At 48.6% G+C, this 57,671-nt stretch carries 44 protein-coding genes, 1 tRNA gene and 2 pseudogenes (1 of these 47 running past the window's edge); 26 read left to right on the top strand and 21 right to left on the bottom strand.

The genetic code is table 11. From position 1 onward, the window contains the following. A protein-coding gene (locus IAG03_RS04480) for a glycoside hydrolase family 38 N-terminal domain-containing protein (protein ID WP_249318615.1) crosses the window boundary here: on the bottom strand, nucleotides 1-1,986 show its 5' portion. Its footprint begins 843 nt before the window's first position; the window shows 1,986 of its 2,829 coding nt (coding positions 1-1,986); it begins with the start codon at nucleotides 1,984-1,986; its stop codon lies off the left edge, out of view. 218 nt (nucleotides 1,987-2,204) lie between these two features. On the opposite strand from IAG03_RS04480, the gene IAG03_RS04475 reads away from it, so the two are divergent. Both IAG03_RS04475 and IAG03_RS04470 read left to right on the top strand, forming a co-directional pair. After that, nucleotides 2,205-3,107, top strand: a complete 903-nt coding sequence (locus IAG03_RS04475) for a helix-turn-helix transcriptional regulator (protein WP_249318614.1) — start codon at nucleotides 2,205-2,207, stop codon at nucleotides 3,105-3,107. 275 nt (nucleotides 3,108-3,382) lie between these two features. Further along, nucleotides 3,383-3,544: pseudogene (locus IAG03_RS04470) on the top strand (transcription termination/antitermination NusG family protein); the annotation flags it as partial. A 148-nt stretch (nucleotides 3,545-3,692) separates the two neighbouring features. Here the strand turns inward: IAG03_RS04470 and IAG03_RS04465 are convergent. Further along, nucleotides 3,693-5,606, bottom strand: a complete 1,914-nt coding sequence (locus IAG03_RS04465; RefSeq protein ID WP_249318613.1) for a carbohydrate-binding domain-containing protein — start codon at nucleotides 5,604-5,606, stop codon at nucleotides 3,693-3,695. 269 nt (nucleotides 5,607-5,875) lie between these two features. Here IAG03_RS04465 and IAG03_RS04460 point away from each other — a divergent pair, with 269 nt between their 5' ends. From IAG03_RS04460 to sigK, 4 genes are all read left to right on the top strand, one after another. Further along, nucleotides 5,876-6,628: a polyphosphate polymerase domain-containing protein gene (locus IAG03_RS04460; RefSeq protein ID WP_249318612.1), complete on the top strand. Its 753-nt coding sequence runs from the start codon at nucleotides 5,876-5,878 to the stop codon at nucleotides 6,626-6,628. Between the two features lie 25 nt (nucleotides 6,629-6,653). Next, on the top strand, nucleotides 6,654-7,352 hold the full coding sequence (locus tag IAG03_RS04455) for a DUF4956 domain-containing protein (protein WP_249318611.1): 699 nt from the start codon (nucleotides 6,654-6,656) through the stop codon (nucleotides 7,350-7,352). Nucleotides 7,353-7,571: 219 nt separating this feature from the next. Continuing rightward, on the top strand, nucleotides 7,572-8,660 hold the full coding sequence (locus tag IAG03_RS04450) for a DHHW family protein (protein WP_249318610.1): 1,089 nt from the start codon (nucleotides 7,572-7,574) through the stop codon (nucleotides 8,658-8,660). Nucleotides 8,661-8,738: 78 nt separating this feature from the next. Next, entirely contained in the window at nucleotides 8,739-9,434 is a 696-nt protein-coding gene (sigK, locus tag IAG03_RS04445; RefSeq protein WP_249318609.1) for an RNA polymerase sporulation sigma factor SigK, read from the top strand. 96 nt (nucleotides 9,435-9,530) lie between these two features. On the opposite strand, the gene IAG03_RS04440 is transcribed toward sigK, so the two are convergent. From IAG03_RS04440 to IAG03_RS04420, 5 genes are all read right to left on the bottom strand, one after another. Then, nucleotides 9,531-10,367, bottom strand: coding sequence for an L-ribulose-5-phosphate 3-epimerase (locus tag IAG03_RS04440; protein WP_249318608.1), 837 nt, complete (start codon nucleotides 10,365-10,367; stop codon nucleotides 9,531-9,533). 13 nt (nucleotides 10,368-10,380) lie between these two features. After that, on the bottom strand, nucleotides 10,381-11,907 hold the full coding sequence (locus IAG03_RS04435; protein WP_249318607.1) for an FGGY-family carbohydrate kinase: 1,527 nt from the start codon (nucleotides 11,905-11,907) through the stop codon (nucleotides 10,381-10,383). Nucleotides 11,908-11,922: 15 nt separating this feature from the next. Then, nucleotides 11,923-13,173 carry an L-rhamnose isomerase gene (locus IAG03_RS04430; protein WP_249318606.1) on the bottom strand — a complete coding sequence of 417 codons (1,251 nt, stop codon included), beginning with the start codon at nucleotides 13,171-13,173 and terminating at the stop codon, nucleotides 11,923-11,925. A 106-nt stretch (nucleotides 13,174-13,279) separates the two neighbouring features. Further along, nucleotides 13,280-14,281 carry a helix-turn-helix domain-containing protein gene (locus IAG03_RS04425; RefSeq protein WP_249318605.1) on the bottom strand — a complete coding sequence of 334 codons (1,002 nt, stop codon included), beginning with the start codon at nucleotides 14,279-14,281 and terminating at the stop codon, nucleotides 13,280-13,282. A gap of 147 nt (nucleotides 14,282-14,428) precedes the next feature. Next, nucleotides 14,429-16,786, bottom strand: a complete 2,358-nt coding sequence (locus IAG03_RS04420) for a SpoIIE family protein phosphatase (RefSeq protein ID WP_249318604.1) — start codon at nucleotides 16,784-16,786, stop codon at nucleotides 14,429-14,431. A 433-nt stretch (nucleotides 16,787-17,219) separates the two neighbouring features. Here IAG03_RS04420 and IAG03_RS04415 point away from each other — a divergent pair, with 433 nt between their 5' ends. Continuing rightward, entirely contained in the window at nucleotides 17,220-18,419 is a 1,200-nt protein-coding gene (locus IAG03_RS04415) for an aminotransferase-like domain-containing protein (RefSeq protein ID WP_249318603.1), read from the top strand. Next, nucleotides 18,419-19,429: a tryptophan--tRNA ligase gene (gene trpS, locus IAG03_RS04410; protein WP_249318602.1), complete on the top strand. Its 1,011-nt coding sequence runs from the start codon at nucleotides 18,419-18,421 to the stop codon at nucleotides 19,427-19,429. Before IAG03_RS04415 ends, trpS begins: the two co-directional genes overlap by 1 nt. 143 nt (nucleotides 19,430-19,572) lie before the next feature. On the opposite strand, the pseudogene IAG03_RS04405 reads toward trpS, so the two are convergent. The 8 genes and pseudogenes from IAG03_RS04405 to IAG03_RS04375 form a co-directional block, all read right to left on the bottom strand. Then, a pseudogene (locus IAG03_RS04405) lies at nucleotides 19,573-20,118 on the bottom strand (IS3 family transposase); the annotation flags it as partial. Further along, the gene (locus IAG03_RS14520; protein WP_430472439.1) at nucleotides 20,100-20,198 is read right to left on the bottom strand and encodes an IS3 family transposase; all 99 of its coding nucleotides are present in this window, start codon (nucleotides 20,196-20,198) and stop codon (nucleotides 20,100-20,102) included. The gene IAG03_RS14520 and the pseudogene IAG03_RS04405, both read right to left, overlap by 19 nt. A gap of 714 nt (nucleotides 20,199-20,912) precedes the next feature. Next, the gene (locus IAG03_RS04400) at nucleotides 20,913-22,151 is read right to left on the bottom strand and encodes an IS256 family transposase (RefSeq protein WP_283242995.1); all 1,239 of its coding nucleotides are present in this window, start codon (nucleotides 22,149-22,151) and stop codon (nucleotides 20,913-20,915) included. Between the two features lie 354 nt (nucleotides 22,152-22,505). Beyond that, the gene (locus IAG03_RS14395) at nucleotides 22,506-24,287 is read right to left on the bottom strand and encodes a histidine kinase (RefSeq protein ID WP_249318600.1); all 1,782 of its coding nucleotides are present in this window, start codon (nucleotides 24,285-24,287) and stop codon (nucleotides 22,506-22,508) included. Further along, on the bottom strand, nucleotides 24,271-25,113 hold the full coding sequence (locus IAG03_RS04390) for a carbohydrate ABC transporter permease (protein ID WP_249318599.1): 843 nt from the start codon (nucleotides 25,111-25,113) through the stop codon (nucleotides 24,271-24,273). Before IAG03_RS04390 ends, IAG03_RS14395 begins: the two co-directional genes overlap by 17 nt. 12 nt (nucleotides 25,114-25,125) lie before the next feature. Next, complete coding sequence (locus IAG03_RS04385; RefSeq protein ID WP_249318598.1) at nucleotides 25,126-26,010, bottom strand: carbohydrate ABC transporter permease; 885 nt, start codon at nucleotides 26,008-26,010, stop codon at nucleotides 25,126-25,128. Nucleotides 26,011-26,100: 90 nt separating this feature from the next. Then, the gene (locus tag IAG03_RS04380) at nucleotides 26,101-27,432 is read right to left on the bottom strand and encodes an extracellular solute-binding protein (protein WP_249318597.1); all 1,332 of its coding nucleotides are present in this window, start codon (nucleotides 27,430-27,432) and stop codon (nucleotides 26,101-26,103) included. Nucleotides 27,433-27,545: 113 nt separating this feature from the next. Beyond that, nucleotides 27,546-29,093 carry a response regulator transcription factor gene (locus IAG03_RS04375; RefSeq protein ID WP_249318596.1) on the bottom strand — a complete coding sequence of 516 codons (1,548 nt, stop codon included), beginning with the start codon at nucleotides 29,091-29,093 and terminating at the stop codon, nucleotides 27,546-27,548. A gap of 158 nt (nucleotides 29,094-29,251) precedes the next feature. On the opposite strand from IAG03_RS04375, the gene IAG03_RS04370 reads away from it, so the two are divergent. The 3 genes from IAG03_RS04370 (at nucleotide 29,252) to IAG03_RS04365 (ending at nucleotide 31,646) form a co-directional block, all read left to right on the top strand. Next, nucleotides 29,252-30,601 carry a glycoside hydrolase family 32 protein gene (locus IAG03_RS04370; RefSeq protein ID WP_249318595.1) on the top strand — a complete coding sequence of 450 codons (1,350 nt, stop codon included), beginning with the start codon at nucleotides 29,252-29,254 and terminating at the stop codon, nucleotides 30,599-30,601. An 84-nt stretch (nucleotides 30,602-30,685) separates the two neighbouring features. Continuing rightward, complete coding sequence (locus tag IAG03_RS14515; RefSeq protein WP_430472438.1) at nucleotides 30,686-31,003, top strand: helix-turn-helix domain-containing protein; 318 nt, start codon at nucleotides 30,686-30,688, stop codon at nucleotides 31,001-31,003. Between the two features lie 49 nt (nucleotides 31,004-31,052). Then, on the top strand, nucleotides 31,053-31,646 hold the full coding sequence (locus IAG03_RS04365; RefSeq protein WP_283243005.1) for an IS30 family transposase: 594 nt from the start codon (nucleotides 31,053-31,055) through the stop codon (nucleotides 31,644-31,646). 607 nt (nucleotides 31,647-32,253) lie between these two features. Here IAG03_RS04365 and IAG03_RS04360 read toward each other — a convergent pair. Both IAG03_RS04360 and alr read right to left on the bottom strand, forming a co-directional pair. Beyond that, nucleotides 32,254-34,905, bottom strand: a complete 2,652-nt coding sequence (locus IAG03_RS04360) for an Ig-like domain-containing protein (RefSeq protein ID WP_249318593.1) — start codon at nucleotides 34,903-34,905, stop codon at nucleotides 32,254-32,256. Nucleotides 34,906-34,961: 56 nt separating this feature from the next. Beyond that, entirely contained in the window at nucleotides 34,962-36,146 is a 1,185-nt protein-coding gene (alr, locus tag IAG03_RS04355) for an alanine racemase (protein ID WP_249318592.1), read from the bottom strand. A gap of 204 nt (nucleotides 36,147-36,350) precedes the next feature. Here alr and IAG03_RS04350 point away from each other — a divergent pair, with 204 nt between their 5' ends. From IAG03_RS04350 to IAG03_RS04325, 6 genes are all read left to right on the top strand, one after another. Then, on the top strand, nucleotides 36,351-36,545 hold the full coding sequence (locus IAG03_RS04350; RefSeq protein WP_249318591.1) for a hypothetical protein: 195 nt from the start codon (nucleotides 36,351-36,353) through the stop codon (nucleotides 36,543-36,545). Nucleotides 36,546-36,918: 373 nt separating this feature from the next. Next, complete coding sequence (locus IAG03_RS04345; RefSeq protein WP_249318590.1) at nucleotides 36,919-40,671, top strand: phosphoribosylformylglycinamidine synthase; 3,753 nt, start codon at nucleotides 36,919-36,921, stop codon at nucleotides 40,669-40,671. 49 nt (nucleotides 40,672-40,720) lie between these two features. Next, nucleotides 40,721-42,109, top strand: a complete 1,389-nt coding sequence (gene murD, locus IAG03_RS04340; RefSeq protein ID WP_249318589.1) for a UDP-N-acetylmuramoyl-L-alanine--D-glutamate ligase — start codon at nucleotides 40,721-40,723, stop codon at nucleotides 42,107-42,109. A 42-nt stretch (nucleotides 42,110-42,151) separates the two neighbouring features. Then, nucleotides 42,152-43,189 carry a M20/M25/M40 family metallo-hydrolase gene (locus IAG03_RS04335; RefSeq protein ID WP_249318588.1) on the top strand — a complete coding sequence of 346 codons (1,038 nt, stop codon included), beginning with the start codon at nucleotides 42,152-42,154 and terminating at the stop codon, nucleotides 43,187-43,189. A 2-nt stretch (nucleotides 43,190-43,191) separates the two neighbouring features. After that, nucleotides 43,192-44,238, top strand: a complete 1,047-nt coding sequence (locus tag IAG03_RS04330) for a M42 family metallopeptidase (protein ID WP_249318587.1) — start codon at nucleotides 43,192-43,194, stop codon at nucleotides 44,236-44,238. 51 nt (nucleotides 44,239-44,289) lie between these two features. Continuing rightward, a tRNA-Leu gene (locus IAG03_RS04325) sits at nucleotides 44,290-44,373 on the top strand. A gap of 67 nt (nucleotides 44,374-44,440) precedes the next feature. On the opposite strand, the gene IAG03_RS04320 is transcribed toward IAG03_RS04325, so the two are convergent. Both IAG03_RS04320 and IAG03_RS04315 read right to left on the bottom strand, forming a co-directional pair. After that, entirely contained in the window at nucleotides 44,441-44,884 is a 444-nt protein-coding gene (locus IAG03_RS04320) for a DUF4368 domain-containing protein (RefSeq protein ID WP_249318586.1), read from the bottom strand. A 413-nt stretch (nucleotides 44,885-45,297) separates the two neighbouring features. After that, nucleotides 45,298-45,522, bottom strand: coding sequence for a hypothetical protein (locus tag IAG03_RS04315; protein ID WP_249318585.1), 225 nt, complete (start codon nucleotides 45,520-45,522; stop codon nucleotides 45,298-45,300). Between the two features lie 279 nt (nucleotides 45,523-45,801). Between IAG03_RS04315 and IAG03_RS04310 the strand changes: the two genes are divergently transcribed. The 8 genes from IAG03_RS04310 to IAG03_RS04275 all read left to right on the top strand — a co-directional run bounded on the left by IAG03_RS04310 (nucleotide 45,802) and on the right by IAG03_RS04275 (nucleotide 55,690). Continuing rightward, nucleotides 45,802-47,652, top strand: a complete 1,851-nt coding sequence (locus tag IAG03_RS04310; protein WP_249318584.1) for a cache domain-containing sensor histidine kinase — start codon at nucleotides 45,802-45,804, stop codon at nucleotides 47,650-47,652. Continuing rightward, on the top strand, nucleotides 47,627-49,207 hold the full coding sequence (locus IAG03_RS04305) for a response regulator (protein ID WP_249318583.1): 1,581 nt from the start codon (nucleotides 47,627-47,629) through the stop codon (nucleotides 49,205-49,207). The genes IAG03_RS04310 and IAG03_RS04305 overlap by 26 nt, the downstream gene beginning before the upstream one ends. Before the next feature lie 159 nt (nucleotides 49,208-49,366). Then, complete coding sequence (locus IAG03_RS04300) at nucleotides 49,367-50,707, top strand: ABC transporter substrate-binding protein (protein WP_249318582.1); 1,341 nt, start codon at nucleotides 49,367-49,369, stop codon at nucleotides 50,705-50,707. A gap of 65 nt (nucleotides 50,708-50,772) precedes the next feature. Next, nucleotides 50,773-51,660, top strand: coding sequence for a carbohydrate ABC transporter permease (locus IAG03_RS04295; protein ID WP_249318581.1), 888 nt, complete (start codon nucleotides 50,773-50,775; stop codon nucleotides 51,658-51,660). A gap of 2 nt (nucleotides 51,661-51,662) precedes the next feature. Beyond that, the gene (locus IAG03_RS04290; protein ID WP_249318580.1) at nucleotides 51,663-52,493 is read left to right on the top strand and encodes a carbohydrate ABC transporter permease; all 831 of its coding nucleotides are present in this window, start codon (nucleotides 51,663-51,665) and stop codon (nucleotides 52,491-52,493) included. A 14-nt stretch (nucleotides 52,494-52,507) separates the two neighbouring features. Next, nucleotides 52,508-53,698: an amidohydrolase family protein gene (locus IAG03_RS04285; RefSeq protein WP_249318579.1), complete on the top strand. Its 1,191-nt coding sequence runs from the start codon at nucleotides 52,508-52,510 to the stop codon at nucleotides 53,696-53,698. 247 nt (nucleotides 53,699-53,945) lie between these two features. Continuing rightward, nucleotides 53,946-54,503 carry a winged helix-turn-helix transcriptional regulator gene (locus IAG03_RS04280; RefSeq protein ID WP_249318578.1) on the top strand — a complete coding sequence of 186 codons (558 nt, stop codon included), beginning with the start codon at nucleotides 53,946-53,948 and terminating at the stop codon, nucleotides 54,501-54,503. Continuing rightward, on the top strand, nucleotides 54,500-55,690 hold the full coding sequence (locus IAG03_RS04275; protein WP_249318577.1) for an MFS transporter: 1,191 nt from the start codon (nucleotides 54,500-54,502) through the stop codon (nucleotides 55,688-55,690). Before IAG03_RS04280 ends, IAG03_RS04275 begins: the two co-directional genes overlap by 4 nt. Before the next feature lie 35 nt (nucleotides 55,691-55,725). On the opposite strand, the gene IAG03_RS04270 is transcribed toward IAG03_RS04275, so the two are convergent. Next, a complete protein-coding gene (locus tag IAG03_RS04270; protein ID WP_249318576.1) occupies nucleotides 55,726-56,514 on the bottom strand; it encodes a GNAT family N-acetyltransferase in 789 nt (262 codons plus the stop codon). 155 nt (nucleotides 56,515-56,669) lie between these two features. Here IAG03_RS04270 and ybaK point away from each other — a divergent pair, with 155 nt between their 5' ends. Then, entirely contained in the window at nucleotides 56,670-57,140 is a 471-nt protein-coding gene (gene ybaK / locus IAG03_RS04265) for a Cys-tRNA(Pro) deacylase (RefSeq protein ID WP_249318575.1), read from the top strand. 403 nt (nucleotides 57,141-57,543) lie between these two features. On the opposite strand, the gene IAG03_RS14510 is transcribed toward ybaK, so the two are convergent. Then, nucleotides 57,544-57,671 (bottom strand): IS3 family transposase (locus IAG03_RS14510; RefSeq protein ID WP_430472435.1); only part of this gene is annotated, 128 nt, incomplete at its 5' end.

Raw genomic sequence — 57,671 nt, 5'->3', positions numbered from 1 at the left:
TTTATTCAGGTTTACTATCTGCATAAAGCGGCCGATTCTCCATGCGATATACCGTTCATGGGTCGTTTCCAACGCATATTGGAAATAACAGGCTGGTGCTTCAGCAGAGATCACCTCCTTTTTTCTCTTCTTTTCGATCAGAGAGACAAGCTGCATGGTGCTTTGTTCAAATTCTGCACGAATCCACTCGTTTTCCAAAACGAGATTCTCGGCTGTTACAACGTCAACTCTTGGTTCCGGATGACGGAATACTGCAATATGATCCGGCATTTTTTCTTTTGCAAGGTAGGTGCTGTAACCAAATGCGGGTACATCAACAACCGCGGTAAATTTCAGGTAATGGTGTTCCCAGTACCATGCGTTGTTTTCCAGGATCTGAACCGGGATTTCATTCCCATGGATGTCTTCCAATGTAAGCAATTCCGGTTTTCCGTTCCAATCCCAGATAACAAATTCCACCGCTTCCTTGCGTGCATATTGGGTCGTATTAAAAGCATGGAGAATCCGTACCTTTCCATTCCCACGCTCCGCCTGCGGGAAACGGTACTGGCTACGCCCGATAAGCCCTGGCTCCGCATCGCCGGTATTAAAGCCAACGCCTGCTCCTTCGCTCCTTTGGAAACGGTCCTCTTCTGTTATGATTCCGGATGTGTCCATCCGTTTCATGAGTGAATGCATCGCCTGGTTGGCGCCGCTGTTCGCATAAGATAGAACCTCCTGAAAGTTCCCCATGGCATATTCCCTAGTTTCCCGTACGCCGGAGCCAGGAATAATATCATGAAATTGGTCAAACAGATGCTTTTCCCATGCAGATTGAAACCGCTTGATAAAACGGTTGCTTTGTTCCTGGATCCCCGCAAACGCACAGAGTGCCTCCGCATCATATAAGCGGTCCTCACCCAAACGGTTTGCCATTTTAATCCGTGACTGTGCGGTATAACATCCGCTGAATACAAAGTTCAATTCTTCCTCTACTACCGGAAGCCGATCCGCATACCGCTCCAGCTCATGGAAAAACTGACGGTAGGTTCCAAATTCCAGCGCCGGCTGGAGTGGCCAAGAGGACATATCGCGCAGAATTTCAATATCCCGCCTGGTCGGTCCGCCACCGTGGTCCCCGACCCCGTACACCTTCAGCATCATATCAATCTGATGCTTTTGACAGAATTCCGGCACATTCAGCAGCATGTCGTACTCTATATTCGCATTATACCAGTAGGGTTCCCGGTATGCTAGAACCGAAGCGCCGGACGGCGACTTCCAACGATAAACGTGATGCCCTTCATATCCGCGGCAATGGTATAAATATTTTACCCTTCCGTTCTGAAGAATTTCAGGCATATTAATGCTGTGCCCAAAGGTATCGGGTTCAAAGTCAAGCTCCATGCTATCCTCAGAGATTTCAAGCAGCTCCGACAGATATTTTTTGGTATACAGTATCTGACGGCTTAACGATTCGCCGTTTGGCATATTTTTATCGCATTCCACCCAGGTTGAGGCTGTCACCTCCCATCTTCCCTCTTTGATCCTCTGCTTAATCTCAGGAAGCATTTCCGGATAGTACTGTTCAATAATTTTGTAGGTTGAAGCCTGCGACTGAGAAAAGGTAAACTCGGGATACTCCTTCATCAGCTGCAGCATCGTGCGGAAGGTGTCAATCGTAACCGCCACCGTTTCCTGAAAGCCCCACATCCAGTTCATGTCGATATGGGCGTGTGCAGTGCAGATCACCCGATATTTTTTTGCTTCGGGTGACAGAATAGAAAGCTGTTTTTCCACCTGCTTTGCTGTTTCATCAGAGATGGCTCCGATTTCCTTCCACGCAGCTAAAAGCAGATCAATCCCATCCTCCAAAACACAGTCAAATTTGTGTTCCTTTACTTCGGATACCTTCAGCATAAACGCAATCTGGGAAAGGATTCTTTTTTCCCAGTAACTATGGTTTGTGCCAGCCAGTAATTTCTGATATTTCTGATAAACATTCATGATCCCTTTCTCCTTTTTTATTTTAATTTTATCCGGCAAAGAGTTTCTTTGCCGGACTGCCACGACAGCAGCAATAGTCCTCGCTTCCCTCCCATCCCTTTTAATCTTATTTTATTTTGTAAAGCATTTCTGCCCACTGACGCTTAATGCACCAAAGATGTTGCACAGCTTGCTCCCGTCTCGGAATAGATTTATTTTTATCAAAGGAGTTATTCCCCATGAACATGCTTTCGATCTCCTGTCAGCTATTGAGCATCAATCATTTTGGACAGCCGTTCAGCCACACTTATTCCTTTTATCTTGTCTGCTCCGGTGCTCTCGTCGCAGATACTGAAAAGGGCTGTTTTTTACTTCAAACAGGAGAATTTCTCTTTCTCCAGCCTTACCAGCCTTACCATCTCAAGCGGGTCAATGAACGCTGCGAAGTACTGCTTCTTACGGTTCATCCTGATTGTTTTATGAATTTTTTTCCAGAAATCAAGCAAATCTATTTCTCGGTCAATCCAAAATTATCCGGAAGCTCAAGCTGCCGAGAAATCCGTTCCCAATTAATACAGGCCGCTGAAATTTTCTTCACACAGCATATCGGCTGGGAGCTTCTGCTGGCAGGCCAGATTTATCGGCTTTTTCATACCATTTTTCTAACCTTCCCCTGTACAAAGAGAGAAATCAAGTACAACAAAAAGCAGGCGCGGCTCTTGAGTATCCTGCAATATTGCCAGGAACACTACCCCAAAAAATTTTCTGTCCAAAAGTTAGCGGATGGACAAAACCTGTCCGCTTCCTACTTGTCCCATTTCTTCAAAACACAAACCGGGCTCTCTCTTCAGGAATATATCTGCCAGCTCAGACTGGATCTGGCCTGTCGCCTGATTTCCCAAACAGACCTGAGTTTATCCGATATCTGCTTTTCGAGCGGCTTTTCGGATTATCGGTATTTTAACCAGGCATTTCGAGAACAATTCCATTGTACAGCGCATCAATATCGCCAAAATGCACAAGCCCACAACCGATTTTATTCGCAATATGATCTCCTGCCGAAACAATCCGTACAGGTACTTCCCGTCCCCTACGCATTAGACCTGCTTCAAAAGCAACACCAGGCAGGCTTTTTCGGCTAATCTAAAAAGCACATATAGCTTCAATTAATAAAGATGGTCCGCAATTTCAATTTATATTATATTCTTTTTTCTTAAATTGAACATCGTAAATTCTGCTTTTTTATTAGGCAATCCTGCTTTTATAGAGAAAGATAAATAAAAATTAGCGTAAATTGCAAGAACAAATCGAACGCTCCCATGCAGAAACTTTTTAATCCGCAGGCATAGGTGGGGCTACGCTCTGTCTGCAGATAAGGATCCCACTGTGTCCGGCTGCTGCGTCCGTTGCGACCGTTATCCGTGTCCCGACAGAAACCGTAACCGAAATCAAAGACAACAAGCGTCGTGAAGTGGAACGCAAAATTTTCCCAGGTTATGTGCTGGTGAAAATGGTGCTGACAGACGATTCTTGGTATGTCGTTCGGAACATTCGCGGATGCACAGGATTTGTCGGTCCCATTTTTTCTACTGTATCCACATCGTATTCGCTGAATTGGGGGCACATGCTGAAACACCAGAAAAACGACGGCAGTACCAAATATGGTACTGCCGTCGTTTTTTGAGAATCGAAGTCTGAGCGGATCCAGTTGGCGACTAACGCAATTTTCAAACTTCCGGCCGCTCACCGCCGAACCCGTTCGGCGCCTGTCCGTCAAATTCCGGTGTTTCCCCGGTGAATCCGCCTGGAGGCTCCTGCATTTGTCCTCCCATTTCCGGCATGCCGCCTATTCCGCCTGCCGAGACGCCATCCGGTGCAAACTGCGTCACCGTTTCGGAAAGCACGGCAGAAAGATATTCGCTGCCGCCCGAATAAACCCCGCCGAGGCCGCCGTTTCCCGCGTCGGAGACGGTTCCGCCGGTTTTTACCGTATAGGTCGTTCCTTCCTGCAATTCCGGCGTGCTGATGATCAGCGACGTATACTGCTTAGACGGCGTGAAAATGATCTCCCTTTCGCCATCCGCAGAGGAAATCGAAACCGGACTTCCGGCCGCCTGTGCAGAGGCAAATAGGATACTCGCCGTATACTGGGAAGATCCGCTTCCCGGCGTCTGCAGCATTCCGCTACTTCCGGCAGCAATCAGGGTGCCGCCATCCAAGGCAAACGTTCCTTCGTAATCGATGGCGCCATTGCCGTTATCTGTCGGGCCGTGAATCAGCAGCGTTCCGTCTGTCATGACGATATCCCCATTTGAATCGATCCCGTCTCCGTCCGCATAGACTACCGTAGTACCGCCGCTAATGGTAATACAAAAATCCCCGGATGCGGTCTGCCCCGGCCATCCTGTGCCGCTTCCATCTGCGGCATTCAGGCCGTCATCGCTGGCTGTCACCGCAATATTGCCGCCGCTGATGGTAATTTGTGCGCCCACAATGCCCTCATAGCTTTCCGAAACTGTAATCTCGCCACCGCGGATCGCAACACTGCTGTCCGCATGAATGCCATCGTCGCCTGTGGAAAGTTCCAATGTGCCACCCTGGATTTCCACTGTACCGTTTGCATGCACCGCATCGTCCGCAGCGTCAATGGTCATGGTTCCGCCGGAAATCACCACCGCAGATCCGGCTTTGATTCCTTTTTGGCTGACGGTACTGGTTTCGTCCGACGTTTCTTCTGTCGTGCGCATTCCGGGCATTTCAAAGCTTTCCGTATGCGTTCGCCCATTGGAAGCGCCGCCGGAGGTAACCGAAATGGTTCCGCCTTCAATTTGCAGCGTTGTCTCCGCCTGAATGCCGTCTTCTTCTGCTTCCACGGAAACCGTGCCGCTTTCAATCCGGACATATCCTTTTTCTGCATCTTCATCCTGATCCGACTGGATTCCGTCCCCACCCGCAGAAACCGAAATTCCTGCATCGCGGATCGTCACAGAATCCTTTCCTTTGATTCCATTGTGTGCCGCTGTCACAGAAATGGTACCGCCGGAAATTTCGAGGTCGTCCTTGCACTGAATCCCGTTATTAAAATTGGCATACACCGTAAGTGCGCCCTCGCCATTAATCGTCAGGTCGTCTTTGCTGAAAATGGCTGCGTTCGGCTCCTCTGCCTCTGCATCGGCATATACGTATGTCTCACCATCTGTCAGAACATTTTCACTGCCGGATGCCAGCGTTAAAATAACCTGATCCGCCTTTTGAATATAGAGCGGCGCGCTGTCTAAGCAAGTGATTTCTACGCCGTCAAAAATCAAGCGGACTTTGCTTTCTTTGTCTGCATTGACGAGAAGCTGTCCGTCTGTAAGCGTACCGCTTACCCGGTAGGTTCCCGCTTGCGTAATCGTAATTACACTGCCTGCAACGGATACGCCGTTTCCTTCAACCGTCGCACTTTCGCCCGTGAGACGGATTGTCGCATCGATCGTTTCCGGATCTTCGGAATCCAGACTCTCGGTTTCCAAATTACTGGAAATCGAAGTGCTTCCTGCTGCGTCCTCGTTTTCAGCCTGCGCCGACGGCTCTGTCGAACATCCGGCGAATAAAAGAAGCGCTGCCAGGCAGGTCGCTGGTATGCGGTTCCATTTCATAAGGGTCATCTCCTAAACAAAAAATTCCACGTAAGTGTGGGACCCCATCCGTTTCTGCCTTGTATTATAAAAAAGGAATTCGAACGTTCTGTGAAAAGCCGGCGAAAATCCTGTGGTTTTTCTCAAAAAAATCTTTTGGCCTAAAAATTTCACCGGCTTTTCACCTGGCATTCAAGCGTTTTCTACATCACCGGCGTAAAGTAAAGCCAGTGTTTCACCCATCCGTTTCTTACGAATACAAATCCTGAAAAAAGGAGGCTGATCCGCGAATGGCAAAAATGGTCTTTCAGCGATTCGAAAAGAAATTTCTTCTCGGAGAAAACCAGGTTGCCCAGCTTCTTCCCGCAATATCGGAATTTTTAGAGCTGGATCCCTATTGCAAAAAAGAAAAGCGGGAATATTCCATCTACAATCTTTACTTTGACACCGACTCGAGTTCCGTCATTCGGCATTCCGTCGATCATCCTTATTATAAAGAAAAGCTGCGGCTGCGCAGCTATCGATCCCCTGCGGGTCCGGAGGATCGGGTCTTTCTGGAAATCAAGAAAAAAATCGGCGGCGTCGTTGCAAAGCGCCGTGTCGTCTTGACGCATCGTGAGGCGCAGGCTTTTCTGCAAGACCGAACCTGGCCGGATTCGGTCTCGCCCATAACCGCGCAAATCTTAGACGAATTGGACTTCTATTTGCAAGTGCACGACGTCCAACCGACAGCTTACATCAGCTATGACCGGACTGCACTCTTCGGGAAAACCGATTCTTCTCTTCGCGTTACCTTTGACCGCAACATTCTAACGCGCCGGACAGATCTTCGTCTGGACAGCCCGCGCTATGGCACGCCGCTCCTTTCGCCGCAGCAGCGGCTTATGGAAATAAAATGCAGCGGCGCCATTCCGATCTGGCTTACAAGGCTTCTCGCAGAACAGGGAATTTATAAAACCAGCTTTTCCAAATACGGACGGGAATATCTGGCCTATGTTGCGCAGACACAGCTTAAAAATCCGGTCGCACAAAAGGCAATCTGATTCAAAAGAAAAGGAGTTACACACCATGGATTTATCTGCATTATTTTCTTCTTCCGGTACAGAAAGCGTCACGCTCTCTCTCGGAAATACGATTCTCATTTTGCTGGCCGCCCTGGTTTTGGGGACACTCATCAGTCTTATTTACATGTACACACACAAACGCCAGGGCTATACCGCGTCTTTTCCTGTAACTCTGATTATGCTTCCCGCCATTATTTCCATCATCATTTTGCTGGTTGGAAACAGCGTGGCGCGCGCGTTCAGCCTTGCCGGAGCCTTTACCCTGATTCGGTTCCGCAGTGCACCGGGAGACCCCAAAGATATCGCTTACGTCTTCTTTTCTGTTGCGGTGGGGCTTGCCTGCGGGATGGGCTATCTCGGATATGCCGCACTTTTCGCCGTCATTCTCTGCGGCACCATGGTACTCCTCGACAAGCTGTACTATGCCGCTCCCAAAGAAAATGCCATGACGCTCAAAATTACCATTCCGGAAGACATGAATTATCAGGGACTCTTTGACGATCTGCTCGCAAAGAACACTTCACATTGGCATCTAAAAAAGGTTCGCACCACCTCGCTCGGCACCCTGTTTGAGCTGGTCTATCATGTTACGCTCAAAAAAGAATGCGACCAGAAAGCTCTGATCGACCAAATTCGCTGCCGAAATGGAAATTTGGATGTCTCGCTATCTTTACGGGAAATGGAGGAAACGCTGCCGCAGTAATTGGGCGCGCTAAAAAAAGTTTGAGGACAGAGACCAAATCCCCCCCTTTTTCTGCAACTTTCTTACGCTTCCATGAAATACAACAAAAAGAGTTGCCCGCGATGGCTGCCCGTATTATAATGAAAGCAGAATTTTTGCGTAAGGAGGAGTTTTATGCAGCCGTCCCATCGTACTGCTCGGCACGGAAGTCCAAAAAGTTCGAATATAAAGTGGATTTTAATGTTTCTACTCATACTGGTTCTGCTTGTAGGAATCTTTTTTCTGGCAAAACCGATTCTCTTTTCTGAAAAGCCGACCGAATCCTCCGCATCTACGCCGGACCCATCTGTCAGCGCCGTACCGGATCCCACGCCGTCTCCGGAACCGACGCCGGAACCGACACCAACACCCGAACCGACGCCGGAACCCATTGCAGACGACGGAAGCGACGGTTATCTCTCGGAAGGGCTTTACATCTGGAACAACAAAGCCTTTGAGCTTTTTTACGGCGGAACCGATGGCGCCCAGGCATATGCGGATGCCATTTCCTCCTATAAAGCGTATTTGCCGGATCAAAACGTCTACAACATGCTGGTGCCGAACCATTCGGAATTCGGACTTCCGGAGCGAATCCGCAAGGAACAGGGCTGCTCTTCTCAGCGGGAAACAACTGCGGCTGTCTATAACGGATACTCTGCGGAGATCATTCCGGTTGATATTTACGATACCTTATATCGGCACAAGGAAGAAAATATTTATCTGAATACCGATACCCACTGGTCTTCCCTCGGTGCCTATTATGCATATGAAACCTTCTGCGAAGTAGCGGATGTTCCTGCTGTTTCGTTAAGCAATCTTACAAAAACCTCCATTCCGAATTACACCGGCTATCTTTACACCGCAACCGGCGAAAGCTGCCTTTCCGAGCACTCGGATACGCTCGATGTCTATGACATTCCGGGCACTTTCACCGTGAAGCTTTCTACGGACGGGGAAACCTTTCAGGAAATGGATTCCATCAATTCCCCCTATACGGAATCCGGCTACTCGGTTTTTATCTGGGGAGACAATCCCTGCATGCAGATTCAGAATACGGATAGCCATACCGGACGGAAGCTTCTGTTTGTCAAAGATTCCTACGGAAATGCCATGGCGCCATTCCTCGCCGCAAGCTTCGATGAGGTGCATGTGATTGATTTCCGCTCGTTTCCCTGGAATCTGCCGGACTACTGTACAGAGCACGGCATCACCGACGTTTTGTTTTTCAACAGCGAAATGACAGCGCATACTGCTTTCCAAATTGACGCCATGAACGCGCTGTTTGATTGATTTTTTTCGGACTTGCAACTGACAAGCTGCTCCCCGCATAGGATAGCACTATCCAAAACTTTGCGGGGAGCGGCTGTTATGTTTACTGTTCTGCAATTTCTCTTATCCGATGTTCTGTTTTTCATCCTGCACATTACAAGTTCCGGTTCTTTCCCCCGTCCGCTCTCCGCGCAGGAAGAACGGGCATGCCTCCAGCGCCTGAAAGAGGGAGACCCCCATGCACGCGCGGAGCTGATTGAACACAACCTCCGACTCGTTGCACACATCATTAAAAAGTATTATGCCGATCAAAATGACCAGGATGATCTCATTTCGATCGGCACCATTGGCCTAATTAAAGCGATCGACAGTTTCGATCCTGACAAGGGAATTCGGCTTTCCAGCTATGCCGCGCGGTGTGTGGAAAATGAAATTCTGATGTTTTTTCGGAGCAAAAAGAAAAACGCACAGGATATCTCCATCAATGAGCCCATCGATACGGATAAGGACGGCAACGCCCTGACGCTGATTGACACGATGGCGGTAGAGGACAGCATCATTGACGACCTGGATACGAAGATTAAATCCGAGCAGCTTCGCGTTTTCCTATACCGGGCGCTGAACACGCGCGAGCGCACCATTCTGACGCTCCGTTACGGCCTGCACGGCGGCAGACCGCTTGCACAGCGCGAGGTTGCGGACCGATTGAAAATTTCCCGATCTTATGTCAGCCGAATCGAAAAACGCGCTGTCGCAAAACTACATGCGGAATTTGAAAAATCCGGCGGCATGTAGCTTTGGAATCTTTTTTCACAACGCAAAACCGGCCCTGTTGCTTTTTAAAACAACAGGGCCGGTTTTTGTATAGCGATCATGCCGCTTGTACGCATTTTATCGGACATCTGCTTCCCGGAATTTTTCTGCAATATATGCGCGCGCTTCCTGTACGTAGCGTTCCGGATCAGCGCCATCAACATACCAAAATTCCAGCACAAACATGCCAACGCCCATTTCCCGCAGCATGCGAATTGCCGGGACATACGGCGTGTGGCCCGTTCCGAACGGAACGTCCCGGAACTGTCCGGGAAGCGTTTCTTTGAGATGCGCCGCCGTAATGTGTCCGTGTGCATCCGCAAGATCCGCCAGCGGATCTCCAAGCGCATTGGTCAGGTTTCCGACATCCGGATAAATCTGCAAATACGGAGAGTTAATTTCCGAAACATACCGCATTGCCTTTGCGCAGGTATTCATAAAGGGGGTCTCCATGGTTTCGAACCCCAATAAAACGCCATACTTTTCCGCATAGCCGACCGTCTTGCGCAAGTTTTCTGCAAACCGCTCCCTTGTTTCTTCGGTAGACGGCTCATAATACACATCATATCCGGCAAGTTGAATTTGCCGGATTCCAATTTCCGCGCAAAACTGCACCGCCTTTTCCGAAATGGCAAGACTTTGCGCCGCTGTCTCCGGGTTGCTGCTGCCAAGCGGATATTTCCGGTGCGCGGAAAGGCACATCGAGAGCACCGGCTGTCCGGCCTCTTCGACCGCTCTGCGCAGCGCGTGCCGTTCCTCCTTGCCCCAATCCAGGCGGGAAAGCTTTTCGTCTGTCTCATCTACGCTGATTTCCAGATAGTCAAATCCGCATTTCCGGGAAAGCAGAAGCTTTTCCCGGAGAGACATCGAATGCGGCATAGACTTTTCATATTGCCCCAAAAGGTAGCTCTGCATGGATATTCCCCTCTCAGTTTCCGGTTCCGATTGCATCCCATACCGGATGCAGCTCCTGTACCATCTGCGTAAAGATCCGATACTTTCTTTCGTATTCGGCAAATTTCTGAGGATCCGGCAGTACCGTGTCTCCGACATGCACCATGTGGGCTGCAGCCTCCTTGAGAGAGGCATATAGGCCGCAGGTCACCGCGCCGTTGATCGCACAGCCGAGTGTTCCAAGCTCATCCGAGAGAATCGTCTCAATGGGAAGGCCTAAAATATCGGCAAACATCTGCACCCAGAGCGTCGAATGCGCTGCGCCGCCCGCAAGACGAATGCAGCGCGGCGGGTGATCCTTCCGGCTCTCGAGAAGCTTATCGACATGCATCCGGTGATTAAACACCACACCTTCGAGCACCGCACGGATCATTTGCGCTTTGGTCGTTTGGGCATTCATTCCAATAAAGGCCCCGCGCGCACAGGGGTGATCCTGAGAACCGAAAATATAGGGCAGGTAATATAGATCCGTCGCCGGATCTACTGCCTCGGCAAGCGTGTCAAATACCTGATAAATGGAATGGCCTTGCCGGGCGGCCTCTTGCTTATCGGTATCAAATACATTCTTGGCGAGCCACGCGAGGTTTCCTGCAGAAGTCGGGCTGGATTCCTCAATCAAGTAATACTCCGGCATACAGAAAATCGAGTTCATGGCAACCGTGCCGTCAGTTACCGGCACCGATGAAATATATTCGTTGATGCTCCAGGTTCCGGCGATCACACAGAGGTTCTCCTCGTCCGTCACACCGGATGCCAGCGCACACGCATCGATATCGAACATTCCGCCGGCCACCGGCGTGCCCGCCTGCAGGCCGCACAGCGCCGCAGCTTCGTGCGTAATCCGGCCGCACAAATCCAGCGCACTGCACAGCGGCGGCATTTTATCAGCCATTTCCGGAATTCCAAACGCTTCAAACAACCGCGCATCATAGCTGCGGGTATGTAAATTCACGAGATTGGTTCCTGAAAAGTCGGTCATTTCGCCGTAGGCCTCGCCTGTCAGACAGTAACGGATATAATCCTTGGCTTCCAGAACCGTACCGATTTTTTCGTAAACCTCCGGCCGATGATCCTTCATCCAGCGCAGCAGCGCGCAGGGCTGGCTTACCAAAATGCTTTGGCAGGTCCACTCCCGGATTTTTTCCGCGGTACCGTCCTGTTCCCAAAGCGTCAAATATTCGTGCGCACGGGTATCGGTAGAAATGATGCCGTTGGCAAGCGGCTTCCCGTCGCCGTCAATCAGATAAAGTCCTTTTCCATGTCCGCAGCAGGCAACACAGGCGATCTCCGCCGGCTGGATGCCGGCTTTTTGAATGACCTCCCGGATACACCGAGCGGTTGCCTCCCAAAACTCTGTCAAATCCCGTTCTGTCTGGCCGGGCGCCGGCGTCAGCAGCCGTGTCGGATAGGAAACGACCGCAATCTCCCTGCCGGACGCATCACAAAGCGCTGCACGCGCAAGCGTACCGCCGTTATCGACTCCCAACAAGTACTGTTTCATAAAGTCCCCCTTATTTTAAGCGCGCTCCGGAAAATGCACAGCCGAATAACGCTCCACTTCCTTCAGCCATGCACCGCGCACCGGTACATTCTGCATTTCGCAGAACTGATCCCAGACATCTCCAAGCGGATAGGTCTTGAGTTCTTCCTGCAGCGCCATCTGCTCGGTAAACCGGCGTTCTTCCTGCATCTTCTTGAGTGTATCATGCGGCATCAGCAGCGCAGAGAGCAGCGCTTTCTGCATATTGCGCATCCCAACTGCCCAGGCGGCAATGCGGTTAATGCCGGCATCGAAGAAATCCAGCCCGATCACAACGCGGTCAAGCGCCTTGCAGCGAATGATTTCGCGTGCAATTTCCTGTGTATCGCCGTCGAGAAGCACCACATGGTCACTGTCCCAACGCATCGGACGGGTTACATGCAGTGCAATCCGATCCTCGAAAAGAAGCAGGGCAGAAATTTTATCTGCGATCGATTCTGTCGGGTGGAAATGCCCACTGTCCATCAGATAGAGCACATCCGGATTGTGCGCCACGTAATTCATGTAAAACTCGTGCGACCCGACCGTAAACGCTTCCACGCCGATTCCGAAAAGTTTGGCTTCTACGCAGTCGCGCATGTGTGCCGGATCATATTTGACGGCAAACATTTTATCAAGCGAATCCTTGAGCAGCATCCGCGGGCCCATCCGGTCCGCCGGAAAATCTTTATAGCCGTCCGGAATCCACACATCATGCAGACAGGAAGAGCCCAGCTGTGCGCCCATGTAATCTGCAATTTTCCGGCAGGCAATGCCGTGTTCGACCCAAAATTCCCGCACAGCAGGATCCGGATGCGCCAGCGTCAGATTGTCTGCTGCCATCGGATGTGAGAAGAACGAGGAGTTAAAGTCCAGCCCGATCCCCTCCGCGCGGGCAAAATCGACCCAAGGCTGGAAATGTCTCGGCTCAATGCGGTTGCGCGCAACTTTTTCGCCCGGCTGTCCAATGGCATACAGCGCATGCAGATTCAGCCGGTGCTTTCCAGGGATCACGGAAAACGCCATTTTGATGTCCGCCATCAGTTCTTCCGGATTCCGGGCTTTTCCCGGGAAATTTCCCGTTGCCGCGATTCCGCCGGACGCGCCGCCGTTATCTTCAAATCCGCCGATATCGTCCCCTTGCCAGCAATGCATGGAAATCGGCACGGACGCCAGCGTTTTCAGCGCCTGATCTGTATCGACACCGATCTGTGCATAAAGTTCTTTTGCAGATTCGTAACGATTCATTTTTACAGCCTCCCTGCTTTCTTCATCATAAATTCTTCCATAACGGAGTCTCTATGATTTGTATTGTAAGCCCGGAGCCGCTGAAAAAAGAAGGACGCTGGTTGATTTAAAATACGTCCTCATTTGCAAGGCTGCTTCTTTGCGGCGCACGTTTTTGTTGTCGGTATTCCCGTGGACTCACGCCGTATTTTTGACGAAAAGTCCGGTAAAAATAGCTTGTATTGCTATATCCGACCGCACTAATAATATCAGAAACGCTCAAATCGCTGTGCAGCAGCAAAAACTCTGCTCTGGAAAACCGCTGCTGCATCAATAGGTCCTGAAATGTCTTCCCAGTACCGGCTTTGATTAAACGGCTGAGCTGCGAGACAGGCTGATTGAGCCGTTTTGCGAGTGCGGTCAGCGACGCGTTCTCATAATGTTCTTCCAGATAACGAAGCGTCCTAAGAAGGATCGCATTCCGGTATGCGTCTGCCTTGCCGTGTGCAACTCGCTCTGTATGCTCCAGTAAATGCAGAAACAACAAGCCCATGGTAAGCTGGTCGGTATGTACCCGATGCGGACGCCGATCCCAGATTGACCAGATTAAATTCTCCATCAGGTTCTGCACCTGCGGAACGTCCGCGACATGAAACACCAAAAAGTCCGCTTCCGGATTCCGACTCCGCAGAGAGTTCATCACAAACCGGCTCAGCGCGCTTTCCTCTTCCAGAAGATCGAGCGCTACATCAAGAAATGCCGGCTTCATAAAAAAATTGACCGCCAGATCCTCTTTTCCGGCCGCATGAATAGCGTGGCTGGCATGCTGGTTTAGAATCAAAATCTCTCCCGCCCGGAGCGTCACCGGCGTCGTTCCGTTAATGACATGCCGCGTCTGCCCCGTACACATATAGATCATCTCGATATAATCATGGGTATGCTGCGGAAACTCCACAAACCGGGTGTGGCATCGCAGCCGAACCAGATCTTCTCCGATCATTTTGCGGCTTTCTATGGTAAAGTCCTCGCTGTCGCTGTAAATGTCCTTTTGCACCTGGTTTTCTCCGCGCAGAATCGCTTCCTCTTCCGGCGTAATGGCCGACAGCTTCTCTAGCAATCTCGGATCCATTTCTTTCCCTCCGCAAACGAAACCGTTTTTTCTGGATTCGGCATTTTCACCTTCTGCCTCCATTATAACACTTCGCATCCTATGGAACAATCCGCGTTTTTGCAGAAAGCCCCGCAGAAAAGCAGCGCTTTTCTCGGGGCTTTCCTTTTAAACAATTGCCCGCTTCACCTCTTCGATCCGCAAAACAATTGCCGTGATATCGTCGTCATGCCCGTCTGTCCGCTCCGATTGCGCACGGCGGACAATTTCCTCCGCCAAAATCTGCGGATCACTCTCCTTCCAATCCTCAATCAGATCGCAAATCCATTTTTCCCCGGTCGAAACCACGCCGTCTGTCAGAAGCACCAGCAGATCCCCTGGCCGAAGTTCTGCGTCCGCTTTGGCAAACTCCGCATCCTTGAGAATGCCCACCGGCAGCGCCGGAGCCTCCACGCGGATTGCCTGTCCGTTTTTGCGAAGGAAGCTGATCGGCGCGCCTGCCTTTCGCAGTTCCAGCTTTCCGCTAAACAGATCCAACGCCGCGACATCGACCGTCGCAAGCGATTCCTCGCCGGATTTTGCAATCAGCGCCGAATTGACAATCCGGAGCGCACAATCAAATCCAATCCCCGCTTTCAGCAGCATTTCCATCACGCCTGTCGCAAGCGCGCCATCCACCGCTGCGCGGCCGCCGGTGCCCATGCCATCGCTGACAATTGCAATCTGACGGCCGGTTCCATCCTGGAAACAAGCGTAGCTGTCCCCGCACAGTTCCCCATTTCCGCAAATATGCTGCGCACTTCCGATAGACACGTGCAGCGCTGCCTGTTCGCTGAACTGAATTTTGCAGAGTTTGGCCGTCATGCTGACACAGGGCGGCGAAAACGTCCGTCCGCAAACACGGGAAACCTCCCGCATCAGCGCCAGACGGTTCACTGGCTTCTTTCCAGGCTTTGCCGCCTCAATTTCCACCGTCATTCTGCCATATCGGTCTGTCCGGCAGCTGACCTCAATCGGGATCATCCCGTGGCCACGCAGCGCCTCCCCGATTTTTGCGGCTGCCTCAAAATCAAAGCGTTCAAACAGTTCCATTTCCTGCGAAAGATCCCCTAAAATCTGCGCGGTTGTCTGAAACTGATCCGCGACCATTTCTCGCACCTGCGCAACACGCCGCTGTGCCGCTTCCCGCGCCATGAATTCCCGATATCGCTGGTTGATCGCTGCGGTTAACTCGGGCAGTCTTCCGCAGCGTTCCTGCAAATCCGGAAGAAAATCCTCCTGCAGAACCACGCCGTTTTTTTGAAAGCATGCCGTCAGATGCTGCAGCGCGTCCATGTTTTCGCTGTAATTTTTCTCCCAGCAATATAGCTTCAGGCCGCAACCCATACAGGCTTCCTCCACTGCAAGCTTGTACACGCCCCCCATATCCGGCGCGCAGAGAGAAGAAAGCTTCCCGGAGATTTCCTCAACCGTTTCCGAAACATGTCCGAGCGCATGGGACGCATGAGAAAGTTTTAAAATCACCGAACGCCGCAGGCCTTCATTCTGTAAGGAAGCATCCGGCGCCCGGAACAGTCCTGCAATCCGCAGTTTTTTGACCGGACAGGCAAGAAACAGACCCGCCGCGGCTGCCGCGCTATAAAGTCCACTGACAACAGCCGGATCATTGCCCACCTGCAAAGACGCCATTCCAGTCGCAACAACATAGGCAACCGCACCCGCCAGGCGGCCAAGCGGCGCGAAAATTCCGGCCACTAACCCGCCTAGCGCATATGCGCCGGAGAGCGCTGTCAGTCCTGCAGAGGAAAGCCCCATAACCGCACCCGCGGCAATTCCTGCAACCGCACCCGCGGAGATGCCTCCATATCTGGAAAACAGCAATACCATCAACCCGACCACAATCTGCAGCACCGAAAATTTCCAGAGTTCCACGCCGGAAAGAATGAGCAGCGCTGTGCTGAACACCAGCGTCAGACTTGCAACGTCCTGTACATCCAAAGAGGAAACGGTCCGCCGCGCGGAAAGCACCCGTGCCGCCCGCGCAAAAAAATAGGCCGAACCGGCGCTGAGCAATGCCTCCGCAACATACATTGCCGCCGCATTTCGCATAGTACGGTTGGCAAAAACGACGGTCAGACCCGTTGCAAGCATCGGTAAAAAGCTGACAACAGGTGCAAATGCAAAATGGTTTTTCAGCCGGTCGAGATCATTAAGCGTCCAGCGAATGGCCGCAACCGCCAGTGTTGCCGCTATGTACCGCGCCGGTATGCTTAAAAGCGGAGAAAAAAGATAGCCCAGCACGGCCCCCGCTGCTGCAAACCACATATTTCCATAGGAAACTGCCGAAACCGCCACCACACCAAACGGTGCATACTGGCCGAACACCACACTGTGGGAAAACAGAAACCCCACCACGAAGTGAAGCAGCGAAACGCCCAGTTTCCGTACGGGTTCCGCCCGCAAGGATTCCCGCAATTTTGCGAGCACTTCCCCCGTTTTTTGCACAGCTGCTTTTTCCTTTTCCATAGTTCCAACTCCCAAGCCTCATCAAATTTTTGCGGCATTCCGGCTTCTGCCGTTCCTGCACCACCCACATTATAAGCTTGTCCACCAAAAGGATTTGTCGGAACCCGGCGCCGGATTCGCAAAGGTTCCGTCTGGTTCTGTCCTTTCGGTGCAGCTCTTGTCGGAAGGATTCCAAAAGTGGCTATTTCAAAAGTTTTCGGCCAGCTTTCCGGGTTTTTAATTGAAGGAAAAGGGAAAGCGTGTTATAATAATCGCAAAGCGTGTCACTTTGTCTTGCGTGTCTGTTATCTGTTCCATTTCGTATGCATAACAGGCGCTCTTTTTCCAAATGCAAAACGGAAAATGCCGCTTGGAATCTCAACATCAGCACCGCACATTGGAAAGCCAGCGGATTTTTCCGCTTTCCGAATACTGAAATGAAGGAAGTTGTTTTATGGAATATTCATTTTCCGACCGTGTCCTGGAATTAAAGCCTTCCGCAATCCGCGAAATTTTCAAATACGCGGCTGACCCGGAAGTCATCTCGCTTTCCGCCGGAAATCCGGCGCCGGAAGCCTTCCCGTCCAAAGCAATCGGAGAAATTGCCGCACAAATTTTTGCACAGGATCCCATTGGTGCTTTGCAGTACAGCGTCACCGAAGGCTACCCTGCACTTCGGCGGCATCTGCTCGCCTATATGCAGAAAACGCACCAGATCGGCCGTGCATTCGATGAGATTCTCATCACCTCCGGCGCACAGCAGGTCATGGACCTCTTTACCAAATCGGTCTGCAACGAGGGCGACGTCATTCTCTGCGAAGCGCCCAGCTTCATTGGTTCTCTGAACACCTTCCGCTCCTATAAGGCGCGCCTGTGCGGAATCCCCATGGAAGAGGACGGCATCAGTCTTTCCGGATTGGAAGATGCGCTAAAACGGGAAAAGCATGTAAAATTCCTCTATACGATTCCCAATTTTCAAAATCCGTCCGGCATTACCATGAGTCTCGAAAAACGCCACGGTGTCTATGAACTTGCCAAAAAGTATGGGATCATGATCCTTGAAGATAACCCCTATGGCGACCTTCGCTTTGCAGGAGAGCATATCCCGGCCATCAAATCGTTTGATGAAGAGGGAATCGTCATGTACGCGGGTACCTTCTCTAAGGTCATTTCCCCGGGCATGCGTGTGGGGTACGCGATCGGCCCGAAACCGATTCTGCAAAAAATGATCGTCTGCAAACAGGGCGAGGACGTCCACACCAACATTCTTGCCCAAATGATCTGCGATGAATTTATGACCAAATACGATTATGACGCGCACCTGGCGGGACTGCGGGAAATCTATCGTAAAAAATATGCGCTGGCTGAGGAGGCGCTGCAAAAGAACCTGGCCCCCGATGTCACCTGGACGCCTGTAGAAGGCGGACTTTTCATCTGGTGTACGCTGCCGGATACAATCGATATGCCCACATTCTGTAAGGAAGCCGTTCTGCGGAAGGTTTGCGTCGTTCCCGGAAACGCTTTCCTGACCAACGAAAACGATCCGTGCCATGCATTCCGGATCAACTTTTCAACACCGACCGACGAACAGCTTGTACGAGGAATTGAACTTCTCGGTACACTTCTGCGTGAGAAATTAGGAGGAAAAGCATAATGGAACAGACAGCTGAAGCGAAAAAAATTGTATTTAGTGGAATTCAGCCCAGCGGCGGAATTACCCTCGGGAACTATCTCGGTGCACTGAAGAACTGGATCACATTACAGGATGATTATCACTGCGTATATTCGCTCGTAGATCTGCACGCAATTACCGTCCGCCAGGATCCTGCCACCCTGCGCCGCAACACGCTTAACGCTTATGCGCTGCTGCTCGCTTGCGGAATGGACACGGAAAAATCGATCTTTTTTATCCAGAGCCACGTTCCCGCACATGCGGAGCTTGCCTGGATTCTCAACTGCTACACACAGTTCGGAGAGCTTTCCCGCATGACGCAGTTTAAGGACAAATCCGCAAAGCATGCCGACAACATCAATGCCGGTCTGTTTACCTATCCCACGCTGATGGCTGCAGACATTCTGCTGTATCAGGCGGATCTGGTTCCGGTCGGCGCAGACCAGAAGCAGCATCTGGAGCTTTCCCGTGACATCGCCGCGCGTTTTAACGGAATTTATGGCCAGACCTTTACGGTACCGGACGGCTATATTCCCAAAACAGGCGCCCGGATCATGTCTCTCCTCGATCCCACCAGAAAGATGTCCAAGTCCGACGAGTCGGAGGGCGCCTACATCGGCATGCTGGACAAGTCGGACGACATCATGCGCAAATTCCGGCGCGCAGTCACCGACAGCGAAGCCTGCGTCCGCTATGCAGAAGGAAAAGACGGCATCAATAACCTGATGGGTATTTATTCCTGTGTTACCGGAAAATCCTATGCAGAAATTGAGCAGGAATTCGACGGCAAAGGGTATGGCGATTTTAAAACCGCCGTCGGCGAAGCGGTCGTCGACCATCTCCGCCCGATCCAGGAAGAATTCGCACGGCTCTCTGCCGACAAGGCTTATATTGAACAGTGTTACACAGAAGGCGCCCGGAAGGCGGCTTCGCTTGCATCGCGCACGCTGCGGAAGGCCATGAAAAAGGTGGGCTTCATCCCGCGCGGATAAGACATCTTGATGAGACCGACCCTTTTTAATTGAAGCACCCCCAAAAGGTAAGACAAATAATTGTAAGGCAAATTGTTCAAGCCACCGAGAGGGCTTGCTGTCTGTGAATTGCAGGCGGCAGGCCCTTTCGCTTTGCCTTGATTCTACGTTTGTTGTAGTAATCCAGATATTTCCTGTTTGAAGTATTCCATAGACTGAAACTCCTGTAAATACAGTAGTCCACTCTTAAGGAAACCAAAGAATTTCTCTATCACGGCATTGTCCAGACACTTGCCTTTGCAGCTCATGCTTTGCCGAACACCCTTCTCCCGGAGCATTCGCTGATATTGCTTGTGCTGGTACTGCCAGCCTTGATCGGAGTGCAGGATATGGTTCGTTCCATTGAGGATTTTCTCAAACGCCTCGTCCAACATGGTCGTCACCATGCTCAGCACAGGTCGCTCCGAGATGATATAGCTGACCAGATCGCTGCTGTGCAGGTCGAGAATCGGGGACAAATAGAGTTTCTCTCCGAACAGGCTGAACTCCGTCACATCTGTGACCCACTTCTGGTTCGGTTTCTCGGCATGGAAGTCCCGATTCAGCAGATTCAGCGCGATTCTTTCGACTTCTTCTTTATAGGAACAATATTTCTTCATTCTGACATGAGACAAAACCATGCCCAGATCCTTCAGCAGTTTCTGGACGGCCTTATAGTTGGGATGCCCCGCTTGCGCAGTTCAGCCGTGATGCGGCGATACCCGTATCTCCCTTTATTTTCATGGAAGATAGTTGTGATTTCTACTTTCTACGCTATGTACTTATCCACTTTGTTCTGCCGTTTCAAGTGATAGTAAAATGTTGCTCTGGGTAATTGAGTGATTGAGAGCAACAGAGCCAGAGAATGCGTGTGCCTTAGTTTTGAACTACTTGCGTTTTTTGTGTTGACATCGCTCGTCTTCCAATACCAGAGCTTGCAAGTTTTTTAAGTAGTCATTCTCTGCACGCAGCCGCTGAACTTCTACCAGAAAGTCTTTCTCTGCTTCTTTTTGGCAGCTGCTTTGGCGGACAGCCCTTGCTGCCGCGGCCTCTGCACTCAATTGCAAAGCCTTCCGGTCCTTCTTCCAGATAGATTCGCTCCCACGCAGCGGCTCGATTATGCGGAAGCTTAAATCGCCGTTCCATTTCTTTATAGCCTAGCCGTTCCTTAGGTCCCGTCAAGATTTATGCGCAAAAAGGTTTGCAGCCTCCGGCTGAATGAAGTCAGCCGGCAATAGGGACGTCGTTAAAGCCGGGTCAATCCCAAATTCTGTGTAAACTGCAAAACGCGGCGCAAATAGAGCAAAATAATTTTAAGGCGGGAGCGGCGCAAGCTGCTGCCGCCTTGTCTATAAAATAACAGCGCTTCGAGGGTATGTCAAGGGCGGAGGCGTCAGCCTCCGTTCACCGGAGCGGTGCTGTCGCACCGCGCACGCAGATCCTTGACATACCGGTGTGCAGCCGGTCAATCCGGCATACGGTCGGCAAAGAACACGGCCAGCTGCGCATGAATCAGGCGCCAGTCCTGCCGCCTTCCGGTCCATTTCTTCGTAATATCCATCATGGCCAGATACAGCATTTTCAGCAGGCTGTCATCCGTAGGGAAGACCGATTTTGCCTTGGTTACTCTCCGCAGCTGCCGGTTAAAGCCTTCGATTGCATTGGTCGTATAGATCAGGCGGCGTACCTCCTGCGGGTACTTGAAATAAGCGCTCAGATTGGGCCAATTCTCCCGCCAGGACGGAGCGATCTTCGGGTATTTTTTGTCCCATTTCTCCGCAAAGGTATCCAGAGCATCCAGCGCAGCAGCCTCATCGACTGCGGCATAGACTGCCTTCAGGTCTGCCATGAGTGCCTTTATGTCCTTGTAGGACACATATTTGCTGGAATTGCGGAGCTGATGGATGATACAGTTCTGGATTTCCGTTTTGGGAAATACGGCTTCAATCGCTGCAGAAAACCCGGTCAGATTGTCTGTGCAGGCGATGAAAATGTCCTCAATTCCGCGGCTTTTCAGGCTGTTGAGTACCGTTGCCCAGTATTTGGCACTTTCATTTTCACCGACCCGCATGCCCAGAACGTCTTTCCTGCCGTCCAGATCAATGCCGATGGCGATATAGACTGCCTTCTTCACGATCTGTCCTTCGCTGCGGACATGGTAGTGGATGGCATCCAGAAAAACCACTGCGTAGACGATTTCCAGCGGCCGCTGCTGCCATTCTTTTGCGATGGGGAGAATCTTGTCCGTAATACGGCTCACGGCCGTGTCGGATACCTCTACGCCGCAGATATCCCGAATGTGAACCGCAATATCCGATGTTGTCATGCCCTTGGCGTACATGGACAGGATCTTCTCCTCGATGTCCTGACTGATGCCGGTCTGGTTTTTCCTCAGCACCTGAGGCTCAAATTCCCCCTTACGATCCCGGGGCACGGATATCTCCACATCGCCGAAGCCGGTTCGCAGCGTTTTGCTGCTGTGCCCGTTCCGGCTGTTGTCCGTGTCCTTGGTTTTATAGCCGTACCTGCTGCAGCCGAGTTCATCGTCCAGCTCCGCATCAAGGCTATTTTCCATAAATTCGGCAATCGTTTCCTTGAACAGGCTCTGAATGTCGTCCATGCTGCCGATGTTCGCCATCTGCAGCAGCTCTCTGCTCTTTTCCCTGCGGGCATTTTCTTCCGGGGTGCGTTTCTTTCTTGCCATTGTAAAACCTCCACTGTGGTGCTTCTATTATACACCACATTGGAGGTTTACACAAAGTATGGGACGGTCTCTCAGCCGGAGTCTGCAAACCTTTTTGCGCATAATTCTTGACAGTACCCGAATGCAGCAATCAAGTCTTCGTGATATAGCCCTTCTATATATAAAATTCGCAATATTCTTTCTTCTGGCATTGGAAACCTCTCCTTCTTTGAATGTCTTCGCAGCATTCCTTTTATCAGAATCCCCATGACCTTTCTATACCTTTGCCAAATTACAGACTTTTTTATGCGTCATCTCTACCATCTAATTCTTAACATGAAAGCTATCCCTTCCTTGCCACAACAAAAATACAACTCATTTTATAGTAGAAATACTTGTATTCTCCTCTTCTGAATACAAAATTGCTTTAAATCCAATTTCGACAGTTGTCCCCTTCTCCTTACTACTCGTAAAATGCATATAACAACTATTGCCATAATAATGTTTTAACCTTGCATAGGTGCCGCGCAAACCAAATGATTTTCCTATTTTTATACGGTCTTTTTCTGATAAGTATTTCTCTATCTGGATGTCAGTTCCAATTCCATTATCGTAAACCTCAAAAACAACATAGTCGTTTTTGAAATATGCTCGGATCCGGATTACACCTCTCCTAGACATCAGCATCGGTTTAATTCCATGATAGATAGAATTCTCAACAATAGGTTGCAACGTCAGCTTAATTACCTGAAAGGATTTTACTGCATCCTCAATCTCAAACTGCGCTTCGAAGATATCCTGATAACGAATCTTTTGAATAAATAAATAATTTTTTAACAACTGAATCTCTTCATTAACTGTAATGATGGTTTTCCCACTACTCAAACTCAGACGATAGAAGGCTCCTAACCGTTCGATTGTTTCCTGTGCGTCCTGATAACGTCCCAAAAAGATCAGAGAACTAATTGCATCAAACGTATTATACATAAAATGCGGTTTGATTTGTTCTTGTAATGCATTTAGTTCAATCATCCTTTTGGCTTCTTGCTCCTCAGTAATATTAGATATAAGACCAGAAATTCTAGTAACCATAAAATTATACCCATCCACCAATTTCTGTACTTCGAATATTTTAGTAGGAAGATGGATCATACAGAGTTTTTCTTGCGAAATATTATTCATGAATTTAGTAAGACTTCCAAGCGGAACAGTAATCCACCTTGAGATAACCCAAATAGATGCAACAAACAACACAAAAAAAACGGCCATAAAAAATACAGCTAAGTTGCGCAAATAGAAAATGGTACCATATGCCATATCAGCAGAATCAACATATAAGAAAGTCCAATTAAATTTTTCAATCGAACGGAGATAAATATTGGATGGAAGTATTTTATCTGGTTCAACGATCGCAGTGCTAATTTCAAAAATCTTATTTTGATTTAACTCTGTATTATTGTAGACAACTTGATTCGTGTCATCAAAAAGTATAAAAGAAAGATTTTCCGAAAGCGATGACACCGAAAGCATTTTTTCGAAATTGGTAGACAGCCGAATAGCTAACACCCCTACTGGTTTTTGTGTTTCTGTGCTGTTAATAATTCTTGCAAAAATGATATCCTTTGCTTCAGCCATGCCACCGCTTAATATTTTTCCGTAAATTATCATTCCCTCACCACTTGTTTTTGACAGTTTATCGTACCATTTTAGGTCTTTGAGGGGAATTACAAAATTTTCTTCTGTAGAGGAGCCCTGAGAATAAACATGGTCATGAAAATCGTAGATAAAAACTGCAGAAATATTGGGAATATTGTCAATGCACTTTCGCATTACTTCGTGAACATTTCTAATATTTTCAAGATCAGGATAGGAGTTGAAACCTCCCAATAATTTTTGCACCTGCATATCTCCTAAAATCATCATTGAACAATCATCAATACTGGAAAAGTTAGAGAGGAAGGAAGTCTCTAGAGATAGTAAAACTTGTGAGACAGAAAACGCTCTTTCTTTTTCGGCCGCTTTATTATATCGATTTAAGACTGTAAAAAAGCAACAAAAAAAAACTGCTGTAATCATCATTGTAACTACAACGAACAACTTTGTAAATTTATAAGACGTTTTCTTTTCAGTGGCATTGCCATTAACCTTTAATTGCACCAGCAAGCAAGCTCCCTTGAATTTTTTTTCCGATCAAACAATAGAATATTAACACCGGGAGGACCGTAATAAATAACCCCGCACCGATAATTCCCCAATCAGTAGAAAATTGCCCGCAAAGAGACATTACACCGGCTGTCAATGTTTTCAGATTCTGCTTGTTTAAATAGGTAATTGCTAACATTAATTCATTCCAGCAAGAGAGGAAAGTAAAGATGGAAATCGTTACAAGACTTCCCCGCAACAATGGGAAAACAATGCGAAAAAACATTCGATAGGCATTACAGCCATCAATGCAAGCGGATTCCTCAATTTCCTTCGGAATACCCAATAAAGTACTGCGCATGACACTGATTCCAAATGGGATTGCAAAAACGGTATATGGAATTACTAATGCCCAGTACGTATTAATCATAGATAAGTTCTGCAGGACAATGAAAAGCGGGAGCAACACGGCATGAATAGGGATCATTAATCCCAATAAAAGATAAAAGTAAACTGCATTCTGCAATTTCCACCGCATACGAACCAACCCATATGCACTCATTGCAATCAGCAAAGAGGATAATGCCAACGTTGCAATTGTAACAATCAAACTGTTTAAAAAGTATATTCCCACATTGCCTTTTGTCGCAACATAATTATAGTTTCCCCAAATGACAGGTTGTGGAAATCCCGCAACGTTTCCACCGAAAATCTGTGCATTATCTTTAAGTGAAAAAAAAGCAAGCCAGATCAAAGGATATACCTGAATCAACGCGACAAAAATAAAGATAATATGTAACCCAATTGCTAATATTTTCTTGCCAATGAGCTGTGGTCTCAAAACACGTTCCTCCTAATCCAAAGACTTTTCAATGGGTTTAAAAACCCTTTGAAATATAAAGGTGAAAAGCATGCACATGATGATAATGATAATTGCGATTGCGCTTCCCAATCCATAACGGTTCCTCCCGAAAAGAGAGGTATACATCAGGGTGCTCAGCACTTCGGTTGCACCGGCAGGGCCTCCATTTGTCAGAATATAAATCAGGTCAAAAATTTTTAAAGAACCAACCGCAGCAAACGTTAAACATACTTTCAGCATTGGTACAATCGAAGGAATGACAATATAAAAATCGGTATCAAACGACGTCGCACCGTCAATTTTAGCAGCTTCATAAATGTCCGGAGATATTGATTTACATGCCGAGTACATCAAAAGCATATGATATCCAATAAATTGCCAGACAATGGGAATCAAAGCGGCACAAAGCGCAATTTTGGGGTCGGACAGCCATTGGCGTGTCCACGCTTGAAGGCCTATCCAACGCAGAAAAATATTCAGCAAACCATAATCCGGATGATAAATTTTACTCCAAAGGGTTGCAATTACAACAGAAGATAAGAGAACGGGTACAAAATAGATCGACCTATAAACACCTTCTCCCTTCATGCCATGATTCAAAATCAGTGCTAACACAAGTGCAATCGGTAACTGAATTAAAATAGACATCATCACAAGGGCGAGAGAATTCCAGAGAGACTGCATAAAGCGACCTGTCTGAAACAACTCAAAATAGTTTTGCAAACCAACCCATGTAGAAGCATTCATGCCGTCCCACTCCAAGAAACTGTATCCTACAGATGCAAATACTGGATAAACAGCGAAAGCAGTAAAAAGGATAAAAGTGGGACCAACAAACAGCAAAATCGCCAGTTTATCGCTCATAATTTTTTTCATATAGTTCATTCCTTTATCGATACATATGAAGCCATGGAGCCGGAAGAAAATTCTGTCCGGCTCCATATCACAAGTGATAATATACGAGCCTTATTTCAAAAAGGCCTCCATATCGTCCACAAATTCTTCAGGTGTCATCGTTTTCGAAACCAATGCCTGGAGTGCGTTTTTATGGGATGTAGTTCTATCTGCACTTAAAAATCCGTCCCAAAGCGGCATAGAATTAGAACTGTTTTCCAAAATAGACTTTACTTCACTAATTGCAGGGCTGACGTTGCTTGTATCAACATCTTCGGATACAACCCAAGCCGGGGCATTGATTCCCGTGGAATAGTTAATATCCGACATTGTATGCATTAACTCCGTCATTACAATAAAAGCTTCATCAGGATGGGCCGCAGAAGCATTCATAACCCAACCGTCATTAACCATTCCCAGTGTTTCGGTTGCTTTTCCTTTCCCGTCACTCATAATCGGAAACGGCGCTAGAACCATAGATTCCTTGACAACAGAATCATCAGGCGTATATACGTCTGAAAGGACCCATGACCCTTCTGCCAACATAGGGATTTTTCCCATTTTAAACTCCTGTTCCACCTCATAACGTCCCAATGTGGCAGCGTTTTCTCCAAACGCGCCTATTTCAACCAGTTCCGAGAATTTTTTAGTGCATGCAAGCCAAGCATCGCGTTCAAACGCTCCTCCAGAAAGCGCCGTTTTTGCAGAATCCAACCCCATATAACGAATAGCCATGATGTCATAATAGATCATCGTAGTCCAGAGTTCCTTGCCACCAAGACACAACGGCGTAATATCGTTATCGAGGAACGTCTGGCAAACAGAAACCAGATCATCATAAGTTTCTGGAATTGCAAGGTCGTATTGATCAAAAAGTTTTTGATTGTAAAGCATTATCGCCGTATAGGCAACATAAGGGATGCCATAGACCTTATCATTATATGTAAAGCCATCCAAGGCGCCCGGAAGAAGCTGGGCCATAACATCATCGGTCAAATATTCGTCAAGGCACATCAGTTTTCCTGATTCTACAAATGGTTGTGACTGTGACCCAATCCACGCATGGGTAACATCCGCAAAATCATTTGCGGCAACGGCAGTTTTCAATCCCTGCACTTGAAATGCATCTGGCTCAAACGCAGTTGCTTCAATTTTGATATTAGGATATTTATCCTCAAATATCTTCAATGCTTCTTCAAAAGCAGCCGCCTGCTCTCCGCTTCCCCAAACATGCCAGACCGTAACCTCTGCCGCCTTCTGTGAATCAGTACCGTCTTCTTGGGGTGTACTCTCCTGTTGACTTTCTGAAGAAGAGGATACGCTTTGCGATGCAGAGGTGCAGGCGGCAAAATTCGCCATAAAGCAAAGAACTAAAAAAAGGCATAGAATTTTGATTCTTTTCATCAGAAAAACCCTCCAAATATAAAAGTATTTTTAAGACATAATGTCTTTACTGAAAAAAGTATATACCTTTATACTTGTCAGACAATATAATTTTTTGCATTTTTTATATTATATTATTTACCATTTAACATTTTTAAGCGATATTCACTTGGCGAACAACCTTCATATTTACGAAAACAAATGCTAAAATAGTTCGCATCAATCACTCCAATATTTTCTGCAATCTCGCCGATTTTGAGAGACGTTTCACTTAAAAGCTTTTTTGCGTTCTCCATGCGGATCCGCATAATATAAGACGTAATATTTTCACCGGTTTGCTGCTTAAAAATACGGCTAATGTAACTGGGGTTCCGGCAAAGCACTTCTGCAATAGAATTGAGGGAAAACTCATAATCTTTATATTTTTCATGGATAATCGATTTGATTTTCTCTGAAATCAAATCCGTATTTTGCTCTGCCTGCTGTGAAGTAATCATATGAAAACACTGCCAAAGGAAGGACTCTAAAGAAAATAGCGTATCGCATTTTACAAAGATATCCCAAATTGCCGGTAAATTGCAATAAAAAGAAACCTCATCGTCGGAATCAAAAGTGCGGGCTATGATCCAAATAATATTAGCTGCACAATACCGGATATCGTCTAAACGGCAAAAAGTTCTTTTATACGCATCAAGATATTCTTTAGACAAATGACGTGCCTGATCGACAAGACGTGCCTGCAATGCCGACGAAATTTGTCTTATATAATATTTTTCATTGACAACATTGTCATTACTTTTTTCGTGAATGTCTTTTCTTAAGATAATATGGTTGTATCCTATTAAAAATTTATAAAGTAAAATCTTTTGTAATAAAGCGTACTCTTCTGGCAAAACATCCAGAGAAACCGGATTTTCTGAAAAGGTCAACGCAAAATTATAAGGGAGAGTCTCACGAAGTTTTTCAAGTAAAATCGGGGCATTAATAAAAAGATCTGTTGCTCCTCCCAACACAACGGCCACCTCCAAAAGACGGCAGAAAGCCGGCTGAAAAAAGATATCTCTCCAAAATTTATACATAAATTGCATAACTTCTCTTGTCACAAGAAACTTTTCTTGGTTGGAAAACTCACAATCCTGAATTTCAACCAAAAGAATAGAATAGTTTTGAGCGGAAACCATTCGAGAATCAATAGAAGAATAAATTTCCTCCGGGGCAGTTTCATATAAAAGAATTCTTTGCCATATAGATTCATTTGCATATTGTGTCAGAATAGCATCATAACTCTCCTCTTTCCGTTCTTCGCGGATCTTCCCACAAATTTTCTGAACGGAAACAAAGATTTCCTCTGCACAGATTGGCTTTAAAAGATAGTCTGACACACCAATTTGGAGACTTTTTCGAACATAACTAAAATTTTCATATCCGGTTAACATAATCAACTTAACCTGTGGATAGATATCAAGGATTATTTCTCCAAAATCCAATCCATTTAAATAAGGCATATTGATATCAGAGATCACGATATCTGGTTTTAAGCTTTTAATTGCATCAATTGCCTCCAAAACATTTGTAAATTTTCCAACAATCTCCACATTTAACAGCTCCCAGTCAATGCGATAATAAAGCAATTCCAACGTTAAGGGCTCATCATCAACAAAAACCGCAGAAAAACGTTCCATCCCAACATTTCCCCTTAAATCCAAATGTTAAAGTAAAAATATTAATATTAAAAGGAAAAAAAGTTATTGTATCCATAATAGGATTATAGATATAATAACATCGATTTCTAAACAATGTCAATATCCACATGACTACATTTAACAATGGGGGAATAATTATGGAAAATGCGAAAGCATATCCTAAATTTCACTTTTGCCCAAAATCGGGGTGGATGAACGATCCGAATGGATTAATGTATCTAAATGGCCAGTACCATATGTTTTTTCAATATCAGCCGTTTTCAACTGAATTTGGCAACATGCATTGGGGGCATGCAAGTACAAAAGATTTTATTCATTGGAATCATCTTCCCATCGCGTTGTATCCCGATACGGACGGGTGTATTTATTCCGGTAGTGCCGCTGAGATCCAAACTGAAAATGGCCAAAATCAGATTATGGCTATTTATGCACATCATGGATACGATCCCGAGGGAACTGAATCGATTCATATTGCATTCAGTTTGGATAAGATAAATTTTACTCCATATGAAGGAAACCCTGTCATTTTTATGCCCCAATACAAATATTTTCGAGACCCCTATCTTTTTCAGTGCCCAAATGAAACCTTTTGGAGACTTGCGGTCTCAACGGGAAATATGATCCTGTTTTTGGTAAGCGAAGACCTTATACATTGGAATGAAACAGGTCGTTTTATTCGGAAAGAGGATGATATTGTGGGACTTTGGGAATGCCCACAATTATGCAGAGTTAAATACGAGGATACTTTCAAATGGGTTTTGATTATTAGCCACGGTATGGAAGCTGAAAACGGCGGATCACGCACGCGATATTTTATTGGCAGCTTCAATGGATATACATTTATTGATGAAACTCCTGGAAGTACAAGTAAATGGGTAGATTTTGGGCCGGACTCTTATGCCGGCGCCTTTTTCCGAAACACGGAAGATCATCCTGTCTTCATTGCATGGATGTCAAATTGGGCCTATGCAAAAAATATTCCGGCAGATGGATATCGCGGTGTCATGTCTTTGCCGGTGTCGGTTTCTCTTACGAAAGAAAACGAATTCCTTCTTTCTTTCCAGCCAGTTTCAAATCTTTTGAAAGTATTTTCAGAGCCGCAGCCGCTTCCTGATCAGCAAGTAGCTGCGTTACCAGATGCCGTTTGTCTGGAAATTAGTGCAAAGAATGGCAGCGTTGCCATTCTGAAAGATATACAAGGACGGGAACTCTTATGCTTTGGAATTGATTCAGACGGATATATTTTTCTAAACCGTTCTGGAGAGAGTGCACGCACTATTCCGCATTTTGAAGGCTCCTTTACCAGCTCCATAAAAAATTGTTCCGATCATATGTGTGTATTTATTGATCGCAATACGTTTGAGCTATTTGCAAATGGAGGGCACAGTAAATGTTCTGCGCTGTTCTTTTCTGATTCTCCTCTTATTCTTTGGTTCCAAGATATGAAAATACAAAAAAGAGATTATACTGCCATATCTGAAGATTAAATTAACCATAGATAAGGAGTGGAATATAGTTCCTATTAGAACATACCCATCAATTTCTACCATATTGACTTCCTATATGGTAGAATGAAGTTCCCCAACACCATTCACCGGAAGCAATCACGATGGCTCCCAACCAAATATACTACAAATGGAGCAGAACGCAAGCCCGGAAAACACTTAATCATGGAAGATCATGGGGCAATTGTGGTAATGAAGGAATCCGGATTCTCGAGCCGAACCATTTCCAAGTATCTGCATTGCTCACCTACAACTGTATCCAATGAGCTGAAACGTGGTATACGGCCTAGAACACATTCCCGGATACTCCGCAAGCCGTGGGTTCAGCGTATATCAGGCACACAGGGCAAACAGTCGCAAGTTCCATCGCATTCTCAAACGTAATGCCTTCATTGAGTGGTTCCTTATCTAGGTTCGTCAGGAGAAATGATCGCTGGAGAAAATAGCCAGTATCAAGACGTTGTACAATGAAGTCTGGGCAGAAAATCTGACGCTGGGGCCGCTAGAGCTGCCTGAAGCGTTAAAGCGGAAAAAGTGCCGCAAAAATTCCGTAAAACGCAAGAAAGAATATGGAAGAAGCATTGATGAACGGCCTGAAATTGTGGATTCCAGGACAGAAGCAGATCATTGGGAAGGTGATACAGTGCTAGGAAAACACAACGTCAAGGAAGCCGTTGTCCTGACTTTGCTGGAAAAGAAAACACAGCATTACATTGCGATCCCTATTCCAGAAAAGACAGGGAGGCCGTCAACGCAGCAATACAATGGCTCCGTGAGGATTTTGGAGAGGCATTCTTCAGTCTATTTAAAACGATTATCATGGACAACGGGTCGAAGTTTGCGAGTCCTCTCGGATAGAGCAGTTCGGGACAAAAGCTTACTTTGCTCATACATATCCTGGGAACGGGCACAGAATAAACGGGAAAACGGATTGCGCCGTCGGTATGGCCTCAAAGGTGTATCGATTGAAAACTTCACAGGTGAAGCTATACTTTGGGCCGCTGATGCACCCAACAATCTTCCTTGAAATCCTCTGGGCTTACTCTTGTACCCAGAGGATTTATTTGAAGCGCTTCTGGATACCGTCTACGCAGCCTAACGGCTGCGAACACGATTTTAATTGAAGCTGACGCTTCAACCAAAATCGTGGCTGAAATTAGGGCTATCGTCTACCGGAAGGTGACCAACTTACACTTGCAATTTGTGATTTTTTATCCACTACCAATATGAGCATTAAGCAAATTGCCAAGGAGCTTGGATACCGCGAGGAAAATGTATTTATAAAATTTTTCACTTATCATGAAGAAAACACGCCTTCCGCCTTTCGGAACAAATACTGCAATACGCATATTAACAATCAGTGATTCCGCAAAACATGCTGCCGAACACATCAGATGCGTGTTGCAAATACGATAGGACACTTGCATCTGCATTTTTCCTTCATTTTTGGTTCGTTAAAATGCTCCTCTTTCGTAATACGCCGCCAAAGCGCTCTTGACGATTGTGTTGTTGGGAGGGTTCTATTGACTGAAATTTTCTCCCACCAGTAAGCGTGGGACTATTCATGCGAAAGCATGCGCCAAAAAGCCGGAAAGACGCTTTGGTCTTTCCGGCTTTTCAAAATTTTATCAGAATCAGAAAATATATACGGTGGTTCCGATCGGAATATTTTTGTAAATCCAGTTGATGTCATTGTCGTACATCCGCACACATCCATGGGAAATCGGACGTCCGATTGTGGAGTTTACCAGCGATCCGTCGCTGTTCCAGTGTTCCCGTGAATGCATCGCAAAACCGCCGTCCAGGAAATAGACCACCGGTTTGATATAGGTGGTCGAATAGAACCAGCCGTTTAGCTTTGCGTATGCCGTAAAGGTTCCGATCGGGGTCGGCGTGCTGTTGGCGCCGGTTGAAACGGTGCAGGTTCGAAACAGCTTCCATTTTCCGCCTTTTCTCTCAAAAAGGTTTACCTTTTGACAGCGCAGATTTATCCAAATCAGGTAATTCGAAGAACTGGTCAACTTTTGCGTGTTAATGTAGGATTCCTTCACCGCTGCGGAATAATCTGTTTCCTGCGTGTAGTTTCCGGAGCCGAAGGTAAGTGCGTCGGCATCCACCCATCCGCGCTTCCCTTTGGATGTCACAACTTTTGAAGAGGAAAACAGATACCGGTCAATGCAGGTTACACTCGTTCCGTACGAAAGCGTGCCCATCCGGATGGTCAGTTCCTTATCCGCATAAAGTCCAGTGGTTGTATTAACCTTCGAGGGGTAATACATAGTCCGGACGACCTGGCTTTCCTTAGCCTTGACCGTGATCTTACAGGTTGCTTTTTTGCCGTTATACGTTTTGACCGTGATGGTCGCCGTGCCAGCTTTTTTCCCGGTTACAATGGAGTTTTTCACCGTTGCAACCGATGAATTGCTGGAGGAGTACCTTCGGCTGCTGGCCGCTCCGGAATTCAGATAACTGTCCAAATCGACCTTTTCGCCGACCGCAATCGTCACAGCCGATTCATTCAGGCCGATGCGCTTCGGTGCGGCCTTGACGGTAACTTTGCAGGTCGCCGTTTTGCCGTTATACGTTTTGACTGTAATGGTTGCTGTACCGATCTTTTTCGCCGTCACAATCGAATTCGGCACCGTCGCAACAGACGGATTGCTGGAAGAATACGAACGGATATTACTGGCGCTCCCCTTGGGGATACTGCTGTTCAAATCGAATGTTTCCCCGACGCCCAAAACCAGGCTGGTTTTATTCAGCGAGACCTTCTTCGGCGCAGCCTTGACGGTAACTTTGCAGGTCGCCGTCTTGCCGTTATACGTTTTGACCGTAATGGTTGTCGTACCGATTTTTTTGGCTGTCACAATCGAATGCGGCACCGTCGCGACCGACGGATTGCTGGAAGAATAGAGGCGGACAAAACTTGCCGCGCCGGAGTTGACCGAGCTGTTCAGATTGAATTTTTCCCCGACACCCAGCACCAGGCTGGTTTTATTCAGCGAAACCTTTTTGGGTGCGGCCTTCACCGTTACCTGACAGGTGGCTGTCTTCCCGTTATAGGTTGTCACCGTAATCGTTGTCGTCCCCACTTTTTTCGCGGTCACAATCGATTTCGGCACCGTTGCAACGGATGGATTGCTGGAAGAATATGCCCGGATATTGCTGGCGCTTCCCTTTGGAATACTGCTGTTTAAATCAAACGTTTCCCCGACGCCGAGCGTCAGCTTCGTCCGGTTGAGTGAGACACTCTTCGGCGCGGGTTTGACGGTAACCGTACAGGTTGCCTTTTTTCCGTTGTATGCAACGACCGTAATGGTTGCAGTTCCGGGCTTTTTGGCAGTCAGCTTTCCTCCGGAAACCGAAACGACAGCCGTGTTGCTGGAAGAAAATTTCAGTCCGCTCATACCGCTTGTTCCAGACTGCACCGCTGCTTTCAGCTGGTAGGTCTCTCCAACACCCAGCGTCAATGCGGTTTGATTCAGAGAAACTGATTTTGGCGCATCCTTGACGGTAACCTGGCATACGGCAAGACGTTCTCCTGCCGCAGAAGCCATGATTTGTGCGGTTCCCGCGCCTTTGGCGATCACGACGCCGTCCTTCGAAACGGTAGCAACTGCAGCATTGGTGGTCTCAAACACCGGCTTTTCTGAAGTTCCGCTCACCTCGGCGGTCAACGTAAACCGCTCTCCGACCCCCAGCGTCAGTGCCGTTTCATTGAGCGATCCCGAAACAGGCGCTACCGTCACCGTACAGGAAGCCGACACGCCGTTTGCAAGTGTCGCTGTAATGTCCGCACTTCCTGCGCCTACTGCAGAAATCAGTCCTTTTGCATCACAGACCGCTACCGTTTCATCCGAGCTGCGATACGTAATTCCGTAAGCATAGCAGTTTTCCGGAAACTCTAGCGCGGTCTGGAACGCATCCCCTTTCTGCAACATAACCGTACCTTGCTGAAAAGAAATGTCATCCGGAAGCGCCTTTACTGAAACCGGATAGGCCGCAAGTTCTGTGCCATTTTCATCCAGAACACGCAGTGTTGTCTCACCGATCTTTGCCGCCTGTATGCTCAGGCCATCGATTACAACCGTCTCATCGTCTGCGGAAAGCGAGGCTGCATTCGGAAACTGCGCCATTAAGCTCGCTGCAAGATCCACCTCTTCGGTCAAACCCAGTCGGAATCCATCTTCCGGAAGCGGCCCCTCCTCGCCTTCTGCCTGTACCCAAACAGACAACAGGCAAAGGACGCATAAAAACAGCGCCAGAATTCTTCCTTTTTTCACCATGTCCTAATTCCTCCTCAAAATGCACAATTTCTCAATTTCCAGTTCATACTCCGCTTTCAGGGACAAATATAGTTGAGCTGTCCGACAGGCTTTCCACCGCGCAAATAAATCCGCGGAACCCGTTTTCCAACCAAGCACACCATTTCATAGTGAATGGTTTCATTGCGTGCTGCAAGTTCATCGACCGGGAGAAATGCCTCCCCGTCTTTTCCAAACACCGTGACGAGATCCCCTTCGTGAAGATCGGGAACTTCCGACACATCCAGCATCAGCTGATCCATACAAACCCGCCCGATGACCGGAACGCGCTTGCCGTGCACCAACATATCCGCACGTCCGGAGAACGCACGCGGATATCCGTCTGCATATCCGATCGGAACCGTTGCGATCCGAGTGGCACCATGCGCAACAAACGTCCTGCCATAGCTGACACTGGTCTCCGGCTCCACATCTTTGACCATCGAAACAACGGTTTTCAGTTCCATTGCCGGACGCAAGTCCAGCGGATTCCGGATTTTCCCGGAAGGCTGCAGTCCATATAGAATAATTCCGGGGCGAACCATATCCAGATGATATTCCGGATAATCCGATACGGCGCCGCTGTTGGCACAGTGCCGGATTGCAATCGAAATTCCCCTGCTCTCCAGCGTCTGAAACGCCTGCTGAAAACAGGCAAACTGCTGCCTTGTAAAGGCTTCGCCGTCACTTCCCTCGTCGGCCACTGCAAAATGGGTAAAAATCCCTTCCGGATACAGGCTCGGCAGACGGCAGGCCGCTTCCATTTCCGCAATTGCATCGGCATCCCGCTCCGGATCCTGATATAAAAAGCCAATCCGCGACATTCCGGTATCGACTTTCAAATGCATATTTACCGTGACGCCCGCCTGCTCTGCACAGGCTGACAGCGATTTGGCATATTCCAAGGACAAAATGCTCTGGGAAATCCCGCTTGCAGCCAGTTCTGTTGCAAGCTGCGGCGGTGTATATCCCAAAATCAGGATCGGTTTTCGGATCCCGCAGCGCCGCAGCTGAATGGCTTCTTCGAGATTCGATACTGCAAACCAGTCTGCACCCAGGCGCTGATAGACCTGCGCTGCCATCGGAACGCCGTGGCCGTATGCATCCGCTTTTACGACACAGCAAATCTTTGCACCCGGCCGCGTCGCCGCGCGTATCATACGATAATTGTGCTCTAATGCATCCAGATCGATTTCGGCCCATGTCCTTTTCAAATAATCCATAGCATTTTGCCCGCTTCATATAAAGTTATATTTATATAAAGAAAGAGCCGCCTCCTGCAATCCAATTTATTTCCATTATATTACGCCGATCTGGGACAGTCAACGTCGAAAAAATATTTTTGATTTTCAGAAAATCCGTGCAAGTTTTTTCTTTTTTCGCATATACTGGATATTACCGCGCAAAACAGAGAAGGTGATTTTGAAGTGTCTTTTTTGGAAAACGGGCAGCCCCCGATCCTGAAAATGGCGTCCCCGGAACATACCAGACGGCCCATGCAAAACGTGGCCGACAATTCCCGAGAGGCCTATGACGCTTCGCTGCGGGAACTGCTCTTTTCCGGCACAGATCTTGATGATATGATCTTTTACGGAGAAGACTGGCGGCCCAGCGAACGCTAAAAAAACAGCCTGCATTGTTATGCAGGCTGTTTTTGTTCCGTCAGGCACCGAGAATCCGATCCATGTTGGCACCTTAGTTTCTCCTTTCTCTTGCGCTCCCGCAAACCCTGATCTGTCTGTTTTTTCAATTTATCGGCTTTTATAACAGGTCTCTCGTAAAAAGCAATCCGAAACGCCGCTATTTTTCCGCGCAAAAACCACTTCTGCGTTCCATACAAAAAAGAAAACGGAAACCATAAAATAATGTATTCGCAAAATCCGGTTTTGACTTTTTGTTTTCGGGAAAGTGTGGTAAAATAAAGCATAATGTCTTTCTCCGATTTATAATGGAAACGCATCGCCGTCGCCGGCAGAAAACACGGGAGGTTTCAGTATGGTTATCAGGGTTTTTGTAGAAAAGAAAGCGGGTTTCGACATTGAAGCCATGCACATGCGGGAGGATCTGGTCGAAAATCTCGGGATTACCGGGCTGACCGAGCTCCGGCTGCTCAACCGGTATGACATCTGCGGTTTGACGCAGGAACAGATGGAAGCCGCCTGTACAACGGTTCTTTCCGAACCCAACGTAGATCATCTCTACGGCGCAGAGTTTACTCTCCCCGACACCTACCGCGTATTTGCAATGGAATATCTTCCCGGACAATACGATCAGCGCGCGGATTCCGCCGCACAGTGCGTCCAGCTGCTGACGCAAGGAGAACGCCCCCAGGTTGCAACCGCGCGTGTGATTGCGCTGCGCGGAGATCTCACCGACGAACAGTTCCAGAAAATTGAGGAGTATCTGATCAATCCTGTAGAATCCCGCCTCGCCTCTCTCGAGCTTCCGGAAGACCTCGACATGCAGGCGGATGTCCCGCCGGATGTTCCGCGGGTCTCCGGCTTCACCGGATGGGACGACGCGAAGCTGCTTGCCTACCATACACAGATGGGTTTTGCGATGAGCCTTGCGGATCTTGCATTCTGCCGAGACTATTTCCGCGACACGGAAAAACGCGATCCCAGCGTAACCGAGCTTCGCGTGATCGATACCTATTGGAGCGATCACTGCCGTCATACCACGTTCCTGACCCGCCTGAATTCCATCAAGACAGAGCCGGGTAAGCTGCAAAGCGTACTGGAGGATGCCATTGAGGCCTATTTTGAGACCCGGCGCGCTGTGTACGGCGATCGCGAAAAGCCGGTTACCCTCATGGACATGGCGACCATCGGCACCAAATACCTCCGCAAAAACGGTGCGGTTCCCGATCTCGATGAGAGTGAGGAAATCAACGCCTGCTCCATCGAAGTTCCGGTGACCATTGACGGAAAAACAGAACCCTGGCTTGTCCAGTTTAAAAACGAAACCCATAACCATCCGACAGAGATTGAACCCTTTGGCGGCGCCGCCACCTGTCTGGGCGGCGCAATCCGCGATCCGCTCTCCGGACGGGCCTATGTTTATCAGGCGATGCGTGTAACCGGCAGCAGTGACCCGCGCACCCCGTTTGCCCAGACGCTGCACGGCAAGCTGCCTTCCCGAAAAATCACCACCGGCGCTGCGGCGGGGTATTCCTCTTACGGCAACCAGATCGGCCTTGCAACCGGTCAGGTCACAGAGCTTTATGATCCGGGCTATGTTGCAAAACGAATGGAAATCGGCGCGGTCATCGGCGCTTCTCCTAAGGAAAACGTTGTCCGCAGCGTACCGGAAACCGGCGATATTGTAATTTTGCTCGGCGGCGCAACCGGACGGGACGGCTGCGGCGGCGCAACCGGATCCTCGAAAGCACACACAGAAAAATCCATTGAAGTCTGCGGCGCAGAGGTCCAAAAGGGCAATCCACCGACCGAACGAAAAATCCAGCGGCTTTTCCGAAACGCTGCAGTCTCCAAAATGATTAAGCGCTGCAACGATTTTGGCGCCGGCGGCGTCTGCGTGGCAATCGGCGAATTGGCGCCCGGCTTGGAAATTCAGCTGGATGCGGTTCCCAAAAAATACGACGGCCTTGACGGAACCGAGCTTGCCATCTCCGAATCGCAGGAGCGGATGGCAGTGGTGGTTGCCCCGCAGGATGCGGATGCATTCCGTGCGGCGGCGGCCAAAGAAAATCTCGACGCGCAGGTTGTTGCAACCGTCACCGATACCGGACGGCTTCGCATGCATTGGCGCGGAGACACCGTTGTCGATGTCAGCCGTGCATTTCTGGACACCAACGGCGTTTCCCAGAACGCCGACGTCCTGATTCATACGCCAGACCCGGCGCAGAACTATCTTGCCAAAATTCCGGAAGAACTTTGCGACGGCACCCTTTCCGAAGCCTTTTCCAAGAACCTCTCCCGGCTTTCCGTCTGCTCTCAAAAGGGACTCTCCGAGCGCTTTGACGCCAGTATCGGCGCCGCTACGGTCAATATGCCGTTCTCCGGAAAGTACCAGCTCACGCCGGAAGAAGCCATGGTTGCCAAGCTGCCGGTACTCGAGGGGGAAACCGACGATGCCACCGCGATGAGCTACGGATACATCCCCGGCATTTCCAAATTCTCTCCTTTCCACGGAGCCGCCTATGCTGTTGTGGAGAGTTTGAGCAAGCTTTGTGCAGTCGGCGCGGATCCGCTTCATGCGCGCCTGACGTTCCAGGAATATTTTGAAAAACTCGGCACAGACAAAACACGCTGGGGAAAACCAGCCGCTGCTCTGCTCGGCGCGCTTTCCGCACAGCTTGGTATGGGCCTTCCGGCCATCGGCGGAAAGGACAGCATGAGCGGTTCTTTCGAGTCGCTGGACGTTCCGCCCACACTTGTCAGCTTTGCCGTCACCATGACAAAAGCCAGCCGCACGGTGTCTGCGGAATTCAAAACACCCGGTTCTCTGGCCGTTTTACTACCGGTTCCACAGCAAGCAGATACGCTGCTGCCGGATTGGGAGGCGCTGAAAGCCACTTACCGGCAAATTCTCTCCCTCATGAAGGAAGGAAAAATCCGCAGCGCTTCCGTCATCAAGGAAGGCGGCGCCGCGTCATCCGTTGCAAAAATGTGCTTCGGCAACCGGCTCGGCTTTGCATTCGCTGAGCATGTCCTCGACAGAGCCCGCTTGTTTGCGCCGGATGCCGGTGCGATTCTTGTGGAAACGGACGCGATGCCATCGATCCCCGGCGCCGTTTTACTCGGAACGGTTCTCGACACGCCGGAAATCCGTCTGGGCAAAGCTTCGCTTCCGCTTGGCAGCCTGATTGCGGCTTGGAGCGGAACCCTGGAAAAAATCTTCCCCAGCGAAGCGCCGGAAGTCCCGGTTTCTCATGACGTTCCGCTTTGGAACGCACGCTGCGAAAATGCGCCTGCCATCAAAACCGCTAAACCCCGCGTCTTTATTCCGGTATTTCCGGGGACAAACTGCGAATATGACACCGCCCGTGCCTTTGCGCGCGCCGGTGCAGAGCCGGATGTCCTGGTTGTGCGCAACCGGACGCCGCAAGATATCGAAGAAACCATTGAAGAAATGGAAAAAGCCATCCGCAAGGCGCAGATCGTCATGCTGCCCGGCGGATTCTCCGGCGGCGATGAACCGGACGGCTCCGGGAAATTCATCGCGACCACTTTCCGCAACCCGAAAATCGCACAGGCCGTCACCGACCTTCTGGAAACCCGCGACGGTTTGATGCTCGGAATCTGCAACGGATTCCAAGCCCTGATCAAGCTCGGTCTTGTACCGTACGGAAAAATCACACCGCCCGCAGAGGATGCGCCCACGCTGACCTTCAATACACTTGGCCGTCATGTCTCGCGCATGGTGTACACCCGCGTAACCAGCGTAAAATCGCCTTGGCTTGCCGGGGTCGAGGCTGGGGATGTCTTTGCGATTCCGGTTTCGCACGGCGAGGGCCGTTTTGTTGCAGATGAAACAACCCTGCAAACGCTCATGCAGAACGGGCAGATCGCCACACAATACACCACCCCCTGCGGCATCCCGGACGGACGGATCGAATGGAATCCGAACGGCTCTGTTTGCGCAATTGAAGGCATCACCAGTCCGGACGGACGAATTTTGGGCAAAATGGGACACAGCGAACGGCAGGGCACCCATCTCTATCAAAACGTCCCTGGTGAAAAGGATCAGAAGCTTTTCCTGAGCGGCGTACGATATTTTCAATAAGAAAGCCGTCTGTGTGCGGTAAGGTTAACAGGAATCGAGGAACTTTAATATGGACAATCGGATTTCAGCATTTTTTGCATCCGTCAAAGGAAAAACGGTCGCGTTCTGCGGAATCGGCGGAAGCAATCTGCCGCTTATCCGTATGTTTGCGGATAAAGGCGCGATCGTAACCGCACGTGACCGCCGAAGCGCGGAGGCACTCGGCGAAACCGCCGTTTTGCTTTCCAATCTGGGCGTCAAACTGGTGTTGGGCGACGCTTATCTTTCCGACCTCACGGAAGACATCATTTTCCGGACGCCGGGGATGAAATACGGGTTGCCGGAGTTGACGGCTGCGCGTGCACACGGTGCCGTTGTGACCAGCGAAATGGAGGTCTTTTTCGACCTCTGCCCGTGCAAAATCTATGCGGTAACCGGCAGTGACGGCAAAACGACCACCACCTCTATTATCGCCGAATTGCTGCGCGCCGCCGGCAAGACTGTCCATCTGGGCGGCAACATCGGCCGCCCGCTTCTGCCGGATATCGAAACCATCGCGCCCGACGACGTCGCCGTTGTAGAACTTTCCAGCTTCCAGCTGATCTCGATGCGGAAAAGCCCGGATGTTGCGGTCGTCACAAACCTCTCTCCTAACCATTTGGATGTGCACGGATCCATGGAGGAATATATTGACGCGAAAAAGAACATTCTTGCACACCAGGGCGCATTCAGCCGAACAGTACTAAACGCAGACAATGCGATTACCCGCGGATTTGCGGACAGCGTGCGCGGAGAGCGAATGTTTTTCAGCAGATTGGAGCCTTGCGCATACGGCGTCTTTCTGCGGGCGGATGGCTGGATTGTCCATGCACCTTCCGGCACAGAGATCCTGCGCGCCGAGGAAATTAAAATTCCCGGCCTGCACAACATCGAAAACTATCTGGCGGCCATTGCCGCTGTTTGGGGAACCGTTTCTCCGGAAATCATCCGTTCGGTTGCCCGCACCTTCGGCGGCGTCCCGCACCGCGCGGAGCTTGTCCGGGTTCTCGACGGCGTTTCCTATTATAACGATTCCATCGGCACAAGCCCGACCCGTACCATTCGCGGAACACTCTCGCTTTATCCGGAAAAGATCATCCTGATTGCGGGCGGGTACGACAAAAAGATTCCCTTTGATCCGCTCGGACCGGCTGTTGTCGAACATGTCAAACTGCTCATTTTGATGGGCGCCACTGCTCCCAAAATTGAAGCTGCTGTAAAGGCGGCCGCAGGATATCGGGACGGAAATCCTGCGATTCTGCATGCCGCCAGCATGGAAGAAGCCGTCTCCTTGGCGCATCAGCATGCACAGACCGGCGATGTCGTGTCACTCTCTCCTGCTTGTGCAAGCTTTGATCTGTATCCGAATTTTGAGGCGCGCGGCAATCACTTTAAGCAGCTCGTACAGGCACTTTCCTAAACCCTAAACCGTGATTGCACACAAAAAAGAGAAGGGACTAACATGAACGAAATACAGGAAGTCAAAGAAATTCTTCTGCGTCTCTGCGATGAACCCGGCACTTCAGGCGATGAAGCCGCTGCTACTAAAATTGCAAAAAGCATGCTCGCAAAGGATGCCGATGTCCGGCGGGACGTTTTGGGCAGTGTTGTCGCCTCCATGGGGCCGGAAGACGCACCGTTCCATTTTCTGATTGACGCACACATCGATCAGATCGGTCTTGTTGTTACACAGGTTGATGCACATGGCTTTTTAAATGTCGCACCCTGCGGCGGTGTGGATGCGCGGGTTCTGCCCGGAAGCCGCGTCACGGTTTACGGAAAGGAACCGATCTCCGGAATTGTCTGCTGTACGCCGCCGCATCTTTCCGGCGGCAAGGAATCCGAAGTCCCGAAAGTTGACGCCATTCACATTGACACCGGACTTTCCGCCGAACAGGCAAAAGCATGGATTGCGCCGGGTGACCGCATCACCATTCCCGCGCCTTGCCGGGAATTGCTTGGAACGCGCATCACGGGCACCGCACTCGACAATCGTGCCGGCTGCGCCGTATTGATTCGCTGTGTCCAGCTTTTGCGCCGGGAACCCCTTCCGATTCGCTTAACCATTTTGCTCAGCAGCCGGGAAGAGACGGGCGGAGGCGGCGCAATCGCTGCATCTTACACTGCTGCGCCGGACGCAAGCATTGCGGTCGACGTCAGTTTCGCAGCGCAGCCCGGCGTTCCGGAAACCTGCACCAGCACGCTCGGCGCTGGCCCGATGATCGGATTTTCCGCCGCACTCGACAAGGTCATGTCCCGTGAGCTGGTAGAAGTCGCCCGGTCGCAGGAAATTCCTTATCAGATTGAAGCCATGGGAGAAACCACCGGCACCAATGCAGACGCAATTGGTGTCTCCCGCGGCGGTGTCCGCTGCGGCCTGCTTTCCATTCCGCAGCGCAATATGCATACCCCCGCAGAAATTATTGATTTGCAGGATCTGGAAAACACGGCAAAACTTCTTGCCGCGTATATCCGCAAAAAATGCCAGGAGGTGCGCTAATCATGCCGGATTTATCTCTTTTAAAAACACTCTGCACAACCGATGGCATCTCTGGTGACGAAACCGCCGTGCGGGATCGAATTCTCCAGGAAATCCGACCTTATATCGATGATTACAGCATCACGCCGCTCGGAAATCTCATCGCCTTTAAAAAAGGCGCCTCCCGCCCCAAAACCAAACTGATGGCAGAGGCGCATATGGATGAAGTCGGTATGACGGTCACCCATATCACGAAGGAAGGCCTTTTAAAATTTGAACCAGTCGGCGGAATTGATCCGCGTGTCCTTGCCGGAACATCTGTCACGGTTGCGGGACGTTATCCCGGCGTTATCGATGTTAAACCGATTCACCTGATCGACCGGAGCGACCAATGCAAGGCCGTTCCGATTACAGAGCTCTATGTCGATATCGGCGCAAAAGATGAGGCTGACGCGGAACGCCATATTGCACTGGGAGATTCCATTACGTTCTCACCGTTCTTTGATATGCAGCACGGAACCATCAAAAGCCGGGCACTGGATGACCGAGCGGGCTGTTTTCTGCTGATTGAATGGCTGAAAAAGCCGCTGCCTTATGATATGATCTTCGTGTTTTCCGTACAGGAAGAGATCGGACTGCGCGGAGCCAAAACGGCGGCTTACACGGTGGCGCCTCAGGCTGCGATTGTGGTCGAGACCACAACGGCGGCCGACATTGCAGGCGTTTCTCCGGAAAAGCAGGTCTGCCATGTTGGAAAAGGGCCTGTGCTCTCCTTTATGGATCGGGCAACCATTTACGATCGCGAGTATTTCCGCATGGCCCTGCAAATTGCAGAGAACGCCGGTATTCCCTGCCAGGTGAAACAGGCAATTGCCGGCGGAAACGATTCCGGCGCCATTCACACTGCACGCGGCGGCATCCGCACCATTGCGGTCTCGCTTCCCTGCCGGTATCTGCATAGTCCGGTCGGCTTGATCTCTGAAGAAGACCTTCTGCACACCGCTGCACTTTTGCCGCTGCTTTCGGAAAAAATCGCCGAAACAGATCCTTCCGTCTTGCAAAACATCTGAAATTCCAGTATAATAGGTTCTGGGTCTGTACCCTGTATGGACCTAGTATTTGCGGGTATGGCGGAATTGGCAGACGCGCCAGATTTAGGTTCTGGTGGTAACCCCGTGCAGGTTCAAGTCCTGTTACCCGCACCATACTGAATACCCATAAGGGCCTTAAAAGCCCTTGTGGGTATTTTGTTTTATGTAGGCCAAGGTGCTGCTATGCGCTTTGGCTTGTTTCTTTGTGTCCGAAGATATGGAGGTAAGATTCTTTCTCCTGCTGGTTCATCTGTGGCAGTTCCACTTGCCCGATCATTTTGTAGTAGATGTCCACCCTTTGCACCGTTTCACCAAACCTCTGCTCCCTGTGGTGTACGACAATCTTGTCAACAAATTCCCGCAGTATTTCCGGGGTCAGTTCCTGAATATCCGTGTATTTCCGTACAAGCTGCAGAAAGCCTTCCGCATTCAGTTCATGCTTCTGTTCTTCTGCAACAATCTGTTTTAAGTGACGGACACGTTGCGATAATTCAGTTTGCTCGTCCTCATACTTCTCGGACAACTTTTTGAAGCGTTCCTCGGTTAGATTGCCAAGAACCTTTTCTTCAAACAGCTTTTCATATAGGACATCCACTTCTTTGCTTCTGGCGACTGCGGCTTGCAAAGCCTCCTGATTCTTCCTTTGCTGAAGCTGAATTTGCTTGTACTGCTCGTCTATAACGATTTTTACGAACTCGTTCTCAAATGCAGAAGCAAAGCGAACAATGTCAGATAAGCTTCGGGTAACAATCTCAGTGCTATGGAGAAGTCTCGACTGCCATACCGCACAGCCGCATAGCAGCTTTTTTTATATGCTCAGTCGGGCGTCCAGCCGGACGTCTGCTTTGCTATACCCTTTTTGAACCGTCTACTTTTTTCGCCTTTCCGTGCATCTTTGGCTTGACTTCTAATAGGTTGTCTTTCTCATCCGAAAATGAAAATGCCACCACCCACCACGCCTTTCGGCAGACAAGGCAGGCAATCGCAGACTGTACCTGCCCGCCCATACACATTCTGGCGACTGACGATATTAGATTTTTAACCGGAGGTATAGTCGGGTATGCCCTGTTTCAGGGCGTACCCGTAGTTATCGTTCGCCGTCAATCTGGTGGCGGCGTAAAGCAGGGTTTGGGGAAGGCACTTCCCAACAAGATTCCGATAGGACAGAATGAGCGGCAGACGAAATCTGGCGCCGCGGTAGAATCTTACTCTGCGACTTGCACACTCCGCCCTGTCGTGACCTGCTCTGTTTCCTCCCTTCATCCACTACCCCTTCTGTGCGGGACGGTTTTGGCCATTTCCGGCAAAAAAGTTTTGCAGGAGGGATAAAGCGGCGTCCGTATTGTCCATCTTCACCCATTACTCGTTTTGCAAAGGTACGTTTGGGCCAGTTTTCGGAAAATATTTTATAAGATGAAAAAAGAATGGTCTGCCTCACAAATCGTTCATAATGAAATACCCGTAATTCAATTATTTGCCCTTGGATTGCCCGGTGTTCTCTGGAATAATACATGATTATAACAAACAAAAGGAGGAAATATCATGAAAAGGATATTTTTTATGCTAATCAAGTGGATTCGTCATATCACAATTCAGAAGCGCTTAAATATTTGCCTCTTCCTGATTATTTTTATCCCCATGTTTTCTATTTGCGTTTTTGCCTATCATAAAACGTTTCATGATTCAAAAGAAAAAATTAGCTTTTTTTCTTCAGAAATCATTATGAAAGCTAGTGAAAACATTCAACAGATGGTGGAATCTTTGGAAAACAATAGCATCGACATCGCCTATAATGATATATTGCAGGATACTTTACTGAGATATGATACTTTAAGCGAATTTGAACGGTTTCAGCGGGAAATAGAAATGACAAATATCTGCACCAAAAAATTTATCCAGAATTCTATCGTCACGGATGTGTTGGCCCTTACCAGCCGGCAAGAGCCTTTGCGTTGCTATGGAGATACCTCGTTCCGTCTTCGTCCCTCCCTGTTGTCGCTGCAGCAGATAGAGGCTAAAATGCAAACACTTCAGGTTTCCAGCGTTTATTACCCTGTGAATCCATTTTTTGAACAGCGGATATCTCCGGAAATAAATTACAATCGGGGAGATGGCTTTGCTTTATGCCGGGAAATCAAACAGCCGGAAGACGGCAAAAAGATTGGCACATTAATCATGCGCATTGACGACAAGCAACTGCAGTATAAATATACCAACTTAAACTTGGGGAACGGGTCAGAATTTATGATCGTCAACGCAGACGGTCAAATCATATCTTCTTCCATTGGAGAAGCTCCGGGTACGCTTCGCTCTGAGTTTCTCCTGGAATACGGCGTGAATACCTTAGCTGGGACAAAAACATTGTCGTTCGACGGTAAGGATTATTTGGGTGTCTTTCATCCTATCGAAGGAACGGACTGGACCTTATGGGGACTCATCCCTTATGAATATATCAATGATTCGTCCCAGAAAATGGGGCTGTCGATTTTAGGAATTGGCCTGATTTGCACCGGGCTGGCCTTTTTTATAGCGGGAGTTCTGTCAAAAAGCGTGAAACAGCCTCTCAAAAAACTGGACAAGGCCATGGAATCGGTCGTAATCGGGGGATTCGACGATTCCAAGCTTTGGGACAATGCCCCAGACGAATTAGGGAAGTTGAGCCGAAAATTTGTACATATGACAAGGGAGCTGGAAACCCAGGTTCAGAGGCTAATTGAGGAAGAAAGGCAAAAGCGAGCGTTTGAAATCCAGGCGCTCCAGCGCCAGGTCAACCCTCATTTTATGTCCAACACGCTTAATACAATCGCCTATCTGGCGCGAATCCAGGGAGCGGAAAATATTGAAAAGGTGACGCTGGCGCTCATTAATTTGATGCTGGCCAGCTCGGGAAAGGATGGCAGCCTGATTACCGTGGATCAAGAGGTTTCCTATATTAAGGACTATCTTTATATCCAGGATTTCCGTTTTGGGAATATTGTGGAGGTCGGCTATCAAATTGCACCGGAAATCCGCCGGGCGCTGATTCCTTGCTTTCTTTTGCAGCCGATTGTGGAAAACGCGCTTTTGCATGGAATTCGCGACATGAAAGTTGGCGGGAGGCTCCTGATCGAAGGGAATCGGTGGGAAGACACTTTGCTGTTTTCCGTAACGGACAACGGGATTGGAATGAGCACCGAACAGATACAAAAAGCGTTGTACGAAGGTCCTGACGATAGTTCCTCTCATTTCAGCGCCATTGGGATACGGAATATCAATGACCGGATTCGGCTGCTCTTTGGGGATGATTACGGTCTCTCCATCGAGAGCGTGGTTGGACAAATGACAAGAGTGCAAGTGAAGCTTCCTTGGATACAGCAGGAGGAAAAAAATGAAGAAGATACTGATTGTGGATGACGACGATTTATTCCGTTCAAAATTAAGGGAGTTTCTGCTCGCGGAGGATAGGGGGCTTTTTTTACTGGAGGAAGCCCCGGACGGCCAAAAAGCGCTCCGGCTAATAGAAAAGGAAATACCGGACGTTGTGCTGACCGATATCGATATGCCCGGGATTAATGGCATGGAGCTAATCCGGTTTATTAAAGAAAATTACCCTTCCGTCGCCACCATTGCCTTGAGCGCATATGACGATTACAAGTATGTCCGTAACAGCCTGAAACTGGGGGCCAAAGATTATTTACTCAAACATATGGTGACGCCTGAGTCGCTTTTAAGGCTGCTGAAGGAAGCGGTCGATCTGCCGGAACCGCCGGAGGACGGAAATCAGCGCCGCCTATCCCGTGCGGAAATGCTGAAACAGCTGTTGCAGAGCAAGGCTGAGGAGGACGACGGATCGGATCGTCTGCGCAAATATCATCTGAGCGAAGATGGCGGCGTAATTTGCGCCTCTTTTCTCTGCCGGTTAAAAAAATCGGTTTCCGAAAACGCCAAGACCCATGATCCACGCTTTTTGGCGCAAAGTGTGGATCATGTTATCAAAGGTGTATTGTCGTTTTATCCGTTCGCGGACCTGATTCGTTTTAACGACGAGGAAGCTCTCCTTTTCTTTGATTTGAAGGACTCCGTCAGCAGAAAAGTAATGAGGATTGAGATCGAAAAATGTCTTGCTCTGCTGCGCCATAAAATAAACTTGCTGCTCAACGCCAATATTTTTTTCGGGGTCAGCCGCGAGTTTTCCGGCCCGAAGAAATATACCGCCGCGCGGTCGGAATCTTCAAACGCTTTGAGGATGCGTTTTTTCAGCCCTGACGATACGGTATATTATCAATCTTCTCCTCCATCAGATATCCCCATCATTCCCGACATGGATGTCCTCTCCAATTTGAGTGAGTGCCTACGAGTGAAAAATACAGAAAGAGCAATCGGCATTATCAACGGTTTTTTTAACGAGATCCAGAAAAAAAAGCCGCCTTATTTCCGGATCCAAATTTTTTGCCACCTATTGCTCCAAACCATAGAAGAAACCCTAGAGAAAGAGCGGCCATACGAGATTCATTCCCTGCCCTTCGCGGGAGAGGAATCCGAGACAGATTTAACGGCCATTCGTCAATGGTTCTGCATGGCAGCAGAACAAGCCGCGTCGGCACAAGAGGATATTGCCTACTCGCCAGCTACCAAAGCTGCTTTAGCTTTTATCCAAAGCCATTATTCAGAAAACATCTCGTTAAAGGACGCCGCAAAGGGCATCGGATTTAATCCCAGTTACCTTAGTCGTGTTTTCCGGGAGGATACCGGCGTGCCCTTCACTTCTTTTTTAAATTCCTTTAGGATCCAAAAAGTATTGTCTGTTCTGAAAAAGAATCCTGAAAATAATTCCTTGGCAGCAATTTCTCAACAGGTTGGATTTGGAAGCTACAATCATTTTTGGGATGTTTTTAAAAGATTGACTGGTTTTACTCCGGAAATTTATATAAAAAACAGTAAAAATAGTGAAGCTCAAAGTAAAAATTAGGAATATTAGCAGGCCCTTGAAGCTGATAAAATAAATTCGCGGACAGGAAAAAATGAATCCCTATTTCTCCGCTATGGACGAACGCTCATGCTGCAGGATGAGCAGAAGATGTGATGGGAAACATGCCGGCCTGTTTCCAAAAAATTAAGGAGGAACCATATGAAAAAAGTAATTTCTATCGTTTTGGTATGCCTTTTAATGATTACTTCGTGCTTGACGGGCTGCGGGTCTCAAAATAGCAGCGAAAGCGCCGCCGTTTCTGGTGGTAACGGAAGTTCGCAGCAGGCTTCGGCAGAAGGCGAAACCACGCCGATCACGTTCTGGCTGTTCAACGACGTCAACCTCGGCTACTGGGAGGAAATGGAACGCTCTTACAATGAGAAAAACCCGGACGCTCCCATCGATCTGATCGCGGAGCCTTACCCAGTTGAAGAAATGCATAATAAATTGCAGATTGCCATCCAGTCCGGATCCGGCGCTCCAGATATCGCTGACGTTGAAATCAGTAGGTTTCCCAATTTCTTGAAGGGGGATATCCCGTTCGCGGATCTAACCGGTATTGTTGATCCGGTTAGAGAAGACTTTGTAGAATCCCGATTTGAAATTTACTCAAAGGATGGGAAAGTATACGGTCTTCCTCTTCATGTAGGCGCTACCATGATGTTCTATAACACAGAAATCCTTGCGCAGGCGGGCGCGAAACCGGAGGATATTGAAACTTGGGACGATTTTGTGGAAGTGGGCAAAAAAGTGAAGGCCGCCACGGGCAAGCCGATGACCACCGTAGAAACCACAGACGTTTTTGGTTTTTTCCCATTGATCATCCAGCAGGGCTCTGATTTCTTTGAGAAAGACGGAAGCGTCATTATCAACAATGAGACGAACGTCAAAACACTTCAATTCTTGTATGACATGGTGTATACTGACGAGATTGCGGTGCCAACCCCCGGCGGCAATCACCATGCGGAAGAATTCTACAGCTTCTTCAACCAGGGCGGCTCTGCAGCGTTGATGATGCCGATGTGGTATATGCTCCGGTTTGTTAACTACATGCCGGAATTGCAGGGCAAAGTCAAAATGTATCCCCTGCCGCGCTGGACGGAAGGCGGAGACCGTTCCGCTGGCATGGGCGGCACTGGAACCGTGGCTATCAAATCAAGCCCCGTGCTGGAAAAGGCGATAGATTTCCTGGATCACTCCAAGCTTAGCGAAGAGGCCCAGATAGACGTTTGGACTATTTTAGGGTTTGATCCTCCCCGCCACAGTGTGTGGGATTCGGAAGAAATGAAAGAGGATAATCAATTCACCGACTACTTTGATCAGGATCTTTTCAGCGTCCTGCTGGAGGTTGAAAACGAAATTGATTCCCCTACTGTTGTGGAAGGGTATGCGGAAGCCAACAATTTGGTTGCGCAGGAATTGATGTTTACTGTAATCGGTGATCAGTCGAAGACGCCGAAAGAAGCATTGGACGAAATTGCGACAAAATTGAGCAAATAACAGCAGCCCAGGCCCCTGTGAACATCCTTCATGGGGGCCTTTCTGCTTATGAGGAGCTGATTATTTTGAAACAAGTTTGGAAGAAGTTTAATTCCACAAAGGTAGTCCCTTATGTGTTTACCCTGCCTTTTTTAGTAACTTTTTTAATCTTTTTCCTTTTCCCTATTATCCGTACCATTTTAATGAGTTTTCAGGAGATCATCCCGGGTAGCACGGAATGGATCGGACTGGAAAACTACCGGGATCTTTTCGACGATACCTTTCTAAAGGCCCTGTACAATACCTTTATCTTTACGTTTTTTTCTGTGGTGATCCTGATTCTGCTTCCGATGTTTTTAGCGGTATTGCTCAATTTCAGTATCACTAGGTTCAGAAATCCACTAAAAATGTTTTTATTCCTTCCGGCGGTGGTTTCCACAATCGTTGGCGGCGTGATCTTCCGTCAGATTTTCGGTGAATTGGATACGTCTTTTATGAACCATATTTTATCGTTTTTTTCCATCCCGCCACAGCAATGGACGATGCATGCGTCTACTGGTATGTTTTTGATGGTGCTCCTGGCGGTTTGGCGCTGGACTGGGGTGAATATCCTTTATTTCTTGGCGGGCCTGCAAAATATATCGGGAGAATTATATGAATCCGCCGATATGGATGGGGCTAACTGGTTCCACAAATTCTTTTACATTATCCTTCCCTCCTTAAAACCCGTCGTGCTGTTCGTCATGGTGATCAGTGTGTCCGCAGGGCTGAAAATGTTTGAAGAAAGTTATGTCTTTTGGCAGGGAACTTCTCCCAAAAACATAGGCCTTACCATTGTGGGATATATTTATAAGGAAGGAATCGCCCTTGGAAAAATGGGTCTGGGTTCCGCCGCCGGTGTGATCCTTTTAATCTTGATTATGCTGGCGAGCATTATTCAATTTAAGCGTTTCGGCCTGTTTGAGGAGGAATAAAAATGAGCAGGAAAGCCGGGAAATTCTTTTCTTACCTTTTTGTAGCATGCATGGCGTTTTTGGCGTTATTTCCTATTTTTGCTTTATTGCTGGCTTCCTTTAAGCCGAGCACAGAGCTTTTGCAGTATGGATTGAACCTGAATCTCCAGCCGGATAAGCTAACGCTAAACAATTATATCAGTATCTTTACCAGCAGCGGGAATTATCTTTCTTGGTATAAAAACAGTATCATTGTACTTTTAATCGCTACGCCGTGTTCTTTGCTGCTGTCTTCCATGGTGGGTTATGCGTTGGCGGTCTATCAGTTTAGAGGGAAAAAAGTCATCTTTCTATTGGTTATCTTAATTTTAATCATCCCTGTAGAAATCCTTCTGCTTCCGTTATATCAGTTAATTTCCAGTCTGAGTTTGATGAATTCCTTTGGGGGTCTAATTCTCCCGTTTTTAGTTTCCCCGTTAGCCGTTTTCTTTTTCCGTCAGTATGCCGCCGGGCTCCCCTCTGCATTGCTTGACGCGGCAAGGATTGACGGCTGCATGGAATATCGCATTTTTTTCCAGATTATGATGCCGGTTATGCTCCCGGCTTATGGGGCGATGGCTGTGCTGCTGGCGATGAACAACTGGAATTCGTTTATTTGGCCTTTAATAGTGATGCAGTCCAACGCTTCCTTTACGCTTCCTGTAGGGATTGCATCCCTGAACAGCCCATATTCCACAAATTATGAAATTATGCTCTCCGGGTCGGCTCTTACAGTAATCCCGATTGTGATTATCTTTTTCTTTTTCCAAAAGTATTTTATTGCCGGCCTGACCAGCGGAAGCGTAAAGGAATAAAAGGAGGGGTTTTGATGGCAGATATCAACTCTATTTTGCAATGGCTGGGCAGTATCCCTGTTGTTAGCAGCCACGAGCATCATTTGGAAAGCCCGGAGCAGCAAAAACTGGATTTGGACGGTATTTTCCACCGCTCTTATGTCGGCTGGTGCTCAACGCCAAAAGACCGGACAAAAGAGGCGCGTTCCCAGTGGCTTTCCATCATCCGTGCGAACAGCTATTTTGTCTGGCTGGAAAAAAGTATCATGGATATTTATGGGTGTGGGCCCATCACGGCGGAGAACTGGGACGCGGTTTCCCATGCAATCCGCGAATCGCATCAAGACGCCTGTTTTCATTGGCAGATCCTCACAGAAAAGGCAAATTATCAGCGCTTTGTGGAAGACAGCTATTGGAATCCCGGCGGATGCGCAGGGAACCCTAAATTAGCGGCTTCGGCATATCGTATGGACAGCTGGATGGCAGGATTCCACCCAGACTGCCTGGATCATGACCGGATGAATCCTAGAAAATTCATTGACGGTAAGCCGGATTGCCTAGATGCTTATCTTCATGCAATCCGGGAAGATATTAAAAAACAGCCCACAGTATGCACATTTAAATGCGCAGCAGCCTACGAGAGGGTTCTGCTTTTTGAGCCGGTATCCAAAGCAAAAGCGGAAGCTGTTTTCGGCAAGGCCCCAGAAGAGGCAACCGAGCAGGAAAAAAAATGCTTCGGCGATTATATTTTCCATTATTTTTTAGATCTCGCCAAGGAAATGGATCTGCCGGTACAGATCCATACGGGTCTCGCAAGGCTAGCTGGTTCCAACCCAATGATGTTGGAGCAGGCAATAGAAAATAACCCGGAAGTAAAATTCGTCCTATTCCACGGCGGGTTCCCTTGGGTAAATGAGGTTGCTTCACTGGCACACAATCACCCTAATGTTTATTTAGACATGAACTGGATCCCCTTGGTGTCCACAGAGGCGGCTAAAAACGCCTTACATACCTTCCTGGAGATACTTCCAAATTGCAACCATCTGTCTTGGGGAGGAGACGCTTGGACTTCAGAAGAATCCTTCGGTGCGCTGATGGCTCTGCGCTTTGTGATGGCAGAGGTGTTTCAGGAAAAGCTTTCTTCCTCCTTCTATTCTTCGGCATTGATTGAGGAGCTTGCAAATAAAATTCTTTGGGAAAATGCCAAAAAATTGTATCGGCTATGAAAAGAGGTCGAAATTTGGAACTCAAAAATGAGACATCCAAATTCCGACCTCTTTTCTATGCTGAAAGCCAAGAATTCAAGCCAACTTTTCGGTGTTACCCTCTTTGGCAGAAAGGGAACATCCAAAAAGAAAAATCAAAAAATTAGAATTCGTGTGTACCATTTTTCCTTTTCCGTAAAAAATGGTTGCCTCTTGATATTGCACAATATGTAATGTTATAATTTATAAAACAAAGGAGATGAGTGCCTTGAAAGAAATTCAAATCCATTCGAGACGCGAACTGGACATCTATATGAATCCGCAACGTCAGCGGATTCTAAAATGCATGGATCTAAACGGGATCGCTATGACGCCCAAACAGATTTCCGTCGCCCTTGGAATCTCCGCATCGGCCATTACCTTTCATCTAAAAAAGCTGGAAGAATTGGAACTTGTGGAACTCGATCACACAGAAACCATCCGGGGAATCTGCGCAAAATTTTATAAGCGCGTGCCCGCGACCATTTGTCTAAACGGCGGCGTACAGGATGATCTTCGTACGGAAAAAGAAGCGCTTATGGATTATCTGATGAATGACATCTGGAAAGACTTTCAGCAATATCTCCATAGCGCAGAAGTATCGCCAAACACGGGACTGGCGGGCGACATGATCAGCGGTGTTTGTTATCTCGATAAAGAAGCTGTCCGCACGCTAAAACACTTTATGTGGGAATTCCAGAAAAAATACAGCAAACCCAGAGAGAACGCAGCAGCTTGGGAGGTTGCGCTTCTGGCCTTTCCCGGGAACCGCGATGATAATCAATGAAAACAAGTCACCGGCTGATCTTTTTCCTAAACGCTTTTTCGACGGGACTTGTCGCCGCAGTTCTTTCCCTGATTTATCTTGCGCATGGTGCAGATATCCAGACCTTATCCATATTCATCAGCATCTTTGCAGTCAGCACGATCCTGCTTGAGCTGCCCAGCGGTATCCTGGCAGATCTTTTCGGCAGAAAAAAGATGTTTCTTCTGGCTGCACTTTGTTCTGCGGCGAGCAATTTTTTGCTGATCTTTGCACACACGCCATGGTTGCTCGGAATTTCCTGCATCTTCCGTGGTGCAGGAACGGCATTTGCCTCCGGTTCCTTGGAGTCACTGGAAGTAGAACAGAGCGTGCAAAGCGGCGGCAATCTCTCTGCAATCAACAGTGCCATCGCGGTTACAGAAGGAATGGGGCTGGCGCTTGGCGCCGTCTGCGGCGGGATTCTGGGCAACGCAGAGGATGCCTACGTCCTGCTGCTTGGGACTGCTGCAGGAATAGAATGTGCCGTATTCGTTCTGACTGCCTTCTTTATACAAACTACCGCGCGCCGGCCGCAAAAGGCGTCAAGAAAAGTCAAAGAACAGTTAAGCGCCCTTGTTCGCGGATTAAAGGAATCGAAGATTTTGCGGCTCATTTTTTCCGCGTCTATTTTAACCGGCAGCGTACAGGCGGTTACAGAGGTTTATTGGCAGCAGAATTTTATCGCCTGCGCACCATCAAATTTTCGTTGGAGCATCGGAATCCTCTGTGCACTGGGCTATGCTGCCGTCATTTTGGGCAGTAAAACGGAACCCAGACTGGCAGACAGAATGGGGGATTTTCCGCTATACTGGCTCACAAAATTTGCCCTGCCGCCTGTGGTCGCAGCGCTCGGGCTGTGTCAGGATTGGCAGCTGTTCGTCTGCATTTATGTGCTAATCGATATTGTTTTAGGCATAGGTGACGTGAGCGAACGAACCCTGCTGCATGCTGCAGTGGAGGATGCATGCCGGGCGAGCATGCTGTCGGTTTATTCTCTTGCGCTGCGCATCGGCGTGGTGATTTCTTCTGTTTCGGCGGCCGTCATCGTGCCGAAATGGGGAGCCATAGGCATCTGGCTGATCGTACCGCTTTCCGCACTGGCATTGCTAACCGCGCTATTCCTGACGGCTGGACGCGAAACACTGAAACCGCCTTGTGAAAAGAATTAGAGCCGTTAAAATCCGGCGCGCAAGTTTTTTTCTTTTTAATCCGATTCCAAACCATCCGCTGCAAAATTTCGGACTTCATACGCAAAATACGGATCTCGCCGGTGATATCCCAATTTTTCGGCAAGGGCAACTGACGAACGGTTCTGGGCATCCCAGCTGGGATACAGCCCGCGATCCAGACAAGTTACGATCAGTTTGGCGCTGCAGGCGCAGGCCAGCCCTTTCCGTCGATACGCCGGCGCCGTGTCGACTTCTATTTCAATTCCTTCCCGGTATCGGCTATACGCGGAAGCACCCGAAACAATCCGGCCGTCTTTTACCGCAACGATTCCCAAACCAAGCCGTTCAAAGGCTTCATAATCGGCATACTGGGAAACCAGATCCCGACTCCACGGGTTTTGGCGGCACTGATCAAAAAGCGGTTTTTCTATATTTTGCAAAACATAGCCGGAGGGCAGTGCTTCCGAAAATTTTTCCAGGACTCTGCGGTCAAACCCATTCGGCTCTTTCCGGATGGCATACCGTGTCACGCGGGTCGCGGCATCTGAAAATACCTGCCGTATTTTGATTTCCCAGTTTTCATTTTGCGGAACAAAAATACAGAACGCGCCCGGGTTTTGTTGTTTCCAAAAACGGAGCAATTCTTCGTCCGGCCTGCCTGCCAGAAAACCAAAATCTCCTAAAAGCGCCATCGCACATCGCGGGCAGACGGAATCATCTGCGTAAATTTTCCCCATGACGCCCTGCAGACATGACCAGATCATGGTTTCTTCCCAATCCTTGAACAGGTGTGCTGCCATTTGCGGCTGAGACAATTTGATCATTCCGAACACACCCTCCTTTTCTCATGGCTTTTTTTATATATTTTTCTTCGACTTTCTGCGAAAACGCGCAGATCATTTTTGATGTCCGCCCTGTGTTCCGCGTCAAAAATGTGGTAAAATAGATGCAGAAACTTTGGACAGGCTGGTGATCCCCTATGCTAAAAACCAACGCGATGCGTGCGCTTGACAAGGCAGGCATCCACTATACTCCCTATTTCTATGAGCCGGACGAGACCGATCTTTCCGGAATTCACGTCGCCGCACAAATCGGACTGCCGCAGGAATTCTTGTTTAAGACACTTGTTGCACGCGGAGATAAACACGGACTGCTTGTCTTTTGTATTCCGGTAAATCTGGAGCTGGATCTGAAAAAATGTGCCGCCGCTGCAAAAGATAAGCGTGTAGAGCTGCTTCCTGTCAAAGAACTCTTGCCGCTGACCGGATATCTTCGCGGCGGTTGTTCGCCCATCGGCATGAAAAAAGCCTTCCCCACCTGGTTTGATGAAAGCGCAGAACTCTATGATGAAATCGTCATCAGCGCAGGCATCCGCGGCTGTCAGCTGCAGTTAAACCGGGCACAGCTTCTGCAATTTGTCGGCGCATCCCTTGGCGACCTGACTGCATAACGGCTGACCGGAAAGCGCCTCCTGGCGCTTCTCCACGAATACACGCCGGACTGTTCGGGCAACAGATGGTACCGGTTTTTGGGAAGCCTCTTCTTTTTTTGTACTCCATTTTCGCATTTTTAAAAGCACCGCCCAGCAGCATTCCAGAAAAACAGGTCGTTTCAAACTGCCCGCCGCTAAAGATCGCTCTCCATGCGGCTTCAGAATTCTGCGGCAAAAGCGCCAAAGACAGTTTCGAACATCCATCTGCCTGACCAAACCGCTTTCGACTCTGGCCGATTGCGGAAACAATCAAAACGATCAAATTTTGTGCCAGGCCAAATCCTGATAAAAAAAGCAGACCGAAAGGAATTTCCTTTTGATATGTACCCGGTTTTCTGGACACCGGCTTAAAAATGAATAATTAAGCTTCCATCATGGATGCTTCCCTGAATTTAGAGGGAGGCATCCATTTTGTTTTAGCTTGGATTCTGGTGTTATTGTAATAATCAATATACTCGGCAATCGCCTTAGAGAAGGATTCAAAGGAAG

This window comes from Yeguia hominis, from assembly GCF_014384705.1.
GTDB lineage: Bacteria > Bacillota > Clostridia > Oscillospirales > Acutalibacteraceae > Yeguia > Yeguia hominis.
The sequence above is the reverse complement of the archived record's forward strand: the minus strand, read 5'-3'. Positions and strand labels throughout refer to the sequence as shown.

Bases quoted from the DNA above. Each gene is read 5' to 3' on its own strand.
- IAG03_RS04460 (WP_249318612.1), top strand. From the start codon at position 5,876: ATGGCAAAAATGGTCTTTCAGCGATTCGAAAAGAAATTTCTTCTCGGA.
- IAG03_RS04400 (WP_283242995.1), bottom strand. From the start codon at position 22,151: ATGGCAAGAAAGAAACGCACCCCGGAAGAAAATGCCCGCAGGGAAAAG.
- IAG03_RS04420 (WP_249318604.1), bottom strand. From the start codon at position 16,786: ATGGAAAAGGAAAAAGCAGCTGTGCAAAAAACGGGGGAAGTGCTCGCA.
- IAG03_RS04440 (WP_249318608.1), bottom strand. From the start codon at position 10,367: ATGCAGAGCTACCTTTTGGGGCAATATGAAAAGTCTATGCCGCATTCG.
- IAG03_RS04415 (WP_249318603.1), top strand. From the start codon at position 17,220: ATGGAATATTCATTTTCCGACCGTGTCCTGGAATTAAAGCCTTCCGCA.
- IAG03_RS04305 (WP_249318583.1), top strand. From the start codon at position 47,627: ATGAAGAAGATACTGATTGTGGATGACGACGATTTATTCCGTTCAAAA.
- IAG03_RS04275 (WP_249318577.1), top strand. From the start codon at position 54,500: ATGAAAACAAGTCACCGGCTGATCTTTTTCCTAAACGCTTTTTCGACG.
- IAG03_RS04380 (WP_249318597.1), bottom strand. From the start codon at position 27,432: ATGAAAAGAATCAAAATTCTATGCCTTTTTTTAGTTCTTTGCTTTATG.
- IAG03_RS04465 (WP_249318613.1), bottom strand. From the start codon at position 5,606: ATGAAATGGAACCGCATACCAGCGACCTGCCTGGCAGCGCTTCTTTTA.
- IAG03_RS04385 (WP_249318598.1), bottom strand. From the start codon at position 26,010: ATGAAAAAAATTATGAGCGATAAACTGGCGATTTTGCTGTTTGTTGGT.
- IAG03_RS04330 (WP_249318587.1), top strand. From the start codon at position 43,192: ATGCCGGATTTATCTCTTTTAAAAACACTCTGCACAACCGATGGCATC.
- alr (WP_249318592.1), bottom strand. From the start codon at position 36,146: ATGGATTATTTGAAAAGGACATGGGCCGAAATCGATCTGGATGCATTA.
- murD (WP_249318589.1), top strand. From the start codon at position 40,721: ATGGACAATCGGATTTCAGCATTTTTTGCATCCGTCAAAGGAAAAACG.
- IAG03_RS04300 (WP_249318582.1), top strand. From the start codon at position 49,367: ATGAAAAAAGTAATTTCTATCGTTTTGGTATGCCTTTTAATGATTACT.
- IAG03_RS04375 (WP_249318596.1), bottom strand. From the start codon at position 29,093: ATGGAACGTTTTTCTGCGGTTTTTGTTGATGATGAGCCCTTAACGTTG.
- IAG03_RS04285 (WP_249318579.1), top strand. From the start codon at position 52,508: ATGGCAGATATCAACTCTATTTTGCAATGGCTGGGCAGTATCCCTGTT.
- trpS (WP_249318602.1), top strand. From the start codon at position 18,419: ATGGAACAGACAGCTGAAGCGAAAAAAATTGTATTTAGTGGAATTCAG.
- IAG03_RS04335 (WP_249318588.1), top strand. From the start codon at position 42,152: ATGAACGAAATACAGGAAGTCAAAGAAATTCTTCTGCGTCTCTGCGAT.
- IAG03_RS04370 (WP_249318595.1), top strand. From the start codon at position 29,252: ATGGAAAATGCGAAAGCATATCCTAAATTTCACTTTTGCCCAAAATCG.
- IAG03_RS04455 (WP_249318611.1), top strand. From the start codon at position 6,654: ATGGATTTATCTGCATTATTTTCTTCTTCCGGTACAGAAAGCGTCACG.
- ybaK (WP_249318575.1), top strand. From the start codon at position 56,670: ATGCTAAAAACCAACGCGATGCGTGCGCTTGACAAGGCAGGCATCCAC.
- IAG03_RS04310 (WP_249318584.1), top strand. From the start codon at position 45,802: ATGAAAAGGATATTTTTTATGCTAATCAAGTGGATTCGTCATATCACA.
- IAG03_RS04430 (WP_249318606.1), bottom strand. From the start codon at position 13,173: ATGAATCGTTACGAATCTGCAAAAGAACTTTATGCACAGATCGGTGTC.
- IAG03_RS04360 (WP_249318593.1), bottom strand. From the start codon at position 34,905: ATGGTGAAAAAAGGAAGAATTCTGGCGCTGTTTTTATGCGTCCTTTGC.
- IAG03_RS04315 (WP_249318585.1), bottom strand. From the start codon at position 45,522: ATGAAGGGAGGAAACAGAGCAGGTCACGACAGGGCGGAGTGTGCAAGT.
- IAG03_RS14515 (WP_430472438.1), top strand. From the start codon at position 30,686: ATGAAGTTCCCCAACACCATTCACCGGAAGCAATCACGATGGCTCCCA.
- IAG03_RS04425 (WP_249318605.1), bottom strand. From the start codon at position 14,281: ATGGATCCGAGATTGCTAGAGAAGCTGTCGGCCATTACGCCGGAAGAG.
- sigK (WP_249318609.1), top strand. From the start codon at position 8,739: ATGTTTACTGTTCTGCAATTTCTCTTATCCGATGTTCTGTTTTTCATC.
- IAG03_RS04475 (WP_249318614.1), top strand. From the start codon at position 2,205: ATGAACATGCTTTCGATCTCCTGTCAGCTATTGAGCATCAATCATTTT.
- IAG03_RS04435 (WP_249318607.1), bottom strand. From the start codon at position 11,907: ATGAAACAGTACTTGTTGGGAGTCGATAACGGCGGTACGCTTGCGCGT.
- IAG03_RS04450 (WP_249318610.1), top strand. From the start codon at position 7,572: ATGTTTCTACTCATACTGGTTCTGCTTGTAGGAATCTTTTTTCTGGCA.
- IAG03_RS04270 (WP_249318576.1), bottom strand. From the start codon at position 56,514: ATGATCAAATTGTCTCAGCCGCAAATGGCAGCACACCTGTTCAAGGAT.
- IAG03_RS04345 (WP_249318590.1), top strand. From the start codon at position 36,919: ATGGTTATCAGGGTTTTTGTAGAAAAGAAAGCGGGTTTCGACATTGAA.
- IAG03_RS04290 (WP_249318580.1), top strand. From the start codon at position 51,663: ATGAGCAGGAAAGCCGGGAAATTCTTTTCTTACCTTTTTGTAGCATGC.